Here is a 54,792-nt window from a genome sequence, read left to right on the forward strand (position 1 = left end):
GCGTCCGGCTCTACCAGAGCATTTACGAGACCGCGTTGCGCAACAAGGTGCCGGCCACCGTCATCGAGGACATGGTCAAGATCTATTCCTACGACGTCGACTTCCAGCGCAAGGTGCAGCCCGGCGATTCCTTCGACGTGTTCTTCGCCGGCGAAGACGACGGCGCGACCATCACCGAAAAGACCGAGGTGCTGTTCGCTTCGCTCACGGTCGGCGGTGAAACCAAGAAATATTACCGCTTCCAGACCCCGGACGACTCGGTCGTCGATTACTACGACGAGACCGGCAAGAGCGCGAAGAAGTTCCTGGTGCGCAAACCCGTCAACAACGCGATCATGCGCTCGGGCTTCGGCGGACGCCGCCATCCGATCCTCGGCTACACCAAGATGCACACCGGCGTCGACTGGGCCACGCCCTACGGCACGCCGATCTTCGCTTCCGGCAACGGCGTCGTCGAGAAAGTCGGCTGGGAAGGCGGCTACGGCAAATACGTCAAGCTGAAGCACAACAACGGTTACGAGACCGCCTACGGCCACATGTCGGCGTTTGCCAAGGGCATGGAGCCCGGCAAGCGGGTGCGACAGGGCCAGGTGATCGGCTTCGTCGGATCGACGGGCATGTCGACCGGCGCTCACGTGCACTACGAAATCCTGGTCAACGGCCGCTTCGTCGATCCGATGCGTGTGAAGCTGCCGCGTGGCCGCTCGCTCGAAGGCGCGGTCATGGCGGGCTTCGAGAAGGAACGCGATCGCCTCGATATCCAGATGAACAATCGCGGCGGCGCGCGTGTCTCCGACGCCGCCGGCAGCACCGCTGCGCCATCGGTGCGGCAAGTCAGTCGCTGAGCCGCAGCGCTTCTCGGCTTCTCATCTTTTCATCTTTTCACTTCTCATCTTCGTCAGCGTGAAGTTGGATGCGTTGCTGTTCCGCGACGCGGAATGTTTTGCGCGCACACGTACTTCACTCAAGTTCCTCCGCGACAAAATCGCATCGCGCGCGTCGCGATAATGCTTGCGAGCATTTCGTACGCGGTCCACTCTTGTTGCAAGAAGACGATGGGGGGCAGCGAAGGATGCAGGCATATCTAGCACGGCGATTGTTGGCGCTTGTCCCGGCGCTGTTCTTTGCCAGCCTGATTGTCTTCGTCATCGTGCGGCTGGTGCCGGGCAACGTCATCGACATGATGCTCGCCCAGAACGACGTCGGTGCCGACAAGCTCTCGCGTGACCAGCTGATCGCAACGCTCGGCCTCGATCGCCCGATGTGGCTGCAGTATTTTCACTGGATCGGCGGCATTCTCTTTCACGGCGATTTCGGCCGCTCGCTCTGGCAGAACACGCCGGTGCGCGAACTGCTCGGCGCACGGCTGCCGGTGACGTTCCAGCTCGGCTTCATGGCGCTGATCATCGCGCTCTGCATCGCGCTGCCTATCGGCATCTATTCTGCGATCCGGCAGGACACCGCCGGTGACTATCTCACCCGTTCGTTCTCGATCCTGATGCTGGCGGTGCCGAGCTTCTGGATGGGCACCATGGTGATGGTGTTTCCGTCGATCTGGTGGGGCTGGTCGCCGCAGGTGAACTTCGTCGCGTTCACCGATAATCCCCTGCAAAATCTCAAGCAGATGATTCTGCCGGCGATCATTCTGGGCACCGCGCTGTCGGCCATCACCATGCGCCTGACTCGCACCATGATGCTGGAGGTGCTGCGCCAGGACTATATCCGTACCGCCTGGGCCAAGGGCCTGTCGGAACAGCTGGTCGTCATCCGGCATGCGCTGCGCAACGCGCTGATCCCGGTGGTCACGCTGATCGGCTTGCAGGCGCCGATCCTGATCGGCGGCGCCGTCATCGTCGAGCAGATCTTCGTCATTCCCGGCATGGGGCTGTTGCTGCTCGACGCCATCAGCCAGCGCGACTATCCGATCATTACCGGCGTCAGCCTCGTGATCGGTCTTTGCGTGATGCTGATCAATCTCGCCGTCGACCTGAGCTACGGCCTGCTCGATCCCAAGGTGAGATACCGCTGATGACGCTGGCGATCGATATTCCGGCCACGAGCGGCAAGACCGAGCGCAACGGCGTCCTCCGCTTCGTCATTCGCCTGTTCCGCGAGAAGCCGCTCGGCGCCGCCGGCGGCGTCATCTTTATCCTGTTCCTGCTGTGCGGGATCTTCGCCGATGTCCTGGCGCCCTATGGCATGAACCAGATCAGCCCGCGCAACCGCCTGATGGCGCCGTCATGGGCCTATCCGTTCGGAACCGACAATCTCGGCCGCGACATGCTCTCGCGCTGTCTCTATGGCGCCCAGATTTCGGTGATCATCGCCTTTACCGCCGCGACGCTGGCGACCATCATCTCGATCGTGATCGGCATCATCACCGGTTATCTCGGCGGCAAGTTCGATCTCGTCACGCAGCGCTTCGTCGATGCCTGGATGAGCTTTCCCGATCTCATCATCCTGCTGGTCGTGGTCTCGGTGCTCGGCCCCGGCCTGCCGCAGATCATCGGCACGCTCGGTCTGCTGCTCGGCATCGCCGGGTCGCGCATCATCCGTTCCGCCGTGGTGTCGGTGCGCGAGAACATGTATGTGCACGCCGCCCAATCGATCGGCGCCTCGACCGGCCGCATCCTGTGGCGGCACATCCTGCCCAACATCATGCCGCCGATCATCGTGCTGTTTACGACGCGTGTCGGCACCGTGATCCTCGCCGAGTCGGGCCTGTCGTTCCTCGGCCTTGGCGTGCCGCCGCCGACCCCGACCTGGGGCGGCATGCTGTCGGGCTCGGGCCGCACCTTCATGTTCCAGGGACCGTGGCTTGCGCTGGCGCCGGGTCTTTGTCTGACGATCGTCGTTTATTCCACCAACGTGTTCGGAGATGCCCTGCGGGATCTGCTCGACCCACGCATGCGCGGATCAAGATAACCAGAAAATAATATCCAGGAGGAAGTCATGCCCCATTCACGCGCCGCATCACGTCTCGCCGCCGTGTCAGTCGCCGTCGCGCTGTCGCTTGCAACCCCCGCATTCTCGCAATCCGAAGCGCCGCCAAAACCCGGCGGCACGCTGGAGATTGGGACAGTTTATGTCACGCTCTCGGCGCTCTCCTGGGATCTGGCCGACTGGAACTGGAAGCAGAACCACGATACCGGCCAGGTCTACGAGCAACTTTTCGCCGCGGACCTCTCCAAGTCCAAACGGCTTGGCGGCAAGCATTCGTTCTACGCCGATGCCTGGATTCCTTCGGATGCGATCCGCGGCGAACTTGCCGAAAAATGGGAGTGGAAGCAAAATCCGCTCCGCCTCGAGATCAATTTGCGCAAGGGGGTGATGTTTCCCGACAAGCCCGGGGTGATGGCGGCGCGCGAACTGGTCGCCGATGACGTGGTGTTCTCCTTCAACCACCGCGACAAGAGCCCCAAGAAAATCGCCACTTATTTCGATCACATCGACAAGGTCGAAGCCACCGACAAGCACACCGTGCTTTTCACCTTCAAGAACTACAACGCGGAATGGGACTATCGCTTCGGCTGGGGCTATTATTCCGGCATCATCCCGAAGGAAGTCGTCGACGCCGGCGCCGGCAACTGGAAGAACATCAACGGGACCGGCCCGTTCCAGCTTGCCGAGTTCGTGCAAGGCAACTCGAACACCTATGTCAAGAATCCGAACTACTGGGGCACGGAGAAGATCAACGGCGTCGAAACCAAGCTCCCGCTGGTCGACAAGGTGGTCTACCGCACGATCAAGGACGAGGCGACCTTCCTCACGGCATTGCGAACCGGCAAACTCGACATTCTCGAAAACATCAGATGGTCCGCGGTCGATGAGCTCAAGAAGAGCGCACCGCAGCTAAAGTGGTCGAAATGGCTCTCGATGAGCGGCCAGTTCCTCGCCATGCGCGTCGATACCAAGCCGTTCGACGATGTTCGCGTCCGGCGCGCCCTCAATCTCGCCGTCAACAAGCAGGAGATCGTCAAGGAATATTACGGCGGCAACGCCGAGTTGTTCGCCTACCCGCAGCACCCCGATTATCTCGGCTATTTCGAGCCGCTCGAGGCGATGCCGGACTCGATCAAGGAACTCTTCACCTACAACCCCGAGAAAGCCAAGAAGCTGCTCGCCGAGGCCGGCGTTCCGAAGGGGTTTACCCTCAAGGTTCAGGTATGTGCGTGCGTGCCCGACCATATCGACCTGATACCGCTCCTGGCGGCCTATTATGAGCAGGTCGGCGTCAAGCTGGACATTCAAACCATGGAATACGGTGCGTTCCTTTCGGCCATGACCACCAAGACCAATGCACCGGGCTATCTCATGAACAACGGGCACACCAATCCGACGACGACCATTCGCAAGAGCTTCGTCAAGGGCCAGGTCTGGAACCCGTCGCAATGGTCCGATCCCGAATACGACAAGAAGATGGATGCGGTTTATCTGGAGCCGGACGAGAGCAAGCGCCAGGCCATGCTGAAGGAGATGACGCGGGAGATTCTGGACAAGGCTCCCTATGTGTGGCTTCCCACCCCGTACATCTTCACGGCCTGGTGGCCCTGGGTGAAGAACTACGCTGGCGAACTCCGCGCCGGTGCCGTTCGTCCGGGACCGATCTATGCCCGCATTTGGGTCGATCAGGACCTCAAGAAGAAGATGGGCCATTGAGCGGGACCGCGGCGATGACGCGTCCACTGCTGGAAGTCAAAAACCTGACCACGCGGTTCCGCACCGAGCGCGGAACCGTGACCGCGGTCGATGGCGTCTCGTTTCATGTCGATCCCGGCGAGACGCTCGCGATCGTCGGCGAGTCCGGATCCGGCAAGAGCGTGACCGCGCTCTCCGTGCTGCGCCTGATCCCGAATCCGCCCGGCCGGATCGAGAACGGCGAAATCCTGTTTGACGGCACGGATCTGTTGAAGCTCGACGATCCCGGCATCCGCGCGGTCCGCGGCAACAAGATCGCGATGATCTTCCAGGAGCCGATGTCCTCGCTCAACCCGGCGCTGACCGTCGGCCTCCAGGTCGCCGAGCCGATCAACGTGCATCGGGGCACGCCGTGGGAGAAGGCCTATGAAGCCGCGACCGAACTGATCGGCCGCGTCCGCATCGGCGATGCCGCGAGCCGGCTCGGCTCCTATCCGCACCAATATTCCGGCGGCATGCGCCAGCGCGTCATGATCGCAATGGCGCTGGCCTGCGCGCCGCGCCTGATTATCGCCGATGAGCCGACCACGGCGCTCGACGTCACGGTGCAGGCGCAGATCCTGGACCTCTTGAAGGAAGTCACGCGTGAGACCGGCTCATCGCTGATCCTGATCACCCACGATCTCGGCGTCGTCGCCCGCTACGCCGACCGCGTCGCGGTCATGTATGGAGGCCGCATCGTCGAGGTCGCTCCGGCGCGCGAGCTCTACGCCCGGCCGCAGCATCCCTATACGTCGGGCCTGATGGCCTCTGTCCCTCGCCTCGATGGCGGCGGCGGCCGACGCCTGATGCCGATCGAGGGCCAACCGCCTGATCTGGCCAGCCTGCCGCCCGGCTGTTCCTTCGCGCCGCGCTGCCGCGCGATCCTGGATCAATGCCGAACCGCGAAGCCTGAGCTGCTTCAGGTCGCCGACCGTCACGCCAAAGCGTGTTTCGCCCATGTCTGACGCGCTGCCCCCATCCGTCGATACCATCCTCCGGGTCGAGGATCTGAAGGTTCATTTCCCGGTCACCAAGGGCATCATCCTTCAGCGCCAGGTCGCGACCGTCAAAGCCGTCGACGGCGTTTCGTTCACGATCCGGCGCGGCGAGACGCTCGGCCTCGTCGGCGAAAGCGGCTCCGGCAAATCGACCACGGGACTTGCGGTGCTGCGGATGCTGACGCCGACCGCTGGGCGGATCGTGTTCGAGGGACAGGACATCGCCCCGCACCGCGGCGCCGAACTGTTGGGTGTGCGGCGCCGGATGCAGATGGTCTATCAGGACCCTTATGGCTCGCTCAATCCGCGGATGACGATCCGCAACATCGTCGGCGAGCCGCTGGCGGTTCACGGCCTCGATGGCGACAAGGCGGCGACCCGCGACAAGATCGCTTCCCTGATCGCTTCCGTCGGCCTGTTGCCCGACATGGCCGATCGCTATCCGCATGAATTCTCCGGCGGCCAGCGCCAGCGCATCGGCATCGCCCGCGCGCTGGCGCTGGAGCCGAGCCTCTTGATCGCCGACGAGCCGGTGTCCGCGCTCGACGTCTCGATCCAGGCCCAGGTCATCAATTTGTTCATGGACCTGCAGGAGCGGCTCGGGCTGACCTATCTGTTCATCGCGCATGATCTGGCGGTCGTCCGCCACATCTCGACGCGGATCGCGGTGATGTATCTCGGCCGCCTCGTCGAAATCGCCGACCGCGACGATCTCTATCGCAATCCGCTGCACCCCTACACCGAAGCCCTGATGGCGGCGGTGCCCGTCGCCGACCCCGAGGTGGAGGCGCGCCGGCCGCGTGCGGTGATTTCAGGCGAAGTGCCGAGCGCGCTGCGGCCGCCGCCCGGATGCAGCTTTCACACCCGCTGCCCCCGCGCCATGGCAGTGTGCAAGACCGATCAGCCGCCGCTCCGCGAACTCGGTCCGGGACGCGCGGTCGCCTGTCATCTCCACGCAGGCTGAGCGATCGCATTCGCCAGGGCGGCCAATTGTTGCGGTTGGCCACCGTCGGCGAATCATTTGACGATCAGGCGCGCGATTTCTTCGCGGCCGTTGGGCACGGCGGCCAAGTCGAAGTCGACAGGTGCGGATGAAGCTGCTGACGCGGCCATCACTTACTCCTCCAATAGTCGGCGACTGCTTTCATTGCTCGTGAATCGAGGATCAACCTCAAGCGATCAGGGCTTGCGCGATCTTGAAGCGCTTTGTGGTCTGACCCGCCGGATCCGCGGGCCTCTCCACGCGGCGCACAAATACTTCCACAGCCGTGTGGAGATCCGTGGCGCTTCTAAAGGAGGGAACCCCGTTGGCTTCCGCGATGATCAAATGCGTGTTGAAGGCCGGATCCATCAGCCGCTCCACAGTGTGACCGGTTCCAACGCCGCCATCGCGGTTTAGCTGGAACAGCCCCACGCTATCCTCGCCCTGCGTATTATGCGCCCTGGGATTGAGTTTGGACTCACCGATTGCATTCGCAAGAGCGGCGATCTGGTGATGCCGCCCATAACCCTCGTCGGCGAAAGCTTTCAAGATCAAACCGGCAAACTGCCGGTTAGCGGCAGCGATATCTGTCGGCAACGTGATTCCATCGATCGAGACCGCTCCAACTGCGCCAGGCTGGTCAAGCCATCGTACCTCTGCGATCCGGCTCACCAGGAACGGTGTCTTGCCCACTCTCCTGCTCTGGTTGCCGCCGAGCAAAATGACTTTCTTCTTGTCCGCAGAGAACTCGAGGAAGAAGCCGACATGCCCGGTTCCGCTGGTCGCTCCCGGCTCGAGCGAAAGAACGACGACGGCTCCGCGCGGGATCGTGGCCGACTGCAACGAAAAGTTGACTCCCCATTTCCTCCAGCTGATCGCCGCCGCCGCTTCTCTCGGCACACTCTCCTTGATGATCGGGTTGTCACACCCCTTCATGCAATGCGCAGCGAACGCTCCGCACCATGCCGGGGGTGGGTTGGTGTTAGGGTCGCCACCAAAATCCGTGTGCTTGAAATATCCGCTGATTTCAGCATTGTGCGTACCTTCCTTGACGCCCTCAGCCTCGGCCTTCTCGGCGACGGCCATCCAGGGAGCCCCTCCGGCGGTCACGACCGGGATCATCTCCGGTCGGTGCTTTTCAATTCTGCCCAATGCGGCGACCAGCAGCTTCTTGAGCGTATCTTCCGCGATGTCGACAACCGACTTGAGCGTGCTCGGATTGGCCTCTGTGCCGAAGAAGACCGTCGGCAGGCCGGAAAGCTTCTCCCGCGCCTTGAACAACGCTGCCAGTTCTTCGGCCGTCATGACGGCCTTGAGGACGTCCTTGATCGAGGTCTCCGGCGCAGTACCTGCATCCTGCGCGTCGAGAATGGCGATCGCCGCGGCCGGGCTATTCCGTCACATGCGCAAAGAACATGTCGAGGAAGCTCGGAATGAACGGGTCCTCCGCCGTGGCCTTTCCGGCGTCGAGGCGAATTTTACTCATCGCCTTTCCATGGACGTGCTGCCGCCAGGCCGCGCCGGGGATCTGCAGCACCGAATGGTCGCGATCACTCGCGCGGACATCTTTGGCGAGCGCACCGCCGTTATCGGTAAAATCCTTCCATTCGGCGACGGTGACCTGGAGTGCTCCAACGCCGTCGGAGCCAGGAATATTCTTTCCCAAATTCCTGATGTCCGTTTCATAAAGCGCCCGCGCGATCAGAAAATCGGCGGAAACCACCCAGGGCCGGATTGTGACCGCGGGCGGCGCTCCCTCCACGGGCTTCGTCTCATCGTTGAAGAGAAATTGGACGTTGACGCATTCCTGAACAAAGCCTTTCTCATTTATCGGCAGCCTGGCCGCATCAGGTAATTCTTCGCAATCGTCCTTGAGCATCCAGCCGTTCAGGTTGGCGTTGATCTCAAAGAAGAGAAAACCGTCGGACTCCCGAACGGGGTCGCCAAGTTCATCTCCCTGCTGCATTGTTTTCTTGTTCCTCGACGTCGCGCGCGGTTCCTCCCGCAAGCGGGCGACCACATCTTCCTTGACGACGTAAACCATCTCGGTACTCCGGGTTCAGCAGGCCGGCAACGGCGAGGCCGGCTGACCAGCGGCCGGCGCGGCAATAGCGTCACGCTTATCTGAGTAGTCCTGCAATGCTTCCATGAAGTCGCGCGTGAGTTGATTGGTCATTCCGTTGGGAAGCTGCTTCAACCCCCGGAAGCAATCACGCCTCAGTTGCATGATTCTGGGGCGCGCTTCCTGCAGCGTCGCGGCGCGGTTGAATATGCCACCGCCTGTCACACCTGCAGCAGGCGGCGCCGTATCAAGGAGTGTAATCAGGCGCTTCGTACTTTTCATCGTGCCATTGGGATTCATGAACGACTGCCGCTCAAAACCGTTCAGCACCTTGTCGGTTGGACATTCCGTCAGACCAAGAAGCACCCGGCGTTCCCGGTCGTCGATCTTGCCATTCGGGGCCGCGTTCCTGAGATCGGCCTGCTCCCAGATCTCCAGCAACGTTTTCGTCGTGCCCGTAACCTGGGTCCGCTCGCCCGCGGGCACACAGAGTGCTGCCAGCATCGTCTCGATGATTTCGGGGGTATAGGTCAGCCGGTTAGCCGGATATCCGTCAATAATGGTCTGGGCTCCGGGCACGGTTTTGATCACGTCAACATGCGGTGTCGGTCTTGCAACAAACTTGTCGCGCGGTGTGAACGGCGCGGCAATCGTGGGAAGCACAGGACCGGATCCGGGGGCAATCCCGGTTTGCTTGAACACGGTCACCGTCGAATTGATGTTCGCCGAAATCGTCATCGGCATGCAAATCGAAAGGTACGTTCGCAGCGTGTGGACTGCAGAGGGCTTGTTATCGATCGATGAGGAGTACTTGAGCAAATCCCTGCGAAAAAGGTCACGATTTGGGATCACGACACTCTGGACCGTCGTCTGATCGACCTGAAGCAGCAAAGAATGGAAGTTCTTGACTGAGTCATTGGCCAATCCAAAAGCCGCCGATATCGCGGCCAAGCCAACTCCACTGACGCCCGTGATGTTTGGATTGGTGAGCGCGTCCACTGCGAATCGGATCGCGCCGATCTCGGCAAGGACGGCCGCCTTCTCGCGCCTTTTCAGGTCAAGCCATGCCAGATATGAATCGCAGCGGGCATCAATATCATTCAAACCGGCTTGAACGGTGATCGGCCAGTAATTGGGCGGAACCTCCGAGCAACCCGGCACGCCGGCGCCGACATAATTGCTTGCGCTACGGCACAGGTATTCCAGATAGATATTCTGGAGCTCGATGGATGAGGCCGTTGCCGCTGTATAGAGCTGAGTGCCGACCCCATCACGAACATAAGCCCGGTCGTTCGGATCGCAGCCGCTCACGACCCATACACCAAGCAACGATACCCGCACGCATCGCACGCCCCCACAACTTTTGTTTGAGATTGTGAAGACGAGTCCACAGGTTGCACAAGGAGATTCTACGCCCAGAGCGCTAAATCGCTATGCGTGTCGCTTTTGCACCACACCTCCTTTGGGTGTGACGACACCTCACGTCAAAGTTGCATAGTGGAATCAAGCGGTTCGGGAGATTTTACCGCTGCTGCAATCACTAAAAAAACAGCCTGCGCGAGGCAGGCTGTTTTAAGTTCTATGTCGCTTTGCGTGCATTGCCGGAACGGCTGCTGCGCCGGCCAAGCAACTCAGTTCAGCTTACGCTTTGGGATCGGCGCCTCGAACGTCGCGATCTCGGCGGTCTGCGGCGCCTTGCCGTTGAAGGTCAGCACGTTGCCTTCACTGGAGATCACCACGCGGTCGCCGTCCGCGACCTCACCGGCGAGGATCATTTCGGCCAGCGGATCCTGCAAATTGCGTTGGATCACCCGCTTCAGGGGACGGGCGCCATAGGCGGGATCCCATCCCTTGGCGGCGAGCCAGTCGCGCGCCGCGGCATCCAGCGTGAGCGTGATCTTGCGCTCTTCCAGCAGCTTCTGCAGCCGCGCGAACTGGATCTCGACGATCCAGCCCATCTCGCTCTTCTGCAAGCGGTGGAACAGGATGATCTCGTCGACCCGGTTGAGGAATTCGGGGCGGAAATGCGCCCGCACCATCGCCATCACCTGCTCACGCACCTCGGAGGTATCCTCGCCTTCCGGCTGGTTCACCAGGAATTCCGAACCGAGGTTCGAAGTCATGATGATCAGCGTGTTGCGGAAATCGACCGTGCGGCCCTGGCCATCGGTCAGGCGGCCATCATCGAGCACCTGCAGTAGCACGTTGAAGACATCGGGGTGGGCCTTTTCGATCTCGTCGAACAGCACCACCTGATAGGGCCGCCGCCGCACCGCTTCGGTCAGCGCGCCGCCCTCGTCATAGCCGACATAGCCGGGAGGCGCGCCGATCAGCCGCGAGACCGAGTGCTTCTCCATGTATTCGGACATGTCGAGGCGGACCATCGCGGTCTCGTCGTTGAACAGATATTCGGCCAGCGCCTTGGTCAGCTCGGTCTTGCCGACGCCGGTCGGCCCCAGGAACATGAACGAGCCCATCGGGCGGTTGGGGTCCTGCAGGCCGGCACGCGAACGGCGCACGGCGGTCGCGACCGCGCGCACGGCTTCGGCCTGGCCGACCACCCGCTGGCCGAGACTGCCCTCCATCTTCAGCAGCTTGTCCTTTTCGCCCTCCAGCATCTTGTCGACGGGCACACCGGTCCAGCGCGACACCACCTGCGCGATGTGGTCGGCGGTAACCGCCTCCTCCATCATCTCGCCGGGGTTCTCCTTGGCTTCGATGTCGGCAAGCTTCTTCTCCAGTTCGGGAATCCGGCCATAGGCCAACTCGCCCGCGCGCTGGAATTCGCCGCGGCGCTGCGCGTTGGCAAGCTCGATGCGCAAGGCATCGAGTTCGCTCTTCAGCTTCTGGGCGTCGGAGAGCTTGTTCTTCTCCGCACTCCAGCGCGCGGTCAGCGCCGCCGACTTCTCCTCGAGCTCGGCGAGTTCCTTTTCCAGCGTCTGCAGGCGGCTCTTGGAGCCGGCATCGCTTTCCTTCCGGAGCGCCTCCTGCTCGATCTTCAGACGGATGATCTCCCGATCCATCGTATCGAGCTCTTCCGGCTTGGAATCGACCTGCATCTTGAGCCGCGCCGAGGCCTCGTCCATCAGGTCGATGGCCTTGTCGGGCAGGAAGCGGTCAGTGATGTAGCGGTTCGACAGCGTGGTGGCGGCCACCAGCGCCGAATCGGTGATCCGCACGCCGTGGTGCTGCTCGTATTTGTCCTTCAGGCCGCGCAAAATCGAGATCGTGTCCTCGACCGTCGGCTCGGAGACGAAGATCGGCTGGAACCGGCGCGCCAATGCGGCGTCCTTTTCGACATGCTTGCGGTATTCGTCGAGCGTGGTGGCGCCGATGCAATGCAGTTCGCCGCGCGCCAGCGCGGGTTTCAAGAGATTGGACGCGTCCATCGCGCCGTCGGCCTTGCCGGCGCCGATCAGCGTGTGCATCTCGTCGATGAACAGGATGATGCTGCCTTCGGCCGAGGTGACCTCGGCCAGCACGGCCTTCAGCCGCTCCTCGAACTCGCCGCGGTATTTAGCGCCCGCAATCAGCGAGCCGAGGTCAAGCACCAGCAGCTTCTTGTCTTTCAGGCTCTCCGGGACGTCGCCGTTGAGAATCCGCAGCGCCAGGCCCTCGACGATCGCGGTCTTGCCGACGCCGGGTTCGCCGATCAGCACGGGATTGTTCTTGGTGCGGCGGGACAGCACCTGAATGGTGCGGCGGATTTCCTCGTCGCGGCCAATCACCGGATCGAGCTTGCCGTCGCGCGCGGCCTGGGTGAGGTCGCGGGCATACTTTTTCAATGCGTCATAGGCGTTCTCGGCGGTCGCCGAGTCAGCGGTGCGGCCCTTGCGCAGGCTTTCGATCGCCGCGTTGAGGTTTTGTGGCGTGACGCCGCCCTTGCTCAGGATGGTCGCAGCCTCGCTGCCCTTCTCGAGCGTGAGCCCGAGCAGCAGCCGCTCCACGGTAACAAAACTGTCGCCGGCCTTTTCGGCGGCCTTTTCGGACGCATCGAAGGCGCGCGCCAGTTCGGGGGCAAGATAGACCTGCCCAGCGCCGCTTCCGGATACTTTCGGGAGTTTGCCCAGCGCATCCTCGGTGGCTTTGAGGATAGCGCGGGAGTTGCCGCCGGCGCGGTCGATCAGGCTGCCGGCGAGGCCCTCGCTGTCGTCCAGCAGCACCTTGAGCACGTGCAGCGGCGAGAATTGCTGGTGGCCGTCGCGCACGGCCAGCGATTGCGCAGACTGGATGAAACCGCGCGCCCGCTCGGTGTATTTCTCAATATTCATGCTTCACTTCCCTCGGCCTGCCGCCCTCACCCCGAAGGCATGAAAGCGGCATCTTCATTGGGTTTCCGCGCGGCCGCGTTGACATTCCTCAACCAGCCGGCGGTCGTCGCCGTCATTTCAGGCTTGACGCAAATGTGGGCATGTCAGGCCAGAAACGGAAGAGGCCGATTTTGCAATTTCAGCGTAGTGGCAGGCTGCAAAAGAATCTCTTAAAAGGCCGGATGACCTCATCAAAAACCCCCGAGATCACCGGCATCTACCGCTATCCCGTCAAGGGCCTGACCCCGGAGCCGCTCGCCCGCGCGGCCTTGACCCCTGGCGAGACCCTGCTGGCCGACCGCCGCTACGCCATCGAAAACGGCCCATCCGGCTTCGATCCGGCTGAGCCGAAATGGCTGCCAAAACCGCATTTCCTGATGCTGCAGCGGGACGGCTGGCTGGCGGCGCTGCAGACCCATTTCGACGATGCCAGCCATGTGCTGACCATCCGCCACAACGGCGCGATCGCGGCGCAGGGTAACCTCGAAACCGCCGAGGGCCGGGCCGCCATCGAGCAGTTCTTCGCCACCAGCTATGCCGGCCAGATCAAGGGTCCGCCGAAGATTCTGACCAGCCCCGGCCACAGTTTCTCCGACGTCGCCCGCAAGGTGGTCTCGATCATCAACCTGGCGAGCCTGCGCGCCATCGAGAACATGGTCGATCACCCCGTCCATCCCCTGCGCTTCCGCGCCAACCTCTATGTCGAGGGCTGGCCGGCCTGGCACGAGTTCGACCTGCTCGACCGCACCATCGCGATCGGCGACGTCAGGCTCAAGGTGGTGAAGCGGATCGTCCGCTGCGCCGCCGTCAACGTCGACCCTGATACCGCGGAGCGCGACCTCGCCATCCCGCAGGCGCTGCAGCGCAGGCTCGGCCATGGCGATTGCGGCATCTATGCCGAAGTGACGGCGGGCGGCAGCATTGCGGTCGGCGATGCCATCATGGCGGAACAGCCGGAATTGTTGTGATTGCTGTCGTCCCTGCGAACGCAGGGACCCATACCGCGTGATCCCTCTGTGAAGCTCAGTAGCAGAGACCATTCGCAAAACTGCTTCCTGTGGTTATGGGTCCCCCGATGCGCAATTGCGCATCTGTGGTCAAGGCCGGGACGACGGCGGTGTTTGTTGTGCCACCATCATACAAAACGCATTTTCGCATCCTCGCGACGCATTGCGCCCGAGCTTTGCCAGAAATTCCTTGCCCTCGAAAACTGAGGGCGCAGGGAAGACCGGGTGCGCGCTGCACCCGCGGTCCCGTGTGCGGTTAGCACAAGAAATGCTGCACACGAGCATACAGGGCAGCGGAGAACACCCGGCCTTCCCTGCGCAATGGCTTTACGGCTTATGCCGTGATCTCCCCGGAGACGAGTTCTTGGTTGACTCCGTCGCTGCCGGTTCAGCTTGCGCTTCTCCGACAGCTTGACGCCTGCAACGGGCGCCAGGACCACACGGTTTTGCCGTACGCTTAATCCACGCCATCGTCTCAGCGTAAACAAGCGTCCATCGCAACCCGCCCAACGTCCGTGACGACGGCCGACGCCCTTCTGACCAGGACGGGATGGCGATAGATGCGCACTGATTTGGGTCGGCCGACAATAGAAATATTTTTGATTTGCAGAACTTTTCTATTTGACACGATTTCCGAAACTCAGAATTGATCTGTCCCGGCTTCCGCCTTCGCTCGCTGAGCTACGGCGGACAGGGTGCCAAGGCTACGCCGGGCGCGGCCGTCGGTCGTTCTGTCGCCTGCTCTGCCCGTTCGCGGGCATAGTGCCTCCCAAAAGGAACCGGCGGCCGCTCAGAAAGTTGGCATGGGGTGGAGGACCATCATGCGCAAAGTCTTCTCACTGTTGGACGACGAACAGCGGCAGGCGCTCATCGAGGTCGTCGACCTCGGCACGGCGGTTGCTTCAGCCGGGCTGATCGTGTCGATCCTCAACGTGTTTGTCGATCTGGTGACGTGAACGGCCTGGGCCGTCGGGTGGGAGTTTCTGGTTAGCCCGCTTCGAGGGCCGGAGCGACTCGTGCTTTCGGTTTTTAACCTGGAGGTGCGTTATGAAACACGATCTGATTCATGAGGACGCCGTGAGAGAAGCGTTGCCGAGCGAGGCAGAGCGGAACTACGGGATGTTGGCCGCTGGGGTTATGGCCCTCGTGGCTGTCGGAATGGCAATCTACTGGATTGCGTAGAGCCTAGAGCCTTTTCCGTTCCGATGGAATCGGAACGGGGCTCCAGATTCTTGCTTTGACGCGTTTTCTTTAACCGAACCGGTGTCCACTTCGCTGGAAAACGCTCTCGTGGATTTCACAAAGCGCCGGCGTCAGGAAATATCGCGCGGAAGTTTCCAATCGGGCCGCGGGTCGCAGGGCTCCTCGACCCTGGCGACGTGATAACCGCTGGGAATCACCTGACCGCCTTCCTCATCCGCAACCGGAACGTCCGTCACAAGCCCCTCTATCAGAGCGGCTTCCCAGACCTCTTTCTCGGTGGCGAAGGCACTTCCGATCTGCTTGTCGCCTTCAAATAGCGCATACATCGGGCCTCCTAACCAAAACCCCGCCAGCTACAGGTGTAACTGACGGGGCTTTTGAGATGATATTTCCGGTGGATTTCTCCCTCGTTGTATCACTCGAACAATCAACGTGCCCGGCGAAAAGTCGTTCCTATTTCCTGCCGATTTTTTTGCGGCCGGATTGACGGACAGCGAGCGGGGAACCAGGGAATCGGGAGGCCGTTTGTTGCCATGTGCGCAAAGCGTTCATCGCACAAGTGTGCTTTGGGGGCTCTGGAGAAACGTCATGATCCGTAAATTAGCTTCGGGTGAATACCGGCTCTATTCCCGCAAGATCAATCCCAAGACCGGGAAGAGACGCAACCTCGGCACGTTCAAGTCCCGCGCCGCGGCTGAAAAGCATGAACGCGACGTTCAGTATTTCAAGCGGCATTAAGCACGGAAGCATCGATAGGAACTCTCCAGCACCGATGGTGTTTTTGCATCAACCAACGAAGGAGGGATTCATGCCTCGCGGCGACAAATCTGCCTATACCGACAAGCAAAAGCGTCAGGCCGAGCACATCGAGGACGGCTACGAGCAGCGCGGCGTTTCCCACGACGAAGCCGAGCGGCGGGCCTGGGCTACCGTGAACGCGGAAACCCATGGCGGCAAAAAGAGCGGGTCCGGGCGGGGCAAGAAGGTGGACCACGCCCCGTCCCGCAAGGGCGGCAAGCTCGGTGGAAAGGCCGCCGCGAAACGCCCGGCGGCAGAACGCTCCCGGTCGGCGAAGAAGGCGGCACAGACCCGTAAACGACGTGCAGCTTAAGGAGGCGAGAGATGGCCAGTTGCGAGACCTGCGGAAATTCGTACGACAAGGCTTTTCAGGTCGTGATGAACGGCAAATCGCACACTTTCGATAGCTTTGAGTGCGCCATTTTTGCCCTTGCACCAACCTGCAAGCGGTGCGGAACGCGCATCGTCGGGCATGGACTCGAAAAGGCCGGCACCTTCTATTGCTGCGACCATTGCGCTCAAAACGACGGGGTCACCGGGTTGCGCGACCGTATTTGATAACTGGCGTGCTTCAACCAGGATGGCGCCATTAAACCCGCCGGATTCACGCCCGGCGGGCTTTCTCAGGGCGCGAGTTCGAGTTCGTAGGATGGGTAGAGCGCAGCGAAATCCATCACCTACTCGCAAACTGCGTTAGTGCAGTTGATGGGTTTCGCGAAGTGCTCAACCCATCCTACGCAGATCGTCTCGGTCAGGCCGTCTTGGCAAACATCGTGAGAACGCCGTCGGCGATGTTGATGGCCACGACTTGTGACGAAGTCAGGCCCTTGGCCTTGAGCACCGATGCCGCTTCCGGCGTCGCGTCGATGGACTTGCGAAGCGACTGAATGTCTTCCTCGCGGGTCTGCGCCACGAGTTCATCGACTTTCGAGCGCACCGCCGGCTGCAGATCCTTGACGTCGACGACCTGGATGCTCCGGATGACCGTGCTGGACTGCGAAGGCTGTGCCTCGGATTGCGAGGGACTTGCCTGGGATTGCGAGGGGCTTCCCTGTGCCTGCACGAAAGCTGGCGCGCCCAGAGAGAGGGCGGCAATGATGACGGATGCCGTAACGATGCGCATGCTCACTCCTTTTTTCAGTTTGACTGAAGGGACTCCTTATCCACGAAGTTTGGTTGGGGTCTGATTCCGATGTGGCCATTCAGTGAAACCAATGCGGCTGCAATGCGCAGGCCCAAGCCCGCCGGTTCCCGCTCTGATCGACCGAAGGTTCCGATGTTCCCGTCGGGCTAAAACGAGGATCCTGATTTGCCCGTCGGACCAAATGAGAGTCTTAATTTGACCGTCAGGCTTGATGTTGCGCCCTGTAGCTAGCTCAGCCCACCTGATGCACGCGAGGCTGCGTCATTCACTGGCGCGAAGCATCTGCAACTCGGCAATGCGACTGTCGGCACGGCGGAGCCGCCGGCAAAGCTCGCGGTTGATATTCTGCATCACCATCACATAGGCGTGGATGTCGGCCTTGTAGCACGCGTAGAGTTGCCGGGCCGTGAGCTCGTACAGCAAGGTCGGGCTCTCCGCGACGACGGTGGCCGAGCGGTTCTGCATTTCGATCAGCGTCATTTCGCCGAAAAAGTCCCCGGGCTCGAGACCCGTCATGCGTAGGACGCGCCCGGACTCCAGCAGCTTGCTCACCACCAGCTGGCCGGCGTGAACGATGAACATCGAGCGGCCCGGCTCGCCTTCCGCGACCACCGTGGCGCCGGCGTCGAAGCGGCGCTCGGCCAGCATTGAGATCAGGAGATCGAGGCTTGCGTCCGAGAGGCCACCGAAGAAAGGCGTGGCGAGCAGGAACGCTTTCAGATCTGGGGAGCTGACAGCCATCGGGCCAATATACCCGCGCGCCCGGCGGCGGCAAGCGGGCCAGGCCCGACGGGCTGCTCAGCGAGGGCGGAGGCGGTCCGCCGGCTTGCTTCGGCGAGGCCATGATGGGCACGGCGCCGACGCGCCTGTGCCCATCCGGTGGTTCGTTCCCAATGGCGATTTCAGCTCGTCGGCATCACGTAGGCGTAGATCCGGCCGCGCGAGACCGGCGCTTCCCGGACCCGGTTGCCGTTGTTGCCGGAGATCATGATCGGGTTGCCCTTGGCGTCGATGCCGGTGATGACTCCGACATGGCCGCCGCCGCGGCCCCTTGTCATCACGGCGATGGCGCCGACCTGCGGGCCGGAGACGCGCTGGCCGTAGCTGGCGAACGATTTCGCCATGTCCGAGCCGGTGCCGCGATAGCCGGAATGTTGCAGCACCATGTTCATGAAGCGGGCGCACCACAGGCTGCCGCGCCCGGTCGGATTGCCGCCAAGATACCGGCGCGCCTCAGCGACGACATTGGAAGAGCCGAAGCTCACCGGCGCCATCACGCCGCCGGGCGGCGTGAGGGTTGAGTTCTGATCCGTGAAAGTGACGTTGATATCGGCGTTGGCGTTGGCATCGGCAAAGCCGCCGGCCTGCATTTTCGCGACGCTGCGTTCCCAGCGCGACAGGCGCGCGATCTTCCGGTGATGGTGGCGGGCGTAATGCCGTGCATGGTGCCCGGCGTGGTAGCCGCGGACGTGGCGCCCTGCGCCATGGTGGGGCCGGGCGGAGGCCGGCGTGGCAATGACGGCGATGGAGACCGAACACAACGCCAGCGCAAGGACACGGAGCGACCGGCGGAACGCAAACAACTGAAGCATCTTTGATCCTCGATGACAGACCCGAAATCCCGCAACGTTCGTAGACAAACGAACGCGGCGACCGGTTTGAATTTTTGGCTGTGGCGAGAGGAAGATTTCATGCGGCGGTGCGGAAACGATTCCGGGGTGATTCCGCGGTCATTTTATGGCCAAAAACAAACCGGGCTGCCGCATTGCGGCCCAGAGCATTAACTGCAATTTTCGGGGCCGGAGAACGCGCCAAAACCAAGAGGAACCCTAAATGCCCTATGCCGTCACCAGCGATAATGTCCGCCTGTATTTCGAAGAGGCGGGCTCCGGGACGCCGATCATCTTCCTGCATGAATTCGCGGCCGACCACACCAATTGGGAGCCGCAGATGCGCTACTTCTCGCGCGGCCACCGCTGCATCGCCTATTCCGCGCGGGGCTATACGCCTTCCGACGTGCCGCCGACGTCGGACGTCTACACCTACAAGCATTTCTACACCGACGCGCTCGCCGTGCTCGATCATCTCGGGATCGCCAAGGCACATTTCGTCGGTCTGTCGATGGGCGCCTATTCATCCCTGCAGATCGGCCTCAACGCCCCCGAGCGCGCGCTGTCGATGACGCTGGCCGGCGTCGGCTCCGGCTCTGCAATCGAAAATCTCGAAGCCTTCCGCAAGCAATGCCTGGCCAATGCCGAGCAGTACGAAAGGATCGGCTCGGTCGAGGTCGCCAAGGTGACGCGCGAGGCGCCGAGCCGGATTCCGTTCCTGGTGAAAGACCCGCGCGGCCACGCCGATTTCTATGCCGCGCTGGCGCGCCATGACGCCAAAGGCTCGGCCAAAACCATGCGCAGTTTCCAGGGCGGCCGGCCCTCGATCTACACCCTCACGGAAGCGATCCGCAACGTGCCGACACCGGCGCTGATCATCTGCGGCGACGAGGACGACAATTGCATCGAGCCGAGCCTGTTCCTGAAGCAGCATCTGCCGGCGGCGGGGCTGACGTTCTTCCCGAAATCAGGCCACGTGCTCAACCTGGAAGAGCCCGCGCTGTTCAACGAAATGGTCGAGCGGTTTATCGCGCTGGTCGAGGCCGGGAGGTGGCCGGTGCGGGATGCGAGGTCGATGGTGCCTCAAACGTAAATGTCATTCCGGGGCGATGCGAAGCATCGAGCCCGGAATCTCGAGATCCCGGGTCCGGTCCTTCGGACCATCCCGGGATGACGCCTACGGCGTCATCTCCCCTTCTCCGCCCGGCTCAGCAAGAACACACCCTGCTCGCCGAACATGTTCCAGAACCACCACGGCAAATTCAGCCGCAGCGGGCGGCCGTAGAGATCCAGCGCCACCGCGCGCTCCATCTTGACGTTGATCTCGTCGCAAAGCTGCACGAAATCCTTGATGGTGCAGAAATGGATGTTCGGCGTGTCGTACCAGGTCGCGGGCAGGTTTTCGGTGCGCGGCATGTGGCCGCCGACCAATAATTGCAGCCGCATCCGCCAGAACCCGAAATTCGGGAACGAGACGATGGCGCGATGGCCGATCCGCAGCAGGTTTTCTAGCACCACTTTCGGTTGCCGGGTCGCCTGCAGCGTCTGCGACAGGATCACGTAGTCGAAGGCGTCGTCGGGATAATTGACGAGGTCGGTGTCGGCGTCGCCCTGCACCACCGCAAGGCCCTTGGCGACGCAGCGGTTGACGCCCTCGCGCGACAGCTCGATGCCGCGCCCGTCGATGCCGCGGCTTTCCAATAGCTGCAGCAGTTCGCCATCGCCGCAGCCGACGTCGAGCACTTTGGAGCCGCGCTGCACCATCTCGGCGACCAGCAAATGATCGCTGCGAAGGTTTTCGGTGCGATGCGGCTCCACGCCGGTGAAAGGTAACGTCTGTTGCTGCAGCGACATATCAACCACCCGCCGTTTTCAGGCCCCGCGCGGTGCCTGCGGATCGCAGGAAAGCGCGGGAAATGTCGAAGAATTCGGGCACGTCGAGCAGGAAGGCGTCATGGCCGCGGTCGGTTTCGATTTCGGCGAACGACACCCGCGCGCTCGACGCGTTGAGCGCATGCACCAGCGCGCGCGATTCCGCGGTCGGGAACAGCCAGTCCGACGTGAACGACACCACGCAGAAGCGGGTCTGGATGCCGCTGAACGCTTTGGCCAGCACGCCGCCATGGTCGGCGGCGATGTCGAAATAATCCATCGCGCGCGTCAGATAGAGATAGGAGTTGGCGTCGAAGCGCTCGACGAACGACGAGCCTTGATAGCGCAGATAGCTTTCGACCTGGAAATCCGCGTCGAACGAAAACGTCGGCAGCTCGCGGTCCTGCATCCGCCGCCCGAACTTGCGGTGCAGGGCGGCGTCGGAGAGATAGGTGATATGCGCGGCCATCCGCGCGACGCCGAGGCCGCGATGCGGATGCGTGCCATGTTCGAAATAGCGGCCGCCGCGCCAATCCGGATCGGCCATCACGGCCTGCCGGCCAAGCTCATGGAATGCGATGTTCTGCGCCGAGTGGCGCGTCGAACATGCGATCGCCAGTGTCGAGAACACGCGCGCCGGATACGCCGCGGTCCATTGCAGCGCCTGCATGCCGCCCATCGAGCCGCCGACCACGCAGAACAGCGTCTCGATGCCGAGACGATCGATCAGCATGGTCTGCGCGCGCACCATATCGGGAAGGGTGATGATCGGGAAATCGAGGCCCCACAATTTGCCTGACGCCGGGTTGGTCGAGGCCGGGCCGGTCGAGCCCATGCAGCCGCCGATCACGTTGCTGCAAATGATGAAGTAGAGGTTGGTGTCTAGCGGCTTGCCGGGGCCGACCATGGTGTCCCACCAGCCATGCTTGCCGGTGACCGGGTGCGCATTGTTGACATGCTGATCGCCGGTCAGCGCATGGCAAACCAGGATGGCGTTGGAGCGGTCCGCATTCAGCTCGCCATAGGTCTGGTAGGCGATCTGGAACGGCGCCAGGTCGACGCCGCAATCGAGCTTGAGCGGCTGGTCAGCGCCGAACTTCGCGACCTGCGAGGTCGGATGATCCGCCTCATGTGCCCGATCCTCATTGTGGATGGAGGGGCTTGGTATCGACTGAACGTTTGTCATCTCGGCCACCGACCTCGAAAGCTGAGGTCCTCCCGGACAGAAATCAGGCCATAAAAAAACCCGGCCTGAACAAAGGTTCGACCGGGATCACTTCTGTCCCCGGCCTGTTTAGCGAGTTGTTTAACGTGGCTGCAAGCCGGCCGGCTCAAATGACCACGGAATGGGCTAAAGCTAGTCCGAAGGGAGCTTTTCGTCAAGGCGGGCCGTGGTTAACCGGCCGGGCGCGCCATCATTGCCGATGTTTCTCTTTGCTTTCGGCGGCCGTCTTTCCTAATCAATGCCCTTGTATTTGCCGGTGATTTCGGCCCCCGGCGCTAAAGGCTAGAACATGTCCAAGGGACCCTCGAAGGCACCCCCCGCCCCGCCCTCCCTCGCGGTGCTGCGCAAAGAGATCGACAGCATCGACGAGCAGGTTCACCGCTTGCTGATGGCGCGCGGCGACATCATCGATCGGCTGATCCAGGTCAAGGAGACCCAGGAGGTCGGCTCCGCGTTCCGCCCGGCGCGCGAGGCCGACATGATGCGGCGGCTGGTGGAGCGTCACCGCGGCATCCTGCCGATCGACACCATCGAGAGCATCTGGCGCGTCATCATCTCGACGTTCACCTACGTCCAGGCGCCGTTCTCGGTGCATGCGGACGTGTCGGTCGGCGAATCCGCGATGCGGGATTCGGCGCGGTTTCATTTCGGCTTCGTGGTGCCTTATGTGGCGCATTTCAGCGCGCAGGCCGCGGTCGAAGCGGTGGCGAAATCGAAAGGCGACCTGGCGCTGGTCTCGGCGACGTCGAGCCGCACGCCGTGGTGGATCGAACTCGAGGCCGCCGGCGCGCCGAAGATCATCGCGCGGGTGCCGTTCCTCGAACGCGCCGACCATCCGGCGGCGTTGCCGGTGTTCTTGGTTTCGCGCGTCGCCGACAACGCCATGGTGATCGAAGTCGAGACCTGGAGCGTGCGCGTCTCCGGCTGGAACGCCGAGATTGCGCGCGCGCTGGCGCCGCTTGCCGACATCGTCGCCGTGCCCGATACCGCCTTCGACGGCGCCGCGCTCTTGGTGTCGATATCTGGCATCGGACTGGAGAAGATCAAAACCGCCCTGATCGAGGCCGGCGCGTCGGTGCGCTCCTCGGCCCTCGTCGGCAGCCACGCAACACGCTATACGGTGCCCCCGAACGGGGCGGCCAAATCCTAAAATAGACGCCCTACGATCCGGAGCCAGAAGATGTCCCGCCCCGTGCCGAACCCCGGCATTCTCGATATTGCGCCCTACACCCCCGGCAAGAGCCCGGTGGCCGAGCCCGGCCGCAAGGTGTTCAAGCTCTCCGCCAACGAGACTCCGTTCGGCCCGTCGCCGAAGGCGATGGCGGTCTACAGGGAAGCGGCCGGTCATCTGGAGGATTATCCGGAAGGCACATCGCGCGTGCTGCGTGAGGCGATCGGCCGCGTCTTCGGGCTCGATCCGAACCGCATCATCTGCGGCGCCGGTTCGGACGAAATCCTCAATTTGCTGGCGCACACCTATCTCAAGCAGGGCGACGAGGCGATCTCGACCAGCCACGGCTTCCTGGTGTACCCGATCGCGACCATGGCCAACGGCGCCAAGAACGTGATCGCGCCCGAAACCAATTTCACCGCCGACGTCGACGCGATCCTGAAGCTGGTAACGCCGCGCACCAAAATGGTTTGGCTCGCCAATCCGAACAACCCGACCGGAACCTACATTCCGTTCGACGAGGTCAAGCGGCTGCGCGCCGGCTTGCCTGATCACGTGTTGCTGGTGCTCGACGCCGCCTATGCCGATTACGTCTCGCGCAACGATTACGAGCTCGGCATCGAGCTGGTGGCGACCACCGAAAACACCGTGGTGACGCATACCTTCTCCAAGATTCACGGGCTGGCGTCCTTGCGGATCGGCTGGATGTTCGGCCCGGCCAACATCGTCGACGCCGTCAACCGGATTCGCGGGCCCTTCAACGTCTCGACGCCGGCGATGCTGGCGGCGGTCGCCGCGATCGAGGACACCGCGCATGTCCAGATGTCGAAGACATTCACGGAGCACTGGCGCAACTGGCTGACCGAAGAAATTTCCAAGCTCGGCCTCAAGGTGACGCCGAGCGTGGCGAATTTTGTGCTGATCCATTTTCCGCAGGAAAAGGGCAAGACCTCGGCGGATGCCGATGCGTATCTGACCAGACGCGGGCTGGTGCTGCGGGCGCTGAACAATTACGGCCTGCCGCATGCGCTGCGCATGACCATCGGCACCGAAGAGGCCAACCGCCTCGTCGTCGATGGCCTCAAAGACTTTATGGCGGGCAAGTGAGCATCAAGTGAGTACTGAACCTCTGTTCAAACGCGTCGCGCTGATCGGCTTCGGCCTGATCGGCGGTTCGATCGCCCGCGCGGCGCGCGCGCAAGGGCTCGCCGGCGAGATCGTCACCTCGGCGCGTTCGGCCAAGACCCGCGCGCGGGTGGAAGAATTGCGCGTGGTCGATCGCGTGCTGGAGACCAACGCAGAAGCGGTCAAGGGCGCCGACCTCGTGATCCTCTGCATCCCCGTCGGCGCCTGCGGACCGGTCGCCGAGGAGATCGCGCCGTTCCTCGAACAAGACGCGATCGTCTCCGACGTCGGCTCGGTCAAAGGCGCCATCGCGCGCGACATGGGTCCGCATATTCCGCAGGGCGTCCACTTCGTTCCCGCCCATCCCGTCGCCGGCACCGAGCACTCCGGTCCCGATTCCGGCTTCGCCGAACTCTTTATCAACCGCTGGTGCATTCTCACGCCGCCGGAAGGCACGGATGCGGCGGCGGTGGAAAAGCTGCGCGAGTTCTGGGCCGGCCTCGGCGCCAAGGTCGAGATCATGACGCCGGATCATCACGACCTCGTGCTCGCGATCACCAGCCATCTGCCGCATCTGATCGCCTACACCATCGTCGGCACCGCCGACGAACTGGCGCAGGTGACGTCGTCGGAAGTGATCAAGTTCTCCGCCGGCGGTTTTCGCGATTTCACCCGCATCGCGGCCTCGGACCCGACGATGTGGCGCGATGTGTTCCTTGCCAACAAGGAAGCGGTGCTGGAAATGCTTGGCACCTTCAACGAGGACCTCTCAAAACTCACGCGGGCGATCCGCCGCAACGACGGCGAGGCGCTGTTCGAGCATTTTACCCGCACCCGCGCCATCCGCCGCGGCATCGTCGAGATCGGCCAGGATTCAGCGGCGCCCGACTTCGGCCGCCCGCACGCGAATTTAACGAAGAAGCCGGAGTAGACCGGCTCACGACGGAGTGAAGCATGATCATCGACCATTCGAAGCTGCTTGCCCTTACCAACCGAATTGTCACGGCAGGCGGCAGTTCGCCGACGGAAGCGGCCATCGTGGCCGAGCATCTGGTCGAGGCCAATCTGCGCGGCCATGACAGCCATGGCGTCGGCATGCTGGTCGCCTATGTGCGCGACCTCGACGCCGGCACGCTCAGGATCAACCAGGCGCCCGAGATCGTCTCCGACACCGGCACCATCTCGGTATGGGATGCCCGCGCCGGCTACGGCCAGGTGGTCGCGCGCCAGGCGGTGGAATGGGCGATCGAGGCGGCCAGGAAACATGGCGTCGCCGTCAACGGCTTGCGCAACGCGCACCATATCGGCCGCGTCGGCACCTATGGCGAGATCGCCGCCCGCGCCGGCATGGTGGCGCTGCATTTTGTGAATGTCGCTTCGGGTTCACCCGGCGTTGCGCCGTTCCGCGGCCGCGAAGGAAGATTCCTGACCAACCCGGTCTGCATTGCGATTCCCGGCACCGACAACAACGAGCCTATCCTGCTCGATTTCGCCACCAGCCGCGTGGCGCTGGGAAAAGTGCGGGTGGCGCATAATGCCGGCAAGCCGATGCTCGACGGCGCGTTGCTCGACCATGCGGGCCAGCCCACCACCGACCCTTCCGTCATGTACACCGACCCGCGCGGCGTGGTGCTGCCGTTCGGCGAGCACAAGGGCTCCGGCCTGGCGCTGGTGTGCGAACTATTGGCCGGCGCCATTGTCGGCTCGCCAAGCGTCACCACATCGACGCCGCCCGAGCGCGGCATCATCAACGGCATGCTGAGCATCGTGATCGACCCTATCAGGCTATCGACGCGCGACAGCATGATGGCCGAGATCGACGACATGATTTCTTGGGTAAAATCCGCCAAGCCCGCGGAGCAGGATCTGCCGGTGCTGGTCGCCGGTGAACCCGAGCGGCTGGCGCGGGCCGCGCGGATCGCCGAGGGTATCGAGATCGACGACACGACCTGGGGCCAATTGTCCGATATCGCCCAGCGCTATCAGATCCGGATCGATAGCTGAGCAACCGTTCGGGCGAATCCAATGACATCTTCTGCCGGCAGGATTCAGCTAACGGCGCTCGATCCCGCCGGCTACCGGCATATGCCCTGGAAGAACGGCGGCGGAGTCACGATCGATATCGCCGTCTCCATGCTCCCCGGATTCGCAGCCGGAAGTTGGGAAGGAATCATTTGGCGTTTCAGCCGGACCGCCATCGTGACGCCGGGCGCGTTCTCGGACCTCAGCGGCTATGACCGCCAGCTGGTGCTGGTTTCCGGCGAGGGGCTCGTGCTCGGGACACCTGTTGGAGAGATCGATGTCCGGCAGCCGTTCAGGCCGGTCCGGTTTACCGGAGAAACCAGTATTGTCAGCCGGCTCGAAGCCGGAGCCGTCGAAGTCGTCAATCTGATCGGCGACCGGTCGCGCGTGGCGATTGACCTCTGCTGCCTTTTGGGCGGCGCAACGCACGCCTGCCCGGCCGGCGTTCACATCATCTATGCCGCGACAGGTTCTTGCGAACTGTCGATCGACGACAAGGCCCGCGAGATCTCGGCCGGCCACGCCATGCGCATCGATGCCGGAGAAAGTTTTGCGGTCGCAAACCGGCTTGGCACCGCCATCGTCGCCAGCGTTATTCCCGTGGCACGGACATCCGGCTGATCCGGAACGCGTCACGATGACGGTCGCCGGCGCAGTTCCCCCATTCCGGAAACACATTGGTAACGCTGCCACTTGTGTTAGCTTGCCAACATCACTTCCGCCAAAGAACTTGCCGCCACTTGAAGAAGCTGCAGCCACCGATCGCGGGGAAGAAATGTCCGGCTCCAAGAAGCGACCCATCATCTTTCCCGTCATCGCGTTGCTGGCCCTGCTGTTTGCGAGCGGCGATCCGGCACGGGCCCAGACACTTACTGCCGTCAAGGAACGCGGCACGCTGAATTGCGGCGTCGGCCAGGGACTGCTCGGCTTTTCCAGCGTGGACGACAAGAACGTCTGGAGCGGCTTCGACGTCGATATCTGCCGCGCCGTGGCCGCTGCGATCTTCGGCGACCCTGCAAAAGTGACGTTCACGCCGCTCGATGCCGCCACGCGCTTTTCCGCGTTGCAGTCGAAGACGATCGACATGCTGTCGCGCAACTCGACCTGGACGATGTCGCGGGAAAGTTCGCTCGGCCTGATGTTTGCCGGCGTCGCCTATTACGACGGCCAGGGCTTTCTGCTGCGCCGCGACGCCAAAATCGACACCGCCCTGCAGCTCGGCGGCAAGACCGTGTGCACCCAGACCGGCACCACGACCGAGCTGAATCTGGCGGATTATTTCCGCGCCAACGATATGCCGCTCAAGGTGCTGGCGCTCGCCACCGCCGAGGAAAGCCTCAAGGCCTATGACGATCGCAAATGCGACGTGCTGACCAGCGACGTCTCACAGCTTTACGCCGAGCGTCTAAAACTTTCTGCGCCCGACAGCCACATCATCCTGCCGGAAGTCATCTCAAAGGAGCCGCTGGGACCCGCGGTGCGGCAAGGCGACGACCAATGGTTCAACCTGGTCAAGTGGACGCTCTATTCATTGATCAATGCCGAGGAGCTTGGCGTCAAACAGGCTGGCATCGACGATGCGGTGAAATCAGCCAATCCCAACATAAAGCGCCTGCTCGGCACCGAGGGCGAGTTCGGCGCGCAGTTGGGCGTTGCCAATGAGTGGGCCGCGCGCGCCGTGCGCGCCGTCGGCAATTACGGCGAGGTCTATGAGAGAAACGTCGGCACGCAGTCGCAACTCAGCATTCCGCGCGGGCTGAATGCGCTCTGGACCCAGGGCGGCATCCAGTACGCGCCTCCCGTCAGATAATTCTTCAGGGGTCAGGCCATGACCGTGGATTATTATGCATTGCTGACCAAGGCCGTTGCCGGCAAGGACACCCTCGGCCGCGACAAGATCTACAAGGACGCCTATGACCTCATAACGAGGTCGTCCCACCTCACCCGCGAAGCCGCCGCCTCAAACGTCGCCGCCCTTGAGGCCGCGATCCGGCGCATCGAGGATGAGGTCGCCATCGAGGAAGGCCGCGACGCCGCTCAAATCAACGAAGTGTTGTCGGAGGGCGCGAACTGGAAGCCATGGGCGTTCGGCGCCGGTGCGCTTGCACTCGCCATCGCTTTGGCGGCCTTCATGTACGGATATGTCGCGACCAAAGGCCCGGCCAACATCGCCACCAGCGTGACTGCGCCGCCACCGCCGAAAGCGGCACGCACGCGCGAGGACGTCGTGATGGCCGATCTGAAGGCCGGCGAGGACGGCGGCTCCACCGGCGAAGGCCTGCCGTTCTCGCTGCAGCGGCAAGTGGTGTTCTACCGCACCACCGTGGTTCCCGGCTCGATCGTGATCGACCGGGAAAACCGCTTTCTTTATCTGATCGATTCCAACAATTCCGCGCGCCGCTACGGCATCGGGATTGCGCAGGAATGCCTCAAGGGCGGCAGCTTCTTCCGCGTCACCAACAAGCTGGAATGGCCGGATTGGCGGTCTTCGGCGCAAAACGCCCGGGACGCCGACGCGCTGGCCGCCTCCGCCGGCCGGCCCGGCAGCCCGCTCGGCGCCCGCGCGCTGCTATTGGACAAGCCCGGGCTGCTGATCCACGGCACCAACTCGCCCAAGACCATCGGCCACCTCGTGGCTTCCGGATGCATCCGGCTCGTCAATGACGACGTCGAGGATCTGTACCGCCGGGTTTCGCTGGAGACGCGGGTGGTGTTCGTCAGTTAGGCGCGCGTCGAGATTTCGGACCGACGACGTCCGGATGTGACGATCATCACAGCCAACTGAACCTGCAGCGCATACACCTCCTCGACGGATGGCGGGAATTGTCCCTCCCCCCGACAACAGGAGAGACTCAAATGGAACAGCTGAACACCAAAGCCGACGAACTGAAGACCAACGAGCTTGACGCCGTCTCGGGCGGCTTCATCTGGATTCCCGTCGTTGTGGGTTCATTTTTTGTCGGCACCGGGATCCGAATGGGCATCGACAAGATCGTCGAAAAAGTCACCAAGTAAAGTCTCGGAGCGCCTTTCGGAAAGTCATGATTTCTTCGGAAGGCGCTCGCAATACGTCTCGTTGCAATTGGAGAGACTAGAATGGAAAAGCTGAACGCCGAAGAGCACGAACTGACCATCGACGAACTCGATGCGGCTTCGGGCGGCACTCTCTACCAGCCGCTCATCGTGGTCGCCATTGCCTTCCGCGTTGCGATCGAGTCGCTGGTTCACAAGATCACCCGTTGAAAGTACTGCAAGCCCCTTTCGGAAAGTTCTGTTTTCCGGAAGACACTTTGCAGACGGTGGCGCAACGGACCTCTGAATCGAGGTATCGCGGGCAACAGCCCGCGAACTTCATTTTGTCGACACAAGAGTTGTTGGATTACGCGCGCGGATTGACGACTGTGTACCCGCGCAACGAGCGCGCATGGATTCTCGTTGCGCGGCCACCCGAGTTGGCGTCGTACGCCATCCACATATCACCTCCGACATGCTGCTCCAGGACGAAGACGTGCCCGCGTCGCGCGGCAACCATTCCCGGCGCCGGCGCCGTCCGCGGGAACCGCAGCCAGTTGGAGGCAAGATTTAATCCGGGCACGATACGGCCGAACACCCGCATGGATGCGCCGCAGCCGCAGAATGAGCGGGGACAACCGGCTGGGCGCCCACCGACGATCTGACCACGCCCGCTATTTGCTTCCGCCCTTGCATTACGCGGCAGAATTGCCGGCCGTTCTGTGCTCTGCGATTCCCGGCCGTAAGCGTTCGGACCAACGCGTCGTGTTGGCGAATTCGAAAAGTCGCACGGCATGGTTACGTTGCATCCCGGCGCTTGAGCAACGATGCGGGGCGGACGTGCTTCGGATGCGGTTGAAGAAATGGCAACGAGTACGGACGCAACGAATACTAGTCTCAACATGACAGGGCTCCGGCTTTTTAACCCTGCCCTGCGTTCACATACCCATCATTGTTAGGCGAAAATGCGGTGGCGCAACGACCGCTGCTCAGGACTGAACCCGCCTGCGACCGGGTTAGCGGCCTGGAAATGAACGGCCCCAGCGCGGGGGCTGGAGAGCACTGGGGCCGTCTTGAGCGCGGCGCAGGGGCGGCCCTGGCGCAACGCTCGTACATTACCAAACGACATTTGCGTCCTGGAGGCTGGTCAATTCTGACCACCCCACCTGTTTGGAAGCCTCATGAGATCCGGAACGGTTTAGCGACCGGCCTCATCGTAATTTATCTAAAGCCTCCACATCAGCTTTCACTCGTCAGATGCTTCAGCATCTGGTTGCACGCTTCCTCGGTCTCCTCGAACGTTGCAAAAGGCGATCCGCCGATCTTGATCGCCCCGCTGCCCTGATAAAGCGGACGCCACGACGCTACGTAGCCGGGCCGTCCGTGAAAGCCGGGGCCGGCACGGCTCTCGTGGGTGATCACGAACGAAAAGCCGTCGCTGCTCGCGCTCCATATTTCCAAACTATCGACGGCACGGTGGAATTGCAGGGCCATCAGCAGTCGTTCGCTACTAGCCATCTTTCATCAAAGCTCGCCGCCACATGACATCTTTGGCCAGAGCCCACAGCGTTTCGGCCTCGGGGTCGTCCGGCAGGACGAAGTCAAAGCCCGCTGGACCGGGATCAGGTATTGAGAGCGCATCGCTTTCTGCCTGGCGATGAAATTTCAGCAGCGACAGCTCCCATTCATACGCTCTCACCGAGTTGCCTGTCGGTGGGCTTTGATCACCCAAGATTTTCATTGCTCCTGAGGGGCGCTGCGTCATCTGCTCCTCCTGCGGACAACCTCTCTTGTGGTGAGTTCCGAACTTGCAATTTGCCATGCTGTTAGAGACGTCTGGCGGCCGTCACGGGCCTTACCTCTCCCTGGACTCGATTTCGGAAGCTGCCTTAGCCGAGCACCAAAGTGCTTCCGGGCGCAACATTTCCTCGGGGGTAAAGCACTCCTTTCACGGAGTACTCCATTTGCGCCGAGCAGATCACTTGAACGATATATATCCAAGGCGATTAATGACGCGAGGTCATTTTTCGCCAGCTCGATCCCGGCTCAGCGCACCGACGTGGCGCGCCGATGCAAACCGGCGGCCGCGTCAAAAAAAGCGACGCCCTCTCATGACGTCGCGAAGGCCATCGCCAAGGCGAGACTGCTGAATCGAGAACGATCCGACAGTCTCGCCTTGCCTTGCGCAATCAGCTCAAAAGAGTGCGCTGATGCAATATCCGATGCCGCCGAGGAGCGCGCCGCCAATGGCGCCCGGCACCGCGCCGATGCCGCCGACCGCCGCACCGCCCATGCCGCCGGTCACGCCGCCGGCACCCATCGCGACGCCCAGTTCCTTCCAGAAGCCGCCAGCCGCAGCGTCGAGTTCATCGATCGAAAGCTCATGATTGGCTGCATCGTTTTTCGTGACGTTCGTCATTCCAGTTCTCCATCCATCTGTTGAGGTGCGGGATCATCCCGCAACCACCGTCAGGATGTCCGAACGGTTCAGCGATCGCCGTGACAGAAATCACGCATCGTGAACTTCACCTCGATGATTGAAGGTTGTTCCAGAGGAGGAACTATTCGATCGAAAATCGGACACGCAAGAACGCGCACCTCGGATGGACGCTAGCGTTCACTCGGGGATGACGACGGGGATGGGCAAAGCGGAATCAAAACAGCGGCGGAATCTGGCCCACCTTCAGGGGCCCCAGGAACACCGCGCCGTCGACGAAGCGCAGCGGGAAGCTGCGGGCCTTCTTGCCTTCAAGTTCGGCTGCGGTGCCGAGCGAATTGATGCCGACGGCGACGCCGACATTGGTGTTCTGCTTGACGACCTTGCCTAGACCCGGAATAGCCTTGTCGAGCGCGCCGAACAGATTGGTGAGGTCCTGGCTCTTGACGCCGGGCGCCACGCGATCGAGCGTGGCCTGCGGTACGCCCTGCTCCAGCATCTTGTCGATACCCAGCGCCGGGATCACCCGCTCCAGACCCGTCACCGTCATCTGCAGCTCGCCCTCGATCTGCCCCTGCGCGTTGAGGCCCAGCGTTCCCGCGGCCACGGCGACCAGCTCGCCCTGCTGAATCCGCGAGCGCACGATCTCGACCTTGCCGCCGGCGGCCTGCATTTCGCGGAAGCGCTCGGGCCACGGCTTCGGCGAGAAATCCTTCAGGCCGCTGAGCTTGGTCTGCACATCTGATTCGAACGGCGTCGCCAGCAGCGGATGCAATTCCTGAATGCTGCCCCCTGATATCTGCAGCGCGGTCTGGATCACCGGATCTGCAATCGATGATCCCTCCGCGAGCCTGCCGTGCAGTTCAACACGGTTGGCGCGCGCCAGCGGCGTCTGCACCGGTCCGTTGACGCGCTCAATCGAGGGATTCTCGAATACGATCGAGGCGCGCTCCGGAACGGCCGGCAGCCCCGCCACGCTGCTGCGGCCAACGCTCCAGCTCACCTTCAGCGACGGCGGCTGGCCGCGATCGGCAATCGTCGCCGGCGCCTTGAATTCGGCGATCAGGAGTTTCGGCTGGTAGATCGAGGCGATCACCATGATCTCGCCGAGCCGCGCCGTGAACGGCGCGCCCGCGCCCGCGGTCTGCGAGACCAGCGTCACGCTGGCGTCCTCGCAGCGGACTTCGAGGCGGAACGGATAGCCCGCGACCGAGCGCTTGCCGCAATCATAGATCCGGCCGGCCTTCGCTTCCTGCGCGCGCCACGCATCGGCGCGCACGCCGACCTCGGACGCCGCATAGAACCAGAAACCGCTCCAGGCGATGGCTGCGACCACCAGCAATGCGGGCAAGATGAAAAGGCGCCAAAGCGGGCGCCGGCGCGGCGCAGGGGTGATGTCAGGCATGCGGCGACCTTTGGCTGATGATTTTGTCAAATGTAAGCGAGTACCGGCCCCGGCAAAAGCCGCTGAATTTGCTTCGCTTCTCCCCTTCTGGTAGCCGTTCCTCGTTTGGACGCGTTTTCTTTACGCGAACCGGTCTCTCCCCCGGATCAAGTCCGAGGGCATGCTCGCTCGAAAACGCTTGTGCCGATGTCCGCAATGACCCTGCAAGATTCGGAATTCTCCAGCGGCGACCTCTGGGTGTTCGGCTATGGCTCGCTGATGTGGCGGCCGGGCTTCGAATTCGTCGAGCGGGTGCCGGCCCGGCTGATCGGCGAGCACCGCGCGCTCTGCGTCTATTCCTTTGTCCATCGCGGCACCCCGGAGAAGCCCGGTCTGGTGCTCGGGCTCGATCGCGGCGGCGCCTGCCGCGGCATCGCATTCCGGGTCGCGGAGCAGAACCGCGCCGCCACCGTCGCCTACCTACGCGAGCGCGAACAGGTGACGTCCGTCTACCGCGAGGTGAAGCGCTCGCTGTGGCTGGAGAACGAGGCGCGGCAGCGCGTCAGCGCGCTGGCCTATGTGGTCGATCGCGGCCATGTGCAGTACGCCGGACGGCTGTCGCTGGCGGACCAGTTGCGTCACGTGCTGCAGGGTCACGGCCAGTCCGGCGTCAACCGCGACTATGTGCTGGCGACCGTGAAAGCGATCGAGGCCGAAGGCTTTCGCGATACGCAATTGCACCAGCTGGCACTGATGCTGCACGATTCGCACCCGGTGGTGCATCGGAAACCGCCTGCGGAATAGGCGTTTGCGGCATTTTCGCCCCCCTGCATTGACAGGGTGGAAAACGGGGTGACGCAAATGGCGTTCTGGGCTAGGTGTCCCGCATGGGCACGACATCACGCCGTTTCGACGGCTTCTTCAAAAGCGAATTCAGGGTCAACGAAGCCGTCGGACGCAGCGTCAGCTACGTCCGGGACGGCAAGCTCCTGGGGGGCAATTCGGGGTTCGCCCATATCGGCACCTATCGTTTCGACGGCGAGGAGATCGCCGTCGAGGTGACCAGCCGCCGGCACAATTTTGGTGCCGCTCACCAATCGCTGCTCGGCTCCGATGTGTCGACCATTGCGGTCACCGGACGGGCGGTCGGAAACGCGTTTTGCTTCGAGGGCGGCTCACCGCAGATGCCCAGCGCGACGTTTCGATCCGTGATGACGCCGCTCGACGAGAGCGAACTCGCAGCCCCCGGCGCGATCGGCGCAGGCGGCATTTCCAACGGCCTGTATTCGATTCACCTCAAGATCCTGGACGGCATGCCCGGCGGCTTGACCGGCGTCATGCTGCTCAGCAACGGCCGCATCCTCGGCGGCGATGCCTTCTTCTATTATCTCGGGTCGTATTCATCATCGAACGGCCGCTGGAAAGGCCAGATGGTCAATCAGGAACACACGCCGGCGCGGGGTGAAGACCCGGTCTTTGGCGGGCATGAAATCGGAATCGGGTTTTCCGGGACATGCGATGCGGAGGGCGGCACCCTCGAGGGGACTGCGCTTGCGGGCAAGCGAAGCATCCGGTTCGAAGCCGAGCTGAAACTGATCTGCGCGGCTTAAGCAGCGCCTGCGGTCAATTCGCCTGCGCGGTGGCCGGCCGGCGCGGTGCCGTCGAACCGGGCGGCTGATCGTCGGGCAAAACTTCGATGCCGATATCGGCGAGCCGGACCCGCACCTCCGCCGCAACGTATTTCACATATTCCGACAGCAGCAGACGGAAGGTCGTACCTGAGGTCCACCATGGCTCGTCGCGCCATTTTTCGCCGACCACCGCAAACGGGATCAGCGCGATATCAGGCATCGCATGCGACAATTCGACGATCGCCCGCGGCATATGGTAGTTCGAAGTCACCACGATCAGCGACTTGAAACCGCGGTCTTTCACCCAGCGCCGCGTCTCCGCCGCGTTGCTTCGCGTATTGACGGCCGAGCGGTCGAGATCGACGCAGCAGCGCAGCAGCGAATGGTTGTCGGGCAGCGTGCGGGAAATGTCGCTGGCGGCGTTGGTCGGGTGCACGCCCGAAATCAAGAGCCGCTTGCCATAGCCACCGGCCAGCAATTCCATCGCATCGGACACCCGCGACGAGCCGCCAGTCAGCACCACGATGCCGTCGGCATTGCGGGCCGGCTTGATTTCGACGCCGCGCAGTTGCGACAGGAAGCCGATGAAGCCCACCGCCGCGCCGACGAAGCCGAGCGCCAGCGTGGCGACGATGGTCGCACGCAGCCACCCTCGCGGCCGCACGGCCGGCGCTTGTCGCGACGTATCGTCGGGTTGCACACGCATGCAGTTCTTGCTGTCCTCTCCCCGCGCAATTCTAGAAGTTTTTTGGGCGAAGTGGAGTCTGGTCCGGTGCCCTCCCCCGGATCAAGTCCCCGGCCATTGCTTCGCTCGAAAACGCTTCAATCAATGTCGTCCAGCGTCGCGAACAGCGTCCGCCGCGAGGCCCAGGCCGTGATCGCCGCGATCAGCACCGCCTGCGCCGCAAGCGCCAGATAGCCGGACGGACGCAACGAGAACGTGCCCAGCAGCGCGGCAAATTGATCGCCGACCGGCGTGCCCGAGAACCAGCTCGCGATCGATTCCGAGAAACCAAAACCCAGCATTGCAGCGCCGCCGCCGATCAACCCGCCCTCGAGGCCGAGCCTGAGGAAATGCCGCAGGAAACGGTTGGCGATGTAGCTGTCGCCGGCGCCGACGAAATGCAGCACCTCGACGATCGGGCGGTTCGCCGCCATCGCGCCACGCGTCGCAAACGACACCGAAATGATGGTCGCTACGATCACCAGCGCCAGGATGCCGATGCCGGCGAACACCGTCGCCCCGGTCATCGAGCGCATGCGCTCGATCCATGCGCGATGATCGTCAACGCTGGCTGACGGCGCCACCTGCATGATCCGGGCGCGCAACGCGGCAAGGTCGGGCGAGGTGCCGGGCTGGACGCGCGCGACGATGACGCGCGGCACCGGCAGTTGCTCGATCGACAGTCCGGTGCCGAGCCACGGCTCCAGCAATCTGGCCGACTCGTCCTTGGTGAAGGGCCGGACCTCGACGATGCCGGGCTGCGCCCGCATCGCCTCAACGGCCGCGATCGCATCGCGGTCGAGATCGCGGCCTGCCGAGGGGCGCACCTGGATGGTGATTTCGCTGGCGACTTCCGATTGCCACTCCGCCGCCGACGCGCTCACCAGCAGCACGGTGCCCGTGGTGATCGAGGCGAGGAACGTCATGATCGCGACCACCGCGACCAGCGCGCGGCCGGAGATCGAGGCGCGCGGCACGATCGGCGACATGTTGCGCGCCCGCGCCGGGACCTGCGGGCGTTCGTGCCCGAGATCGACCAGCGGACCATGCTCGTCACCGGATCTACTCATAGATATGCAGCCGTCCCTGATGCAGCACCAGACGCCGCGCCTCGTACTGATCCATCAGCGTGATGTCGTGGGTCGCGATGATCACGGCGGTGCCCGACTTGTTGAGCTCGATGAACAGCCGCAACAAGCGCCGGCCCAGCGTCGGATCGACGCTGCCGGTCGGCTCGTCCGCGAGCAATAATTGCGGCCGCGAGATCACCGCGCGCGCGATCGCCGCGCGTTGTTTTTCACCGCCGGACAGGATCGGCGGCAGCGCATCCATGCGCTCGCCGAGCCCGACCCATTTCAACAGATCGATCACTTCGCGCCGGTAGCTGGATTCATCCCGCCCCATGACGCGGAACGGCAGCGCCACGTTCTCATAAGTCGTCATGTGATCGAGCAGGCGGAAATCCTGCAGCACGATGCCGATGCGTTTGCGCAAATCCGCAATCTGGTCCTTGCCGAGCAGCGAGACGTCGTGGCCGAACAGATTGACCAGACCGCGCGTCGGCCGCATCGAAAGGAATAGCAGCCGCAGCAGCGAGGTCTTGCCGGCGCCCGACGGGCCGGTGAGGAACTGGAAGGAATGGGCCGGGATCAGGAACGACAGGTCGCGCAAAATCTCCGGGCCGAGCCCGTAGCGCAATCCAACATTTTCGAACCGAACCAAGCTCAGCTCCGCTCGAGATGGGCCTCGGCTTCTGCCTCGGCTTCGACGTTTGCCTGGGCCTCGACCGGAAACCCGTACCTACCAGTACCCTTGACAGTACCCTTGGGCTCGCAGCCCAGTTTTTGGGCGCGAGCCGGACAAAACGGTTGTGCGACCGTTATGGTTTCCGATTCGTTAACGGTCGCTAGGTAGCATCGGCCCAAAGACACTGTGGAAACGGGCTCCATGCACATCGTCTGCCCCCATTGTACAACATCCTACGCGATCAAGCTGGCCACCCTGGGTGCCGCCGGCCGGACGGTCCGTTGTTCCCGCTGCAAGGAAACCTGGCTGGCACGCCCCGAGGACGCAGTCGAGATCGCGCCTGCCGTGCCGGCGATGGCGGAAGCCGGCCAGGGAACCGGAAATGCCGAGGCGGACGCCGCCGCCGAGTGGGAGGCCATGGCCCGCCAGGAAGAGGCCCAGGAGCCCCCCGTGGTCGACAGCCCGTCGATTTCGGCCGATTGGCCGGCCGAAGGCGAAGGTTCCCGGGGAAATGAAGCCGACTGGCCGTCGGTCGCCCAGCAGGATGCCGAGGCGCATCAGGAGGCGCTTTCCACCCACCGCTCGCGGTTGGCCAAGCTGTTCCGGCTGCCCAAACTGCCGTCCATGCGGATGCCGTCCGTCAGCGCTCCCGTCGCCTGCGCCGCGATGGGCGCACTGGTCGTGGCGCTGATGTTCTGGCGCACCGACGTGGTGCGCCTGCTGCCGCAGACCGCGACGTTCTACAAGATGGTCGGGTTAGATGTGAATTTGCGCGGGCTGTCGTTCAAGGACATCAAGATCACCAACGAGACCGTCGACGGCAAGCCGGTGCTGGTCATCGAAGGCGTGATCGTCGGCGAGACCAGGAAGCCGGTCGAATTGCCGCGGCTGCGCTTTAGCGTTCGCGACGAACAAGGCGCGGAGATCTATGCCTGGAACGCGGTGCTCGAGCAGCCGGTGCTGAAGCCGGGCGAGCGCGCCTACTTCAAGTCGCGGCTGGCGTCGCCGCCGCCCGAAGGCCGCAATATTGACGTACGCTTCTTCAACAAGCGGGATCTGGCCGCCGGCCGCGCGTAAAATTGGCCGGACGTCCCGCTCGCAAATGAGCTGTTGCCATGCCGCGTGTATTGATTGCCGACGACGAAGACTCGATGCGCTCCCTGGTGGCGCGCGCCATCGCCATGGACGGCCATGACACCGTAACCGCCGAGGACGGCGCCGAGGCGCTTGATATCCTGGCGCGCGAAAAGGGTGCGTTCGACCTGCTGCTCACCGACATCCAGATGCCCGTAATGGACGGGATCGCGCTGGCGCTGGCGGCGGCACGCGATTTTCCCGACCTGAAGATCTTGCTGATGACCGGCTTTGCCGATCAGCGCGAACGCGCCTCCGGCCTCAATGCGATCGTGCACGACGTGGTGACAAAGCCGTTTTCGGTGGCCGATATCCGCACCGCAGTCGCCGATGCGCTGGCGGCGCGGAAGGGGTAGTTTAACCTGTCATGGCCGGGCTTGACCCGGCCATCCATCCCGCTCGAAAGACTCTCGCGAAGAAGATGGATACGCGGGTCAAGCCCGCGTATGACAAGTGTATTATGCGATGACGACTGAGCGCGACGGCTCAATAATCCTTCAGCAGCCGCTCGATGTAATCGAGTTCGATCTGCGGGCGGGCCGGATCGGCGAGGCGCCGGCGCAGTTCTTCCAGAATGCGGCGCACGCGCTGTACGTCGATCTCGCCGGGGATCTTCACTGAATAATCATCGTTGAACTCGTTGTTGCGCATCGGCCGCCCGAGCGGATCGGTATTCCTTTGCGCGCCCTGCTGCCGGCCGTTCGGATTGCCCGGGCCGTCGCCCGGCTGGTCGCCATCGCCCTGCTGCATCGCCTCGGCGAGACTCTGCGCGCCCTTGCGCAGCGCATCCAGCGCGCGGCCTTGCGAATCCACCGCGCCATCGGCGTTGCCTTCGCCGAGCCGGCCTGAGGCGTCACCCATCGCTCCATCGGCCTGCTCCAGCCCGTCCTCGCCGTCGCCTTGGTCGCCGCCCGGCTGGCCTTGCTGACCCTGCTGACCTTTTTCGCCGCGCTGGCCCTTCTCGCCGCGCTGACCCGGACCCATGCCGCGCTTGGCGAGTTCTTCCTGCAATTTCTTCAAGCGGTCGCGCAGGCCCTGCTGGTCCTGCTGCAGGTCGCCCATGCTCTGCTCGCCCTGCTTGCCGCGCATGCGATCGCGCCGCGAATCCTGGCCCTGCTTGTAGGTCTTGTCGCGCAATTGCTGCTGCTTGCGGATCATGTCGCCGAGCTCGTTCAGCGCCTGCTCCATGTCGCCGTCGCCGGACTGGCCGGGCTGCGCCATCTGCAGGTTTTCCAGCATCTGCTGCAGCTGTTCCAGCAATTGCTTTGCCGCATCCTTGTCGCCGGAGCGTGACAGCCGCTCCATCCGGTCGAGCATGCTCTTGAGATCCTGCTGGCTCAGCATCTTGGTATTGGGATCGAGCGGCCGCGCCAGTTGCTGCGGATTGTTCTTGAGCTGTTCGGCGAGCTGGCGCAGGAAATTATCCAGCGCGGCGCGCAGATTGTCGGTGAGCTTCTTGATCTCCTCGTCGCTGGCCCCGCGCTCCAGCGCCTGCTTCAGCGCCTCCTGCGCCGCACGCAACGCCTTGTCGACATCGGTGATGTTGCCGTCCTCGATCGTGACCGCGAGCGACCACAGGCTCGCCACCACCTCTCGCATGGCGTCGTCGGTGCGCGCCGCCTCGAGCTGGCGCGAGACGCTGTAGAGGCCGAGATAATGGCCGGCCTGCGGCGTAAATAGTTCCGGCGCGATCATCAGCGCGGCAAGCGCGGCATAGACCGGGCCATTCTGGTTGGCGTCGAGCGCCAGGATACGGCGCTGCTCGATCAGCGCGCGGGCTAAGGGCTTGGTGAACAGCCGCTCCGGCAGCCGCATGTTGAACGGCTCGCTGCGGCCTTCATTGCCGGCCTCGTCCTTGGCCGTCAGCGTCAGCGTGACGTCGGCACCGGCATAGGGATCCTCGCTGAGATCCTTGACGGTCTGGCCGACACCATTGCGGGTCCGCGCGTTCGGCAGGGCCAGCGGAAACTGCGGCGCCGGGAACAACGGCCGCGCCTCGGCCGTTTTTTCGGCAGTCTTCTCGGCCGCCTTGTCTCCGCCTTTGGCGCCCTTTGCCGGTTCCTTACCGATTTCCTTGCCGATTTCCTTGACTGCTTCCTTGCCGGGATCGGCGGGCCGGACCGCGAACGAGGCGCGCGCTTCGGTAACGCCGTAATCATCCTCGAGCTTGTAGGACATCTGCAGCGAGCCGCGGGCCTGGCGCTCGGGATCCTTCGCCAGCGAAATGGTCGGGGTACGGTCGGGCGTCGCGGCGAACCGCCATTGCGGCTGGCCGGCCGGTGCGCGGACATGGGCTGTGCCGTCGCCGGCGATCTTGAAATGGCGCTCGTTGGTGCCCTTCGGCGCCTGTTCGCTGGGCGCGACTTCCGTGACGCCGCCGCCCACCACGACATCGATCGAACCGCCGCTGGAGCGCACCAGCAGCGTACTGCCGGCCGGAACCGCCAGCGGCCCGCTATTGGGTCCAGCGTCCTTGTTCGCGGCGGACAGAATGATCGGCGGCTTGCTGGTGTAGACCGGCGGTGTCACCCAGGCATCGACCCGGACATTGGCCGGCGCCAGCACGCCGTTCCAGTCGAACGCCGCGGCGATGCGCATCGCGCGTTCGTCACCGGCGGCAAAATAGGCCGCCACCGCCATTACCATGACCAGCGCACGTAGCGCCCAGGGATCGTGGATCGGCAGCCGCGGCGACGGCAGGCCGGCGCGGATCCGCTTGATCGAGGCCAGCGTCCGCTCGCGCTGCTCGTTCCAGAGGGCCAGCGCGATCGGATCCTTGCTGGCCAGCGTGTCGGTGAGCGCGGTCGCCGGGCGATGGCGAATGCCGGTGCCGCGGTCGAGCCGGCCCAGGCTCTCTTCACGGGTCGGCCAGCGATAGCGCAAGATCGGGTACAACGCGCCGAGCGCCAGGCCTGCGAACAAGGCGATGCCGACGACACGGGCGACAAAGGGCAGCGCCAGCCACAATCCGGCCCAGGACGCCACCAGAAACAGTCCGACGACGGTCAACAGCCGGGCCAGAATCGGCCACCCGCGCTCCCACGCGATCGCATACTGGGCCCGCTGCAGGGCCTGCGTCAGTTGAAGCCGCGCCACCGCATCAGGCTCGCGCGCTGGCTCCGTGGGGTCAGGGTTGGCGCCGTTCAATAAACTCTCCGGGTTGCCGACAAATCAGCCTAGCACAGCGGCGGCAATGAGGCACCCGTTTCCAGGGCCAACCCACACCCGGAAATACGCATAACACGAAGGCGTGACTGCAGGGCTTCGACCCCCTAACGTCCGCCCGAACCCGCAAAATACCGCAAGAATGCCGGAGGAAACGTCATGGACAAGAAGACCTACGACAAGGGCCTGGAAGTGCGCAAAGCCGTGCTCGGCGAGGCCTATGTCGACAACGCCCTGAAGAACGTCGACGATTTCAACCGCCCGTTCCAGGAACTGCTCACCGAATATTGCTGGGGCGCGGTGTGGGGCCGCGAGGAACTGCCGCGCAAGACCCGAAGCATGCTCAACCTCGCGATGATCTCGATCCTGAACCGGCCGCATGAGTTGCGCACCCACATCAAGGGCGCGCTGACCAACGGCGTGACCAAAGACGAGATCCGCGAAATCTTCATGCAGGTCGCGATCTATGCCGGCGCGCCCGCCGGCGTCGACAGCTTTCGCATCGCGCGCGAAGTGTTCGCGGAAATGGACAAGGGTTGAAGTCTCATGGTGAGGAGGCGCGCTTGCGCCGTCTCGAACCATGAGGCCCGAAAGATTAATCAACAAACTCATCCTTCGAGACGCGCGAAGACGCGCTCCTCAGGATGAGGAGCGTCTCCAGAAACTCAGGAAAACAACACCATGGAAATCGGATTCATCGGCCTCGGCAAGATGGGCTTCCCGATGGCGCGCCGCCTGATCGAGGCAGGCCACCAGCTCACCGTGTTCGATACGCGGACGGAAGCCACCGACAAGCTTGTGGCGCTCGGCGCGCAAGTGGCGTCATCGCCAAAGGATATCGCCGATCGCTGCGAAACGGTGCTGGCGAGCCTGCCGTCACTGCAGGCCTCGCTCGACGTCGCAACCGGCACCGGCGGCGTGATCGAAGGCAAACGCGTCAAACGCTTCGTCGACCTCTCCACCGTCGGCTCGCAAATGGCAACGCGGATCCACGGCCTCCTGGCCGCGAAGAACATCGTGCAGATAGACTCCCCCGTCAGCGGCGGCGTCGGCGGTGCCGAAAAGGGCACGCTCGCCGTGATGGTGTCGGGCCCGCGCGCCGATTGCGACATGTTGAAGCCCGCGCTCGGTGTCATCGGCAAGGTGTTCTTCATTGGCGAGAAACCGGGTTCCGCTCAGACCATGAAGCTCGCCAATAATTTCCTGTCAGCCACCGCGATGGTGGCGACGTCGGAAGCGGTGGTGATGGGCGTCAAATCGGGTCTTGATCCGGCCGTGATGGTCGACGTGATCAACGCCGGCTCGGGGCTCAACACCGCAAGCCGCGACAAGTTTCCGCGTGCGGTATTGCCGCGGACGTTCGACTTCGGCTTCGCCACCGGACTGATGGTGAAAGACGTGCGGCTCGCGCTGGACGAGATGAAGTCGCTGGGGCTGTCGATGGAAGTCGCCGAAGCGGTCGGGCGCCTGTGGGAAGTCGTGATCCGCGATCAGGGCGCGGAGTCGGATTTCACCGAGGCGATCAAGCCGATCGAAAAGGCCGCGGGTGTGATCGTCGGCGGCGCAAAGGGCGGCAGCCACGCCGCGAAGTGAGGCATCGCGTGGAGAGGTGGAGCTACGTGCTCCACCCACCTACGCGCCCGATCCGCTCAATAGCCCTGGCGGTAACGCCGGCCGCCTTCCGGCCGACCGCCGTAATACGGATTCTCGATGCACTGGGCAGGAAGGCCCAGTGCCGTCGCGTTGCACTGCTCCAGCGAGGTGTAGGCGCACTCAATGCGTTCACCACCGAAAGTCTGGATCTGCTTGATGCAGACTGGATACCTCGGATTATAGGTCTGGGCGCGCGCTGGCGACGTCGCCGAAACCGCCGCCATCGTCAAGACAGCCAAAGCCAGAATGCGCATCGGAATCTCCTTTGAAATCGGCACAGTGTCAGCGCGCGCTGACAGATATGCCTGGGGTCACAGCCACGGCGCCTGCCGGTCCATCGCGATCAGTTCGTCGACTTCGATACGCGGACGCACCACCGCGAATTGATTGTCCTTGACCAGCACTTCCGGCACCAGCGCGCGGGTGTTGTAAAAGCCTGACTGCACCGCGCCATAGGCGCCGGCGGTCATGATCGCCAGGAGATCGCCGGCCTTGGGCTCGGGGATCTGGCGGTCGAGTGCCAAATAATCACCGGTTTCGCAGACCGGCCCGACCACATCGGCGGTAATCGTCGGCGTGCCTGGCATAGCTTCGCGGACCGGCAGGATGTCGTGATGGGCCTCATACAGCGTGGGGCGGATCAGATCGTTCATCGCGGCATCGATGACGACGAAATTCTTGGCGTCACCCGGCTTCACATAGATCACGCGCGCAACGAGGATGCCGGCATTGCCGACGATCATCCGGCCCGGCTCGAACATCAGCGTGCAGCCGAGATTATGCGTCACCCGCTTGACCATCGCGGCATAGGCTGACGGCAGCGGCGGCGCTTCGCGGTCCATGTGATAGGGAATGCCGAGCCCGCCGCCGAAATCGATATGCGAGATGTTGTGGCCGTCGGCGCGCAAGGTCCGCACGAAGTCGGAGAGAATCCGGAACGCGGTCTCCATGCGGCTCAGATCCGTGATCTGGCTGCCGATATGCATGTCGGTGCCCGTGACCTCGATCCCGGGCAGCCGTGCGGCACGGGCATAGACCTCGCGGGCGCGCGCAATCGGCACGCCGAACTTGTTCTCGGATTTCCCGGTGGCGATCTTGGCGTGGGTGCCGGCATCGACGTCGGGATTGACGCGCACCGAAATCCGCGCGGTCCGGCCCATTTCGACCGCGAGCCGCGACAACAGTTCCAGTTCAGGCTCCGACTCGACGTTGATGCAGAGGATATCCGCCGCCAGTGCCGCGCGAAGTTCCGCCTCGGTCTTGCCGACGCCGGAAAACAGGATCTTGTTTGCGGGTATTCCCGCCGCCAGCGCCCGCTTCAACTCGCCGCCGGAAACCACGTCGGCGCCGGCGCCGAGTTTCGCCAGCGTGCGCAGCACCGACTGGTTGGAATTGGCCTTCATGGCGTAGCAGACCAGCGTCTTCTCGCCGGCGAAGGCCTCGGCGAACACCCGGTAGTGGCGCTCCAGCGTCGCGGTCGAATAGCAATAGAACGGCGTGCCCACGGCATCCGCGAGATCGGAAAGATTGACCGCCTCGGCGTGAAGCACGCCGTTGCGATAGTCGAAGTGATTCATGGTGCGCTCAATTACCCAGCAGCGGGTCGAGTATGAACGGTTTCTTTTTGCCCCTGGCCGCCTCCGGCTGGGCGTCGGACCCGAAGCCCGGATTGTATACGCCCGGCTGGGCCGCGCGCTCGGCCTCCGAATCGGTGGCCGCGGATTGCGCCGACGCATTCGAGGCGTTCGGCGGCAGATCGAGGCCGCCCTTGCGGCCGCAGCCGCCGAGCGCAAGCGCGCTCACGCTCAGCAGGATGATGGCCCATCCCGACGATGTCGGCCGGTAGTTACGTGTCACGACGAAAATCCCCAATACGCGCCGCACCATACAAAGATTGCCTTGCGATGGCGAGGCCCGACGCCCCCATGAAACCCAAGAAAAACCCAAGAAATTGCAGCGAAATTCTTGGCCTCAGCCCAATTTTCGCTCTTTTTCCAACCGCTTCAGCCAGGACTTGGCCTGAGCCGCCACATTCTTCGGCGCGGTGCCGCCATAGCTGGTGCGGCTCTTGACCGACGCTTCCACCGACAGCACGCGCAGCGCCTCGGCCGTAATCTTCGGCTCGACCTCCTGCATCGCCTTCAGCGGCAGTTCGTGCAGCGCCACGCCCTGTTTCGAGGCAAGCCCGACGATGCGTCCGGTGACGTGATGGGCGTCGCGGAACGGCATTTTCAGCGTCCGCACCAGCCAGTCGGCAAGATCGGTGGCGGTGGCATAGCCCTCGCCCGCGGCCGCCTTCATCCTGCTCTCGTCCGGTACGAGGTCGGCAACCATGCCGGTCATCGCCCGGATCGCCAGCGAGAGGGCTGCGAACGCTTCCATCGCGCCCTGCTTGTCCTCCTGCATGTCCTTTTGATAGGCGAGCGGCAGCCCCTTCATCACGATCAGGAGCGCCGTCAGCGCCCCGATCACCCGCCCGGTCTTGGCGCGCACCAGTTCGGCCGCATCGGGGTTGCGCTTTTGCGGCATGATCGAGGATCCGGTGGTGAACTTGTCGCTCAGCCTGATGAGGCCGACCAGCGGCGAGGTCCAGATCACGATCTCCTCGGCGAAGCGCGACATATGCACCGCTGCGATCGACGCCGCCGACAGGGTTTCCAAAACGAAGTCGCGGTCCGATACCGCGTCCAACGAGTTGGCCATCGGCCGGTCGAAGCCGAGCGCCTTGGCGGTGGCGTGACGGTCGATCGGAAACGAGGTGCCGGCGAGCGCGGCCGCGCCCAGCGGCGATTCGTTCAACCGCTTGCGCGCATCCGCAAAGCGGCCGCGGTCGCGCGCGGCCATCTCGACATAGGCCAGGAGATGATGCCCGAGCGTCACGGGCTGGGCGGTCTGCAGATGGGTGAAGCCCGGCATGACCGTGCCGGCATGTTCCAGCGCCCGCTCCACCAGGACATATTGAAACGCGGCCAGCGCCGCATCTAGCTCATCGATGGTGTCGCGCACAAACAGACGAAAATCGGTCGCGACCTGGTCGTTGCGCGAACGCGCGGTGTGCAGCCGGCCGGCGGCGGGCCCGATCAGATCGGTCAACCGGCTCTCGACGTTCATATGGATGTCTTCGAGCGCGCGCTTGAAATCGAACGAGCCTTTTTCGATTTCTGACAGAATCGTGTCTAGACCTTTACCGATATTTTTCGCATCACCGGCCGTGATAATGCCCTGCGCAGCGAGCATCGCGGCGTGGGCCTTGGACGCGGCGATGTCCTGGGAATACATGTGACGATCGACGTCGATGGAGACGTTGATTTCCTCCATGATCGCATCGGGACGCTCGGTGAACCGGCCGCCCCACATCTTGTTGCTCATGACTTCTCGCTCACGACTTCTTATTCAGGTGCTGGCTATTCAGGTCTGGCATTTATCGTCGAAACCGGCGAAACGCCGTGCCGGTTTCGCCCGTAACATGAGCACTGCATAGCCGTATCTGATACAGGATGACAAACGATATGCCCGAAACGCCTGCCCCTCGCCCGGCCGCCACGCGCCGGATCCCCATCGCCGTCGGCGCGGTCCTGATTGGGGCGGCGATCGGCTTTGCCGGGGTCTACGGGTTCGGCGGCCTGAAGCGCGGTGCGGGCGGCGATGCCGCCTGTGCAGGCGCGGTCGAGCTGGCGCGCAAGATCGGACCTCTGGCGCATGGCGAGGTCGCCGCGCTGACCATGGCCACCAGCCCGCTCCGGCTCCCTGACCTCGCGTTCGAGGATGCGGAGGGCAAGCCCCGAAAACTCTCCGACTGGCGCGGCAAGACCGTGCTGGTCAATCTGTGGGCCACCTGGTGCGTGCCCTGCCGGAAAGAGATGCCGGCGCTCGACAGCCTGCAGACCAAACTCGGCGGCAAGGATTTCGAGGTGGTCGCGATCAACATCGACACCCGCGACCCCGAAAAGCCCAAAAACTTCCTGAAAGAAGCCAATCTGACCAGACTGGCCTATTTCAGCGACGCGAAAGCCAAGGTTTTTCAAGATCTTAAGGGTATAGGCAAGGCGCTGGGGATGCCGACCTCTATTCTGGTCGACGGCCAGGGCTGCGAAATCGCCAATCTGGCCGGTCCCGCCGAATGGGCCAGCGACGACGCGATCAAGCTGATCAAGGCGGCTGTGAAGCCGGTGGCGGCGGGATTCTGAAGGTTTTAGGCGATCGCGTTGAGATTGCCGCCAACGCCCGGCGCAAGGTTGGCGGTCGACGGGATGCTAAGCAGGGTCTGGACCGCGAATTTCTCGGCGTCGTTGTTCTGTTTGATGATCGAGGTCTGAATCTGCTGCTGCAGACCACCCGCCTGCATGGCGAGCATGCTCGACACCATAGCCATCATGTCCATACGCAAGACTCCCGAAACGCGGGGAGACCCTAGCGGAGGCTGGTTAACGAGAAATTGAGGCTAGCGCGTCGGCACCGGCTTGTCGCCGCGGTAGTCGTAGAAACCGCGCTGGGTCTTGCGGCCGAGCCAGCCGGCTTCGACGTATTTCACCAACAGCGGGCACGGCCGGTATTTCGAATCCGCCAGCCCCTCATGCAGCACCTGCATGATCGACAGGCAGGTATCGAGGCCGATGAAATCGGCCAGCTCCAGCGGGCCCATCGGATGGTGCGCGCCGAGCTTCATCGCCGCATCGATCGCCTCGACGTTGCCGACGCCTTCATACAGCGTGTAGATCGCCTCGTTGATCATCGGCAGCAGGATGCGGTTGACGATGAAGGCCGGGAAATCCTCGGACACCGCAATCTGCTTGCCGACCTTGGTGACAAAGGCCTTGGCGGTATCGAAGGTCTCGTCATCGGTGGCGATGCCGCGGATCAGTTCGACCAGTTCCATCGCCGGCACCGGATTCATGAAATGAATGCCGATGAATTTCTCGGGGCGGTCGGTCGAGGCGGCAAGCCGCGTGATCGAGATCGACGAGGAGTTGGTGGCGACGATCGCCTCGGGTTTCAGCACCGCGCAGACGTCGTGGAAGATCTTGCGCTTGGTCTCTTCCTTTTCAACCGCGGTCTCGATGACGAGATCGCAGTCCGACAGGCCGTCGAGCGTCTCGCTTGTGGTGATGCGCTCAAGCGCCTGCTTGCGGGCGTCCTCGGTGATACCCTTCTTGGCGACCTGGCGCGACAAATGGCCGTTGATGGTCGCCATCGCCGATTTCAACCGGTCAGCGGACACGTCGTTGAGCACCACGTCGAGGCCGGCCAGCGCCGCCACATGGGCGATGCCATTGCCCATCTGGCCCGAGCCGATCACGCCGACCTTCTTGATTGTCACCGCCATCTTGTCATCCACCCGAACGGCACGCATCTCGCGCCAGTTCATCCCGTTAGGCCCCGGTCCGAACCGAGGCTTAAACCTGTTTTCGACGCGTTTTCTTCAAGCGAACCCGGTAGCCACTTCGCTTGAAAACGCTGTCCCTAGATTAACACCGGCCGGAGCTTACGCGTCCGGCCGCTGTTTGACTGCCGTTATTTTCCGAGCTTGCCGAGCGCCTCGGTCAATTCCGGAACCGCCTGGTACAAATCCGCAACCAGGCCGTAATCGGCAACCTGGAAAATCGGCGCGTCCTCATCCTTGTTGATCGCAACGATCACCTTGGAATCCTTCATGCCGGCGAGATGCTGGATCGCGCCGGAAATGCCGATCGCGACATAGAGCTCCGGCGCCACCACCTTGCCGGTCTGCCCGACCTGCCAGTCGTTCGGCGCATAGCCGGCATCGACGGCGGCGCGCGAGGCGCCGACGCCGGCGCCTAACTTGTCGGCGAGCGGCTCGATGTACTTGGCAAAGTTCTCGCGGCTCTGCATGGCACGGCCGCCGGAGACGATGATTTTTGCGGACGTCAGTTCGGGGCGGTCGCTTTTGGCGACTTCCTCACCGACGAAGGTGGCGAGGCCCGGATCGGCCGCGGCAGCGGCGTTCTCGATCGCAGCACTGCCGCCGTCGCCTGCCGCGGCGAAGGTCGAGGTCCGCACCGTGATGACCTTCTTGGCGTCCTTGGACTTCACGGTCTGGATCGCGTTGCCGGCATAGATCGGCCGCTCGAACGTATCCGGCGAGACCACCTTGATGATCTCGGACACCTGCATCACGTCGAGCAAGGCGGCGACGCGCGGCATCACGTTCTTGAAGCGCGAAGTCGCGGGCGCGACGAAGGCGTCGTAGGACGGCGCCAGCGCCACGATCAGCGCCGCCAGCGGCTCGGCGAGGTCGTGGGCATAGGCGTCACCCTCGGCAACCAGCACCTTGGTGACGCCGGCGAGCTTCGCCGCCGCCTCGGCCGCCGCCTTGGTGCCCTGGCCGCCACCGGCGACCAGCACGTGAACTTCGGCACCCAGCTGGGTGGCCGCGGTCAGCGCCTTGTTGGTGGAGTCCTTGAGGGCCTCGTGGTCGTGTTCGGCAATCAACAGCGTGGTCATCAGAGAACCCCGGCTTCGGTCTTGAGCTTCGAAATCAGTTCGGCGACGTCCTTGACCTTGACGCCTCCCTTGCGGCCCGGCGGTTCGGTGGTTTTCAGCACTTCGAGATGCGGCGTGAGATCGACGCCGTAGTCGGCCGCGCTCTTGTCGGCGATCGGCTTCTTCTTCGCCTTCATGATGTTGGGCAGCGAGGCGTAGCGCGGCTCGTTGAGGCGCAGATCGGTGGTGACGATGGCCGGTCCCTTCAGCTTCAGGGTCTGCAGGCCGCCGTCGACTTCGCGCGTCACCTTGAAATCGGAGCCGTCGACTTCGAGCTTGGAGGCAAAGGTCGCCTGAGACCAGCCGAGAAGTGCGGCCAGCATCTGGCCGGTCTGGTTCGAGTCGTCGTCGATCGCCTGCTTGCCGAGGATGACGAGGCCGGGCTTCTCTTCGTCGACGATGGCTTTGAGAATCTTGGCGACCGCCAGCGGTTCGACATTGCCTTCGGCCTTGACCAGGATGCCGCGGTCGGCGCCCATCGCAAGTCCAGTCCGGATCGTCTCGGAGGCCTGTGCGGGCCCGATCGATACCACCACCACTTCGGTCGCCTTGCCGGCTTCCTTCAGCCGCAGCGCTTCCTCGACGGCGATTTCGTCGAACGGATTCATCGACATCTTCACGTTGGCGAGTTCCACGCCCGTTCCGTCGCTCTTGACGCGGACCTTGACGTTGTAATCGACCACCCGTTTTACCGGCACAAGAACCTTCATCGATCCTCTTTCGCTTGAATTCTGGGGTTTGGTGAGCTCTCTATTAGCTTGGGCGCGGAACCTAAAGGTCCCGCTATCGGCGGTCAACGCGCGAAAGCCAAAAATCGCGCCCTTCAGACGACCACTTTAGCGGTTCTGGCCGGGCACCCACAACACGTCCCCGGCGCCATTATCGTTCATGGAGCGGCTGGCGACGAACAGGAAATCCGACAGCCGGTTCATATAGTGTACGGCAGGCTCGCTGACCGGCTCGTCCGGCCTGGCCCCCAGTTCCACCATGATCCGTTCCGCTCTGCGACATATGGTGCGGGCGAGATGCAGGTATGCCGCAGCGGGGGTGCCGCCGGGCAGCACAAAGGAGGTCAGGGGCGCCAGATGGGCGTTGAGCGTATCGATATCGCGCTCGAGCCGTTCCACCTGGCTGGACAGCATGCGCAGCCGCTCCGCCTTGCCCTCGCGCTGGGGCACGGCGAGATCGGCGCCGAGATCGAACAGGTCGTTCTGGATCAGGCCCAGCATCGCATCGAGTTCGCGCGCCTGCGCCAGATGCAGCCGCGCCACGCCGATCGCGGCGTTGGTCTCGTCCACGGTTCCATAGGCGCTGATGCGCAGATCATATTTCGGGCGGCGTTCGCCGCTGCCGAGCGCGGTGGTGCCGTCATCGCCGGTCCGCGTGTAGATTCGATTAAGCACGACCATTGGCGGGTCCCCCTCCTGCTTGCCCTATTTGCCCATCGCCCAGACCACGGCCATCGTGATGACGATGGCGATGAATTGCAGCAACACCCGCAGCCGCATCAGATTCTGCGAGCGGCTGGGCGAGCCGCCCCGCATCATGTTGATGAGACCCAAAAACAGCACGATCGCAACGGCAGCGACCGCGATGGGCAGAACAATCGAACCAAAAAAGGATGCCATCGGCGCTACATAACACCGCGCCGGGCCGGCCGCTATACGTTCACAGACAGCCGCACAGATGCCTGATCGATCTGGCTCTTAGCCCAATAATAATATCAGATTCTTTTTTTGACGCGTTTTATTCACGCGAACCGGTCCCACTTCGCTTGAAAACGCTCTAGTATCTCGCATCGAACCGTCAATCGCCAGCCAGGGTGGCATGTGAGGCAGGTCAAGTACGTCTATCACGTCGTGGTGGATGCCTTTTACGAGTTCCTCGTCGACGATGGCTGGGCGATCGCCAGCCATATCGCGTTGTCGACGCTGATGGCGCTGTTTCCGTTCCTGATCGTGCTGACGTCGCTGGCCGGCTTTTTCGGCTCCAAGCAACTCGCCGACCAATCAGTCAGCCTATTGCTCCAGGTGTGGCCGCAACAGGTCGCCGACACGCTGTCAGGCGAAATCCACGACGTGCTGACCACGTCCCGCGGCGATATCCTGACCATCGGCGCGGTGCTGGCACTTTATTTCGCCTCGAACGGCGTCGAGGCGCTGCGGGTGGCGCTGAACCGCGCCTATTCCGTTATCGAGCCGCGCAGCTGGTACTGGCTGCGGCTGGAGTCGATCGGCTACACGCTGGTCGCCGCCTTCACGGCGCTGGCGATGGCGTTCCTGATCGTGCTGTTTCCCCTGATGCTGGAGGCGGCACGGCGCCACATTCCGTTTTTCGTCGAGACGAACGAACACTTCCTCAACATCACCCGCTACAGCATCACGATCGGCGCGCTGATCGTGGCGCTGTTCATCCTGCACGCCTGGCTGCCGGCGGGACGCAGGGGGTTTCTGCAGATCCTGCCCGGCATCATCTTCACCATGGTGGCGTCGCTGGTATCGGGCATCGTGTTCGGCCAGTATCTGGCGCGCTTCGCCAATAATTACGTGACGATGTATGCCGGCCTCGCATCGGTCATCATCGCGCTGGTGTTTTTGTATTTCCTCGCCGCGATCTTCGTCTATGGCGGCGAACTCAACGCGGCGATCATCAAGTCGCGGCTGCCGCGCGGCGTGTCGCTTCAAGCAGCGCAGTCGCTAGCGCACGTGGACTGACAGGCTTGATCAGGAAGGCGTCGGCCCCCGCAGCGCGCGAGGCCGCCTCGTCCTCGCCGCGCCCCGACACGCCGATGATGGCGATGCGGCCGAGCGGCGGATCGAGCGCCCGAATGCGCCGGATAGCCTCGATGCCGTCGATGCCCGGCAGCACCATGTCCATCAGCACCGCGTCGAAACCGCCCTGCGCGATCCGCTCCGGCGCGGCCTCGCCCTGGCCGATGAACTCGGTCTGGTGGCCGAGCTCGGTCAAGATGGCGTTCAGCACGACGCGGCCGAACGGATTGTCCTCGACGCTGAGCAGGCGCAAGGACCGCAGCGCCCCGGTCGACGGCTCGCCATCGGCCCCCGTCATGATCGTAATCGGGCCCTTGGCCGGCGACATCACGACGCTGAGCGTGAAGGTGGTGCCGCCGCCGCGCCGTTGCGTCACCACGATGTCGCCGCCCATGGCGCGCGCGAGTTGCCTGACCGACGACAGCCCAAGCCCGGTGCCGCCGAACTTTGAGGCGATCGAGACATTGGCCTGCGAGAACGGGCGGAACAGGCGCTTGATCTCGCTGAGCGTGAGGCCGATGCCGCTGTCGGAGACCGCAAAGGCGACGCCGATTTTACCCCTTGGAGCGCGCAGCGGCGACACGACAAGCGTGACGCTGCCCTGTTCGGTGAATTTCACCGCATTGTCGATCAGGTTCTCCAGCGCCGCCCGCAGCCTTACGGGATCGCCGACGGCAAATGCCGGCAGCTTTTCGGAAATCTCGACCGACGACTGCAGACCCTTCGCCGCCGCCCGCCCGGTCAGCGAATCGCCGGCGTTGCGCGCCAGCGTGCGCAGATCGAAGAAATCGTGGCGCACGGTGAGCCCGGGACCGCTGCTACGCGCGGCATCGACGAACAAGGTCGCAAGGCTCGCCAGATGTTCCGCGCCGGCCTTGATGGTGTCGACCCAGCGCCGTTCGCGCTCATCAAGGTCGGATGTCGCCAGGAGGTTGCTGATCGCCAGAATGCCGGTCAGCGGCGTGCGCACCTCGTGGGCAAAGGCCGCCAATGCCACTTCGACCACGCCGGGCCCGGCCTTAGCTTTCGGCGAACCGCGTTTCTTCGCGCCAACGCGCGATACGCGCTTCTTCTTCGGCTGCTTCCTGGTCAGCCGTGTTGTACGCCGTGAACGCGGTGATGCCGCCATGATCCCCTGACCCATCCTGGAACCAAGCATGGCATGCCACGGCAGCCGGAGTCACGATGGCCTTTGGGGCAACCCTCAGTAATTACGCAAGTCCTGCCAGACGGCGGATGTCGGCCGGCGTGGCGCCCTGCCCACGCAATTCGCGCAAGGCGGTGGCCTTGGTCGACTTCGACAGTTTCTGTCCGGCGTCGTCGAGGACCAGCCGGTGATGCCGGTAGACCGGTTGCGGAATACCAAGCAGCGATTGCAGCAGCCGGTGCACGCTGGTCGACCAGAACAGGTCCTGGCCGCGCACCACGTCGGTGACGCCCTGCAAGGCATCGTCGATCACAACCGACAGGTGATAGCTGGTCGGCGTCTCCTTACGCGCCAGGATGACGTCGCCCCAGGCTTCCGGTCGGGCGGCCACGAGCCCGGTTTCGCCGCCTGCGCCCTCGCCGCGCTCGACCCAGGCGAGATCGGGCGCCTGTGCCATGGCCGCCGCCATATCGAGCCGCAACGCGTAAGGCAGGCCCTGGTCGATCAATCGCCGCCGCGCCGGCGCGGAAAACGACTTCGCGGCGCCGGGATAGAGCGGCGCGCCATCGGGATCACGCGGCCAGGGCGCTCCGGCCTTCGCGGCGGATTCCCGTTCGGCGACCATGCGGGCGATTTCCGCGCGGCTTTCGAAGGCGGGATAGATCAGGCCTCGGCCTGACAGTTTTTCCACCGCTTCGCGAAAATCGGAAAGGTGTTCGGACTGCCGCCGCACCGGCGCTTCCCAGGACAGGCCGAGCCATTCGAGGTCTTCAAATATCGCAGCCTCGAATTCCGGCCGGCACCGCGTCGCGTCGATATCCTCGATGCGGAGCAGAAATCTTCCACCGCTCGCGCGCGCCAGCTCGAAATTCAACAGCGCCGAAAAAGCGTGGCCGAGATGGAGGTAGCCATTGGGGCTTGGCGCAAATCGGAACACAGGTGACGGCATTGATCTCTTTCGCGGGACATGATGGTTTTAACGGGCAATGACCATTCACCTCAACTCCCAGGCCGACCTCGAAGACGCGATTGCGGCCCTCGTCGTACAGGACAAGCGGCTCAAACCGATTCTCGAACTCACGGGCATGCCGGCGCTGCGCCAGCGCGAACCGGGCTTTGCCGGGCTGGCGCATATCGTGTGCGGTCAGCAATTGTCCACCGCGAGCGCCGGGGCGATCTGGGGACGCCTCACCGCCGCGTTCGATCCGTTCGATCCCGAGCCCATCCGCAAGGCCCGCGCCGAACGCCTCGGACGGCTCGGCCTTTCGGCCGCCAAGA

General features: G+C 63.2%; 60 protein-coding genes and 1 riboswitch (2 of these 61 running past the window's edge). Of the genes, 30 read left to right on the forward strand and 30 right to left on the reverse strand.

The window, feature by feature from the left end; all coding sequences use genetic code 11:
- The 6 genes from JQ574_RS05695 to JQ574_RS05720 form a co-directional block, all read left to right on the forward strand.
- Positions 1–845 carry the 3' portion of a M23 family metallopeptidase gene (locus JQ574_RS05695; RefSeq protein WP_212383386.1) on the forward strand. The gene continues 1,231 nt to the left of window position 1, outside the view, so the window shows 845 of its 2,076 coding nt (coding positions 1,232–2,076); the start codon falls outside the window, past its left edge; the stop codon is at positions 843–845.
- Positions 846–1,072: 227 nt separating this feature from the next.
- On the forward strand, positions 1,073–2,029 hold the full coding sequence (locus JQ574_RS05700) for an ABC transporter permease (protein ID WP_212213983.1): 957 nt from the start codon (positions 1,073–1,075) through the stop codon (positions 2,027–2,029).
- Positions 2,029–2,925 carry an ABC transporter permease gene (locus tag JQ574_RS05705; protein ID WP_212213980.1) on the forward strand — a complete coding sequence of 299 codons (897 nt, stop codon included), beginning with the start codon at positions 2,029–2,031 and terminating at the stop codon, positions 2,923–2,925. The genes JQ574_RS05700 and JQ574_RS05705 overlap by 1 nt, the downstream gene beginning before the upstream one ends.
- Positions 2,926–2,952: 27 nt before the next feature.
- Positions 2,953–4,659 (forward strand): ABC transporter substrate-binding protein, encoded by a 1,707-nt coding sequence (locus tag JQ574_RS05710; RefSeq protein WP_212213977.1) that lies wholly within the window; start codon positions 2,953–2,955, stop codon positions 4,657–4,659.
- A 14-nt stretch (positions 4,660–4,673) separates the two neighbouring features.
- A complete protein-coding gene (locus tag JQ574_RS05715) occupies positions 4,674–5,645 on the forward strand; it encodes an ABC transporter ATP-binding protein (RefSeq protein WP_212213974.1) in 972 nt (323 codons plus the stop codon).
- Positions 5,638–6,642 (forward strand): ABC transporter ATP-binding protein, encoded by a 1,005-nt coding sequence (locus tag JQ574_RS05720; protein ID WP_212213971.1) that lies wholly within the window; start codon positions 5,638–5,640, stop codon positions 6,640–6,642. The genes JQ574_RS05715 and JQ574_RS05720 overlap by 8 nt, the downstream gene beginning before the upstream one ends.
- A gap of 207 nt (positions 6,643–6,849) precedes the next feature.
- On the opposite strand, the gene JQ574_RS05725 is transcribed toward JQ574_RS05720, so the two are convergent.
- The 4 genes from JQ574_RS05725 to clpB all read right to left on the reverse strand — a co-directional run bounded on the left by JQ574_RS05725 (position 6,850) and on the right by clpB (position 12,993).
- On the reverse strand, positions 6,850–7,965 hold the full coding sequence (locus JQ574_RS05725) for a phage tail tip lysozyme (protein ID WP_212383388.1): 1,116 nt from the start codon (positions 7,963–7,965) through the stop codon (positions 6,850–6,852).
- Between the two features lie 85 nt (positions 7,966–8,050).
- Complete coding sequence (locus tag JQ574_RS05730; RefSeq protein WP_212383389.1) at positions 8,051–8,704, reverse strand: hypothetical protein; 654 nt, start codon at positions 8,702–8,704, stop codon at positions 8,051–8,053.
- A gap of 15 nt (positions 8,705–8,719) precedes the next feature.
- Complete coding sequence (locus JQ574_RS05735; RefSeq protein WP_212213954.1) at positions 8,720–10,033, reverse strand: hypothetical protein; 1,314 nt, start codon at positions 10,031–10,033, stop codon at positions 8,720–8,722.
- A gap of 320 nt (positions 10,034–10,353) precedes the next feature.
- Complete coding sequence (gene clpB / locus JQ574_RS05740; protein ID WP_212213950.1) at positions 10,354–12,993, reverse strand: ATP-dependent chaperone ClpB; 2,640 nt, start codon at positions 12,991–12,993, stop codon at positions 10,354–10,356.
- Positions 12,994–13,214: 221 nt separating this feature from the next.
- Between clpB and JQ574_RS05745 the strand changes: the two genes are divergently transcribed.
- A complete protein-coding gene (locus JQ574_RS05745; RefSeq protein WP_212213946.1) occupies positions 13,215–14,000 on the forward strand; it encodes an MOSC domain-containing protein in 786 nt (261 codons plus the stop codon).
- A gap of 860 nt (positions 14,001–14,860) precedes the next feature.
- The gene (locus JQ574_RS35455) at positions 14,861–14,995 is read left to right on the forward strand and encodes a hypothetical protein (RefSeq protein WP_283813689.1); all 135 of its coding nucleotides are present in this window, start codon (positions 14,861–14,863) and stop codon (positions 14,993–14,995) included.
- 357 nt (positions 14,996–15,352) lie between these two features.
- Here JQ574_RS35455 and JQ574_RS05750 read toward each other — a convergent pair whose 3' ends face one another.
- A complete protein-coding gene (locus JQ574_RS05750; protein ID WP_212213640.1) occupies positions 15,353–15,568 on the reverse strand; it encodes a hypothetical protein in 216 nt (71 codons plus the stop codon).
- Between the two features lie 262 nt (positions 15,569–15,830).
- On the opposite strand from JQ574_RS05750, the gene JQ574_RS05755 reads away from it, so the two are divergent.
- The 3 genes from JQ574_RS05755 (at position 15,831) to JQ574_RS05765 (ending at position 16,598) form a co-directional block, all read left to right on the forward strand.
- Positions 15,831–15,980 carry a hypothetical protein gene (locus JQ574_RS05755; RefSeq protein ID WP_209843794.1) on the forward strand — a complete coding sequence of 50 codons (150 nt, stop codon included), beginning with the start codon at positions 15,831–15,833 and terminating at the stop codon, positions 15,978–15,980.
- Positions 15,981–16,050: 70 nt separating this feature from the next.
- A complete protein-coding gene (locus JQ574_RS05760) occupies positions 16,051–16,353 on the forward strand; it encodes a plasmid stabilization protein (RefSeq protein ID WP_212213648.1) in 303 nt (100 codons plus the stop codon).
- An 11-nt stretch (positions 16,354–16,364) separates the two neighbouring features.
- On the forward strand, positions 16,365–16,598 hold the full coding sequence (locus tag JQ574_RS05765; RefSeq protein WP_212213638.1) for a hypothetical protein: 234 nt from the start codon (positions 16,365–16,367) through the stop codon (positions 16,596–16,598).
- Positions 16,599–16,791: 193 nt separating this feature from the next.
- Here the strand turns inward: JQ574_RS05765 and JQ574_RS05770 are convergent, their stop codons facing one another.
- The 3 genes from JQ574_RS05770 to JQ574_RS05780 form a co-directional block, all read right to left on the reverse strand.
- A complete protein-coding gene (locus tag JQ574_RS05770) occupies positions 16,792–17,163 on the reverse strand; it encodes a hypothetical protein (protein ID WP_212213636.1) in 372 nt (123 codons plus the stop codon).
- 282 nt (positions 17,164–17,445) lie between these two features.
- Complete coding sequence (locus JQ574_RS05775; RefSeq protein WP_212213634.1) at positions 17,446–17,925, reverse strand: Crp/Fnr family transcriptional regulator; 480 nt, start codon at positions 17,923–17,925, stop codon at positions 17,446–17,448.
- 161 nt (positions 17,926–18,086) lie between these two features.
- Positions 18,087–18,776, reverse strand: coding sequence for a TIGR02594 family protein (locus JQ574_RS05780; RefSeq protein WP_212213632.1), 690 nt, complete (start codon positions 18,774–18,776; stop codon positions 18,087–18,089).
- Between the two features lie 241 nt (positions 18,777–19,017).
- On the opposite strand from JQ574_RS05780, the gene JQ574_RS05785 reads away from it, so the two are divergent.
- A complete protein-coding gene (locus tag JQ574_RS05785; RefSeq protein ID WP_212213630.1) occupies positions 19,018–19,887 on the forward strand; it encodes an alpha/beta fold hydrolase in 870 nt (289 codons plus the stop codon).
- Between the two features lie 92 nt (positions 19,888–19,979).
- Here the strand turns inward: JQ574_RS05785 and metW are convergent, their stop codons facing one another.
- Both metW and JQ574_RS05795 read right to left on the reverse strand, forming a co-directional pair.
- Complete coding sequence (gene metW, locus JQ574_RS05790; RefSeq protein ID WP_212213628.1) at positions 19,980–20,648, reverse strand: methionine biosynthesis protein MetW; 669 nt, start codon at positions 20,646–20,648, stop codon at positions 19,980–19,982.
- Position 20,649: 1 nt separating this feature from the next.
- The gene (locus tag JQ574_RS05795) at positions 20,650–21,852 is read right to left on the reverse strand and encodes a homoserine O-acetyltransferase (protein WP_212213626.1); all 1,203 of its coding nucleotides are present in this window, start codon (positions 21,850–21,852) and stop codon (positions 20,650–20,652) included.
- An 87-nt stretch (positions 21,853–21,939) separates the two neighbouring features.
- A riboswitch (SAM riboswitch) is annotated at positions 21,940–22,019 on the reverse strand.
- A gap of 161 nt (positions 22,020–22,180) precedes the next feature.
- On the opposite strand from JQ574_RS05795, the gene JQ574_RS05800 reads away from it, so the two are divergent.
- From JQ574_RS05800 to JQ574_RS05840, 9 genes are all read left to right on the forward strand, one after another.
- Positions 22,181–23,041, forward strand: coding sequence for a chorismate mutase (locus tag JQ574_RS05800; RefSeq protein WP_212213623.1), 861 nt, complete (start codon positions 22,181–22,183; stop codon positions 23,039–23,041).
- A 30-nt stretch (positions 23,042–23,071) separates the two neighbouring features.
- Positions 23,072–24,169, forward strand: a complete 1,098-nt coding sequence (gene hisC, locus JQ574_RS05805; RefSeq protein WP_212213605.1) for a histidinol-phosphate transaminase — start codon at positions 23,072–23,074, stop codon at positions 24,167–24,169.
- Between the two features lie 7 nt (positions 24,170–24,176).
- The gene (locus tag JQ574_RS05810; protein WP_212213602.1) at positions 24,177–25,118 is read left to right on the forward strand and encodes a prephenate/arogenate dehydrogenase family protein; all 942 of its coding nucleotides are present in this window, start codon (positions 24,177–24,179) and stop codon (positions 25,116–25,118) included.
- Between the two features lie 23 nt (positions 25,119–25,141).
- Positions 25,142–26,191 (forward strand): malate/lactate/ureidoglycolate dehydrogenase, encoded by a 1,050-nt coding sequence (locus tag JQ574_RS05815; protein ID WP_212213599.1) that lies wholly within the window; start codon positions 25,142–25,144, stop codon positions 26,189–26,191.
- 21 nt (positions 26,192–26,212) lie between these two features.
- Complete coding sequence (locus JQ574_RS05820) at positions 26,213–26,830, forward strand: HutD family protein (RefSeq protein ID WP_212213596.1); 618 nt, start codon at positions 26,213–26,215, stop codon at positions 26,828–26,830.
- 154 nt (positions 26,831–26,984) lie between these two features.
- A complete protein-coding gene (locus tag JQ574_RS05825; protein WP_212383391.1) occupies positions 26,985–28,019 on the forward strand; it encodes an amino acid ABC transporter substrate-binding protein in 1,035 nt (344 codons plus the stop codon).
- 18 nt (positions 28,020–28,037) lie between these two features.
- Positions 28,038–28,934 carry a L,D-transpeptidase gene (locus JQ574_RS05830; protein WP_212213590.1) on the forward strand — a complete coding sequence of 299 codons (897 nt, stop codon included), beginning with the start codon at positions 28,038–28,040 and terminating at the stop codon, positions 28,932–28,934.
- Positions 28,935–29,065: 131 nt separating this feature from the next.
- Positions 29,066–29,224, forward strand: coding sequence for a hypothetical protein (locus JQ574_RS05835; protein ID WP_212213587.1), 159 nt, complete (start codon positions 29,066–29,068; stop codon positions 29,222–29,224).
- Positions 29,225–29,305: 81 nt separating this feature from the next.
- The gene (locus tag JQ574_RS05840) at positions 29,306–29,452 is read left to right on the forward strand and encodes a hypothetical protein (protein ID WP_212213584.1); all 147 of its coding nucleotides are present in this window, start codon (positions 29,306–29,308) and stop codon (positions 29,450–29,452) included.
- Positions 29,453–30,460: 1,008 nt separating this feature from the next.
- On the opposite strand, the gene JQ574_RS05845 is transcribed toward JQ574_RS05840, so the two are convergent.
- From JQ574_RS05845 to JQ574_RS05860, 4 genes are all read right to left on the reverse strand, one after another.
- Positions 30,461–30,739 carry a hypothetical protein gene (locus JQ574_RS05845; protein ID WP_249119135.1) on the reverse strand — a complete coding sequence of 93 codons (279 nt, stop codon included), beginning with the start codon at positions 30,737–30,739 and terminating at the stop codon, positions 30,461–30,463.
- A complete protein-coding gene (locus JQ574_RS05850; protein ID WP_212213582.1) occupies positions 30,732–30,986 on the reverse strand; it encodes a hypothetical protein in 255 nt (84 codons plus the stop codon). Before JQ574_RS05850 ends, JQ574_RS05845 begins: the two co-directional genes overlap by 8 nt.
- Positions 30,987–31,415: 429 nt before the next feature.
- On the reverse strand, positions 31,416–31,640 hold the full coding sequence (locus JQ574_RS05855) for a hypothetical protein (RefSeq protein ID WP_212213579.1): 225 nt from the start codon (positions 31,638–31,640) through the stop codon (positions 31,416–31,418).
- A gap of 235 nt (positions 31,641–31,875) precedes the next feature.
- A complete protein-coding gene (locus JQ574_RS05860; RefSeq protein ID WP_212213576.1) occupies positions 31,876–33,063 on the reverse strand; it encodes a DUF2125 domain-containing protein in 1,188 nt (395 codons plus the stop codon).
- A gap of 186 nt (positions 33,064–33,249) precedes the next feature.
- On the opposite strand from JQ574_RS05860, the gene JQ574_RS05865 reads away from it, so the two are divergent.
- Both JQ574_RS05865 and JQ574_RS05870 read left to right on the forward strand, forming a co-directional pair.
- Positions 33,250–33,846 carry a gamma-glutamylcyclotransferase gene (locus JQ574_RS05865; RefSeq protein WP_212213573.1) on the forward strand — a complete coding sequence of 199 codons (597 nt, stop codon included), beginning with the start codon at positions 33,250–33,252 and terminating at the stop codon, positions 33,844–33,846.
- 83 nt (positions 33,847–33,929) lie between these two features.
- Positions 33,930–34,652: a hypothetical protein gene (locus JQ574_RS05870; RefSeq protein ID WP_212213554.1), complete on the forward strand. Its 723-nt coding sequence runs from the start codon at positions 33,930–33,932 to the stop codon at positions 34,650–34,652.
- 13 nt (positions 34,653–34,665) lie between these two features.
- On the opposite strand, the gene JQ574_RS05875 is transcribed toward JQ574_RS05870, so the two are convergent.
- From JQ574_RS05875 to ftsE, 3 genes are all read right to left on the reverse strand, one after another.
- On the reverse strand, positions 34,666–35,379 hold the full coding sequence (locus JQ574_RS05875) for a YdcF family protein (RefSeq protein ID WP_212213551.1): 714 nt from the start codon (positions 35,377–35,379) through the stop codon (positions 34,666–34,668).
- A gap of 116 nt (positions 35,380–35,495) precedes the next feature.
- On the reverse strand, positions 35,496–36,467 hold the full coding sequence (locus JQ574_RS05880; protein WP_212213548.1) for an ABC transporter permease: 972 nt from the start codon (positions 36,465–36,467) through the stop codon (positions 35,496–35,498).
- Entirely contained in the window at positions 36,460–37,119 is a 660-nt protein-coding gene (gene ftsE, locus JQ574_RS05885; RefSeq protein WP_192738303.1) for a cell division ATP-binding protein FtsE, read from the reverse strand. The genes JQ574_RS05880 and ftsE overlap by 8 nt, the downstream gene beginning before the upstream one ends.
- 225 nt (positions 37,120–37,344) lie before the next feature.
- Between ftsE and JQ574_RS05890 the strand changes: the two genes are divergently transcribed.
- Positions 37,345–38,220, forward strand: a complete 876-nt coding sequence (locus JQ574_RS05890) for an MJ0042-type zinc finger domain-containing protein (RefSeq protein ID WP_212383392.1) — start codon at positions 37,345–37,347, stop codon at positions 38,218–38,220.
- A 38-nt stretch (positions 38,221–38,258) separates the two neighbouring features.
- A complete protein-coding gene (locus JQ574_RS05895) occupies positions 38,259–38,633 on the forward strand; it encodes a response regulator (RefSeq protein WP_192738305.1) in 375 nt (124 codons plus the stop codon).
- A 130-nt stretch (positions 38,634–38,763) separates the two neighbouring features.
- On the opposite strand, the gene JQ574_RS05900 is transcribed toward JQ574_RS05895, so the two are convergent.
- A complete protein-coding gene (locus tag JQ574_RS05900) occupies positions 38,764–41,424 on the reverse strand; it encodes a TIGR02302 family protein (protein ID WP_212213541.1) in 2,661 nt (886 codons plus the stop codon).
- Positions 41,425–41,601: 177 nt separating this feature from the next.
- Here JQ574_RS05900 and JQ574_RS05905 point away from each other — a divergent pair, with 177 nt between their 5' ends.
- Both JQ574_RS05905 and JQ574_RS05910 read left to right on the forward strand, forming a co-directional pair.
- Positions 41,602–41,982 carry a carboxymuconolactone decarboxylase family protein gene (locus tag JQ574_RS05905; protein WP_192738307.1) on the forward strand — a complete coding sequence of 127 codons (381 nt, stop codon included), beginning with the start codon at positions 41,602–41,604 and terminating at the stop codon, positions 41,980–41,982.
- Between the two features lie 141 nt (positions 41,983–42,123).
- A complete protein-coding gene (locus JQ574_RS05910) occupies positions 42,124–43,035 on the forward strand; it encodes an NAD(P)-dependent oxidoreductase (RefSeq protein WP_212213539.1) in 912 nt (303 codons plus the stop codon).
- A gap of 56 nt (positions 43,036–43,091) precedes the next feature.
- Here the strand turns inward: JQ574_RS05910 and JQ574_RS05915 are convergent, their stop codons facing one another.
- From JQ574_RS05915 to argH, 4 genes are all read right to left on the reverse strand, one after another.
- Positions 43,092–43,349, reverse strand: a complete 258-nt coding sequence (locus JQ574_RS05915; protein ID WP_212213537.1) for a DUF3551 domain-containing protein — start codon at positions 43,347–43,349, stop codon at positions 43,092–43,094.
- Between the two features lie 57 nt (positions 43,350–43,406).
- Positions 43,407–44,672 (reverse strand): diaminopimelate decarboxylase, encoded by a 1,266-nt coding sequence (gene lysA / locus JQ574_RS05920; RefSeq protein WP_212213534.1) that lies wholly within the window; start codon positions 44,670–44,672, stop codon positions 43,407–43,409.
- A 7-nt stretch (positions 44,673–44,679) separates the two neighbouring features.
- Positions 44,680–44,952, reverse strand: coding sequence for an LPS translocon maturation chaperone LptM (gene lptM / locus JQ574_RS05925; RefSeq protein ID WP_192738311.1), 273 nt, complete (start codon positions 44,950–44,952; stop codon positions 44,680–44,682).
- Positions 44,953–45,066: 114 nt separating this feature from the next.
- Positions 45,067–46,464 carry an argininosuccinate lyase gene (gene argH / locus JQ574_RS05930; RefSeq protein WP_212213532.1) on the reverse strand — a complete coding sequence of 466 codons (1,398 nt, stop codon included), beginning with the start codon at positions 46,462–46,464 and terminating at the stop codon, positions 45,067–45,069.
- Between the two features lie 128 nt (positions 46,465–46,592).
- Here argH and tlpA point away from each other — a divergent pair, with 128 nt between their 5' ends.
- On the forward strand, positions 46,593–47,282 hold the full coding sequence (gene tlpA, locus JQ574_RS05935; RefSeq protein ID WP_409363438.1) for a thiol:disulfide interchange protein TlpA: 690 nt from the start codon (positions 46,593–46,595) through the stop codon (positions 47,280–47,282).
- Between the two features lie 5 nt (positions 47,283–47,287).
- Here the strand turns inward: tlpA and JQ574_RS05940 are convergent, their stop codons facing one another.
- From JQ574_RS05940 to JQ574_RS05965, 6 genes are all read right to left on the reverse strand, one after another.
- Positions 47,288–47,476 (reverse strand): hypothetical protein, encoded by a 189-nt coding sequence (locus tag JQ574_RS05940; protein WP_212213527.1) that lies wholly within the window; start codon positions 47,474–47,476, stop codon positions 47,288–47,290.
- Positions 47,477–47,536: 60 nt separating this feature from the next.
- A complete protein-coding gene (locus tag JQ574_RS05945) occupies positions 47,537–48,418 on the reverse strand; it encodes a 3-hydroxybutyryl-CoA dehydrogenase (RefSeq protein ID WP_212213525.1) in 882 nt (293 codons plus the stop codon).
- A 188-nt stretch (positions 48,419–48,606) separates the two neighbouring features.
- Entirely contained in the window at positions 48,607–49,557 is a 951-nt protein-coding gene (locus JQ574_RS05950; RefSeq protein ID WP_212213511.1) for an electron transfer flavoprotein subunit alpha/FixB family protein, read from the reverse strand.
- Positions 49,557–50,306, reverse strand: a complete 750-nt coding sequence (locus tag JQ574_RS05955) for an electron transfer flavoprotein subunit beta/FixA family protein (RefSeq protein ID WP_209840907.1) — start codon at positions 50,304–50,306, stop codon at positions 49,557–49,559. The genes JQ574_RS05950 and JQ574_RS05955 overlap by 1 nt, the downstream gene beginning before the upstream one ends.
- Positions 50,307–50,432: 126 nt before the next feature.
- On the reverse strand, positions 50,433–51,005 hold the full coding sequence (locus JQ574_RS05960) for a cob(I)yrinic acid a,c-diamide adenosyltransferase (protein ID WP_212383393.1): 573 nt from the start codon (positions 51,003–51,005) through the stop codon (positions 50,433–50,435).
- A 24-nt stretch (positions 51,006–51,029) separates the two neighbouring features.
- Complete coding sequence (locus JQ574_RS05965) at positions 51,030–51,224, reverse strand: twin transmembrane helix small protein (protein ID WP_212213505.1); 195 nt, start codon at positions 51,222–51,224, stop codon at positions 51,030–51,032.
- Positions 51,225–51,425: 201 nt separating this feature from the next.
- On the opposite strand from JQ574_RS05965, the gene JQ574_RS05970 reads away from it, so the two are divergent.
- Positions 51,426–52,310, forward strand: coding sequence for a YihY/virulence factor BrkB family protein (locus JQ574_RS05970; protein WP_212213503.1), 885 nt, complete (start codon positions 51,426–51,428; stop codon positions 52,308–52,310).
- Here the strand turns inward: JQ574_RS05970 and JQ574_RS05975 are convergent.
- Together JQ574_RS05975 and gluQRS are read right to left on the reverse strand one after the other, a co-directional pair.
- Positions 52,246–53,496: an ATP-binding protein gene (locus JQ574_RS05975; RefSeq protein ID WP_212213500.1), complete on the reverse strand. Its 1,251-nt coding sequence runs from the start codon at positions 53,494–53,496 to the stop codon at positions 52,246–52,248. The two genes, JQ574_RS05970 and JQ574_RS05975, sit on opposite strands and share 65 nt — an antisense overlap.
- Positions 53,497–53,578: 82 nt before the next feature.
- On the reverse strand, positions 53,579–54,463 hold the full coding sequence (gluQRS, locus tag JQ574_RS05980; RefSeq protein ID WP_212213497.1) for a tRNA glutamyl-Q(34) synthetase GluQRS: 885 nt from the start codon (positions 54,461–54,463) through the stop codon (positions 53,579–53,581).
- Between the two features lie 37 nt (positions 54,464–54,500).
- Here gluQRS and JQ574_RS05985 point away from each other — a divergent pair, with 37 nt between their 5' ends.
- Positions 54,501–54,792, forward strand: partial view of a DNA-3-methyladenine glycosylase gene (locus JQ574_RS05985; RefSeq protein ID WP_212213493.1) — the beginning only. Its footprint extends 356 nt past the window's final position; 292 of the gene's 648 nt are visible here — the first part of the coding sequence; the start codon lies at positions 54,501–54,503; the stop codon falls past the right edge of the window.

Origin of the sequence: Bradyrhizobium sp. AUGA SZCCT0158 (assembly GCF_018130065.1) — a bacterium.
Lineage (GTDB): Bacteria > Pseudomonadota > Alphaproteobacteria > Rhizobiales > Xanthobacteraceae > Bradyrhizobium.

Bases quoted from the DNA above. Each gene is read 5' to 3' on its own strand.
- JQ574_RS05780 (WP_212213632.1), bottom strand. From the start codon at position 18,776: ATGCTTCAGTTGTTTGCGTTCCGCCGGTCGCTCCGTGTCCTTGCGCTG.
- JQ574_RS05960 (WP_212383393.1), bottom strand. From the start codon at position 51,005: ATGGTCGTGCTTAATCGAATCTACACGCGGACCGGCGATGACGGCACC.
- tlpA (WP_409363438.1), top strand. From the start codon at position 46,593: ATGACAAACGATATGCCCGAAACGCCTGCCCCTCGCCCGGCCGCCACG.
- gluQRS (WP_212213497.1), bottom strand. From the start codon at position 54,463: ATGCCGTCACCTGTGTTCCGATTTGCGCCAAGCCCCAATGGCTACCTC.
- JQ574_RS05705 (WP_212213980.1), top strand. From the start codon at position 2,029: ATGACGCTGGCGATCGATATTCCGGCCACGAGCGGCAAGACCGAGCGC.
- JQ574_RS05910 (WP_212213539.1), top strand. From the start codon at position 42,124: ATGGAAATCGGATTCATCGGCCTCGGCAAGATGGGCTTCCCGATGGCG.
- JQ574_RS05870 (WP_212213554.1), top strand. From the start codon at position 33,930: ATGGGCACGACATCACGCCGTTTCGACGGCTTCTTCAAAAGCGAATTC.
- JQ574_RS05710 (WP_212213977.1), top strand. From the start codon at position 2,953: ATGCCCCATTCACGCGCCGCATCACGTCTCGCCGCCGTGTCAGTCGCC.
- JQ574_RS05865 (WP_212213573.1), top strand. From the start codon at position 33,250: ATGTCCGCAATGACCCTGCAAGATTCGGAATTCTCCAGCGGCGACCTC.
- JQ574_RS05840 (WP_212213584.1), top strand. From the start codon at position 29,306: ATGGAAAAGCTGAACGCCGAAGAGCACGAACTGACCATCGACGAACTC.
- JQ574_RS05775 (WP_212213634.1), bottom strand. From the start codon at position 17,925: ATGGCTGTCAGCTCCCCAGATCTGAAAGCGTTCCTGCTCGCCACGCCT.
- JQ574_RS05760 (WP_212213648.1), top strand. From the start codon at position 16,051: ATGCCTCGCGGCGACAAATCTGCCTATACCGACAAGCAAAAGCGTCAG.
- JQ574_RS05905 (WP_192738307.1), top strand. From the start codon at position 41,602: ATGGACAAGAAGACCTACGACAAGGGCCTGGAAGTGCGCAAAGCCGTG.
- JQ574_RS05880 (WP_212213548.1), bottom strand. From the start codon at position 36,467: ATGAGTAGATCCGGTGACGAGCATGGTCCGCTGGTCGATCTCGGGCAC.
- JQ574_RS05755 (WP_209843794.1), top strand. From the start codon at position 15,831: ATGATCCGTAAATTAGCTTCGGGTGAATACCGGCTCTATTCCCGCAAG.
- JQ574_RS05770 (WP_212213636.1), bottom strand. From the start codon at position 17,163: ATGCGCATCGTTACGGCATCCGTCATCATTGCCGCCCTCTCTCTGGGC.
- JQ574_RS05835 (WP_212213587.1), top strand. From the start codon at position 29,066: ATGGAACAGCTGAACACCAAAGCCGACGAACTGAAGACCAACGAGCTT.
- JQ574_RS05800 (WP_212213623.1), top strand. From the start codon at position 22,181: ATGTCCAAGGGACCCTCGAAGGCACCCCCCGCCCCGCCCTCCCTCGCG.
- lysA (WP_212213534.1), bottom strand. From the start codon at position 44,672: ATGAATCACTTCGACTATCGCAACGGCGTGCTTCACGCCGAGGCGGTC.
- JQ574_RS05700 (WP_212213983.1), top strand. From the start codon at position 1,073: ATGCAGGCATATCTAGCACGGCGATTGTTGGCGCTTGTCCCGGCGCTG.
- JQ574_RS05975 (WP_212213500.1), bottom strand. From the start codon at position 53,496: ATGGCGGCATCACCGCGTTCACGGCGTACAACACGGCTGACCAGGAAG.
- JQ574_RS05715 (WP_212213974.1), top strand. From the start codon at position 4,674: ATGACGCGTCCACTGCTGGAAGTCAAAAACCTGACCACGCGGTTCCGC.
- JQ574_RS05895 (WP_192738305.1), top strand. From the start codon at position 38,259: ATGCCGCGTGTATTGATTGCCGACGACGAAGACTCGATGCGCTCCCTG.
- JQ574_RS05745 (WP_212213946.1), top strand. From the start codon at position 13,215: ATGACCTCATCAAAAACCCCCGAGATCACCGGCATCTACCGCTATCCC.
- JQ574_RS05725 (WP_212383388.1), bottom strand. From the start codon at position 7,965: ATGACGGCCGAAGAACTGGCAGCGTTGTTCAAGGCGCGGGAGAAGCTT.
- argH (WP_212213532.1), bottom strand. From the start codon at position 46,464: ATGAGCAACAAGATGTGGGGCGGCCGGTTCACCGAGCGTCCCGATGCG.
- JQ574_RS05750 (WP_212213640.1), bottom strand. From the start codon at position 15,568: ATGTATGCGCTATTTGAAGGCGACAAGCAGATCGGAAGTGCCTTCGCC.
- metW (WP_212213628.1), bottom strand. From the start codon at position 20,648: ATGTCGCTGCAGCAACAGACGTTACCTTTCACCGGCGTGGAGCCGCAT.
- JQ574_RS05850 (WP_212213582.1), bottom strand. From the start codon at position 30,986: ATGACGCAGCGCCCCTCAGGAGCAATGAAAATCTTGGGTGATCAAAGC.
- JQ574_RS05965 (WP_212213505.1), bottom strand. From the start codon at position 51,224: ATGGCATCCTTTTTTGGTTCGATTGTTCTGCCCATCGCGGTCGCTGCC.
- JQ574_RS05950 (WP_212213511.1), bottom strand. From the start codon at position 49,557: ATGACCACGCTGTTGATTGCCGAACACGACCACGAGGCCCTCAAGGAC.
- JQ574_RS05890 (WP_212383392.1), top strand. From the start codon at position 37,345: ATGCACATCGTCTGCCCCCATTGTACAACATCCTACGCGATCAAGCTG.
- JQ574_RS05915 (WP_212213537.1), bottom strand. From the start codon at position 43,349: ATGCGCATTCTGGCTTTGGCTGTCTTGACGATGGCGGCGGTTTCGGCG.
- JQ574_RS05730 (WP_212383389.1), bottom strand. From the start codon at position 8,704: ATGGTTTACGTCGTCAAGGAAGATGTGGTCGCCCGCTTGCGGGAGGAA.
- JQ574_RS05765 (WP_212213638.1), top strand. From the start codon at position 16,365: ATGGCCAGTTGCGAGACCTGCGGAAATTCGTACGACAAGGCTTTTCAG.
- JQ574_RS05720 (WP_212213971.1), top strand. From the start codon at position 5,638: ATGTCTGACGCGCTGCCCCCATCCGTCGATACCATCCTCCGGGTCGAG.
- JQ574_RS05825 (WP_212383391.1), top strand. From the start codon at position 26,985: ATGTCCGGCTCCAAGAAGCGACCCATCATCTTTCCCGTCATCGCGTTG.
- JQ574_RS05830 (WP_212213590.1), top strand. From the start codon at position 28,038: ATGACCGTGGATTATTATGCATTGCTGACCAAGGCCGTTGCCGGCAAG.
- JQ574_RS05845 (WP_249119135.1), bottom strand. From the start codon at position 30,739: ATGGCTAGTAGCGAACGACTGCTGATGGCCCTGCAATTCCACCGTGCC.
- hisC (WP_212213605.1), top strand. From the start codon at position 23,072: ATGTCCCGCCCCGTGCCGAACCCCGGCATTCTCGATATTGCGCCCTAC.
- JQ574_RS05815 (WP_212213599.1), top strand. From the start codon at position 25,142: ATGATCATCGACCATTCGAAGCTGCTTGCCCTTACCAACCGAATTGTC.
- JQ574_RS05820 (WP_212213596.1), top strand. From the start codon at position 26,213: ATGACATCTTCTGCCGGCAGGATTCAGCTAACGGCGCTCGATCCCGCC.
- JQ574_RS05945 (WP_212213525.1), bottom strand. From the start codon at position 48,418: ATGGCGGTGACAATCAAGAAGGTCGGCGTGATCGGCTCGGGCCAGATG.
- JQ574_RS05795 (WP_212213626.1), bottom strand. From the start codon at position 21,852: ATGACAAACGTTCAGTCGATACCAAGCCCCTCCATCCACAATGAGGAT.
- JQ574_RS35455 (WP_283813689.1), top strand. From the start codon at position 14,861: ATGCGCAAAGTCTTCTCACTGTTGGACGACGAACAGCGGCAGGCGCTC.
- JQ574_RS05940 (WP_212213527.1), bottom strand. From the start codon at position 47,476: ATGGACATGATGGCTATGGTGTCGAGCATGCTCGCCATGCAGGCGGGT.
- JQ574_RS05875 (WP_212213551.1), bottom strand. From the start codon at position 35,379: ATGCGTGTGCAACCCGACGATACGTCGCGACAAGCGCCGGCCGTGCGG.
- JQ574_RS05785 (WP_212213630.1), top strand. From the start codon at position 19,018: ATGCCCTATGCCGTCACCAGCGATAATGTCCGCCTGTATTTCGAAGAG.
- JQ574_RS05855 (WP_212213579.1), bottom strand. From the start codon at position 31,640: ATGACGAACGTCACGAAAAACGATGCAGCCAATCATGAGCTTTCGATC.
- JQ574_RS05955 (WP_209840907.1), bottom strand. From the start codon at position 50,306: ATGAAGGTTCTTGTGCCGGTAAAACGGGTGGTCGATTACAACGTCAAG.
- clpB (WP_212213950.1), bottom strand. From the start codon at position 12,993: ATGAATATTGAGAAATACACCGAGCGGGCGCGCGGTTTCATCCAGTCT.
- JQ574_RS05860 (WP_212213576.1), bottom strand. From the start codon at position 33,063: ATGCCTGACATCACCCCTGCGCCGCGCCGGCGCCCGCTTTGGCGCCTT.